Genomic DNA, 53,078 nt, shown 5'->3' with positions numbered 1-53,078 from the left:
GCCGCACCTCCACCAGCCCGGTCTGCGCGATGCGGGGCAGCGGCTCCCCGACGGCGAGCTCGCCGTCGAGGACGTCGTCGAGGACCTGGTCGAACACCTGGTCGGCCACGGAGCGTCGGGTCACGGGTCGCAGTGCCATGGCGACGACCGTAGGCGGTGCAGGTCCGGTGGTCAAGTGGTCAGACCAGTCGTGTGAGGCGATCGACGGCCGGGCCGACGAGGAGTGCGGCCACGGTCCCTCGTACCCTGAGGAGGTGCTGCGGTGGTGGAGCGTTCGGTTGTGGGGCGCCCACCTCCTCGCCCTCGTGTGCGTCGGGTTCGCCGCCGGGATGGGCGTGTGGCAGTTCGACGCCTGGCAGGAGCGCCGGGCCGCGGAGCAGGAGGACCTGACCGAGGTCGCCCCGGTCCCGATCACCGACGTCATCGGCCCCGACGACCCGTTCCCGCGCGCCGGCCTGGGCCGGCCCGTCGAGGTCAGCGGCACCTTCCTCGACGCGGGCAGCGTGCTCGTCTCCGGCCGCGACGGCGCCGACGGCGAGGACGGGCGCTGGCTGGTCACCCCGCTCAGCGTCGGCGAACCGGACCAGCCCGCCGTGCCCGTCGTGCGCGGGTGGGTGCCCGCGGACGCCTCGCTCGACGACCTCCCCGCCCCGCCGACCGGCACGGTCGACCTCACCGGCTGGCTGCAGCCGACCGAGGCCGCGCGTGGCGGTGACGCCGCGGACGAGGACCCCGACGACCGGGTGGTGCCGAACCTGCGGGTCGCCGACCTGGTCCAGCTGCTCGACGGCCAGGACCTGTACGGCGCCTACGTCGTCGCGCAGGAGCCGCTGGCCGCCGACGCCTCGGCCGGGGTGGCGGCCGCGACGCTGGACCAGCTGCCGCCGGCGRGCCGGTTCACCGGCCTGCGCAACATCCTCTACGCCATCGAGTGGTGGGTCTTCGCCGCCTTCGCGATCTTCCTCTGGTGGCGCCATGTGCGCGACGCCACCACCGAGCGGGCAGCGGACGGGCCCGGCGCCGACCCGGCGGACGACGCCGTCGTACCCTCGAAGCCGTGACCAGGCTCTTCCCCACCTACCGCGTGCTCGCGCTCGTGGTAGGCGTCCTCCTCGTGGTCGGCGCGCTCAGCTCGGTGGCCAAGTACCTCCTCGAGGACGGCACCGCGCTGCAGCAGCTCGGCGACGACCTCACCCCGATCTGGATCATCCACGGCTGGATCTACATGGTCTACGTCGTCGTGGCGTTCCTGCTGAGCCAGAAGGCGCGCTGGTCCATGCCCCAGCTGCTGCTGCTCCTGGTCGCCGGGCTCGTCCCCGGCCTCATCTTCTGGGTCGAGCGCCGGGTGGTCGAGCGCCTGCGCGCCGACCACCCGGAGCTCGCGCGGACCTGACCGGTCCGGGACCGCTCAGGCCGACGGGTCCGCCGACTGCCACTGCGACGACGAGCCGCCGCCCTGCAGCTTCTTCGCGACGGCGGCCACGGCCGCGCCGACGAGGCCCACCAGCACCAGCTTCTTCAGCACCTTCATCACTCACCCTCCTGGGTCGACCGGCCGGCTGCCCAGACGGCAACCGGACCGCTTCCGCACCAGCATGGTCCACGGACGCAAGCCGTGGCAGTGCTCGTAGGATCGACTGCGTTGCCGGTCGGCCGACCGGCGCGCACGACATCGATCTGAGACGAGGCTTACCCCATGGCAGACCAGGCCGTCCTGAAGACGAACAAGGGCGACATCACGCTCAACCTGTTCCCCAACCACGCGCCGCTGACGGTCAAGAGCTTCGTCGGTCTCGCCACCGGCAACCCCGTCGAGGTCTCGCCCGACGGCCCGTACACGCCGGACCGCCGCGGCGGCTCCACCGGCTCCGGCCCGTTCTACGACGGCCTGACGTTCCACCGGGTCATCCCCGGCTTCATGATCCAGGGTGGCTGCCCCGACGGCATCGGCACCGGCGGCCCGGGCTACCAGTTCAAGGACGAGCCGCACCCCGAGCTCACCTTCGACAAGCCCTACCTGCTCGCGATGGCCAACGCCGGCCCGGGCACCAACGGCTCGCAGTTCTTCATCACCGTCGGCGCGACCACGTGGCTGAACTTCAAGCACACGATCTTCGGCGAGGTCGCCGACCAGGCCAGCCGCGACGTCGTCGACGCGATCGCCGGCGTCCAGACCGGCCGCAACGACAAGCCGGTCGAGCCGGTCGTCATCGAGACGGTCGAGATCAAGGGCTGAGCCCGGACCACCCGAGACCAGCACCAAGGACCAGCACAGCACCATGAGCACGCCTCCGGTCGGGGTGCCGACCTGCTACCGGCACCCCGACCGCGAGACCTGGGTGCGCTGCCAGCGCTGCGAGCGCCCGATCTGCCCCGACTGCATGAACGACGCAGCCGTGGGCTTCCAGTGCCCCTCCTGCGTCGCCGAGGGGCGCAAGACGCAGCGCCAGGCCACCGGCGCGTACGGCGGCGTCGTCAACCGCACACCCGGCCGGGTCACCACCGTGCTGCTCGCCGTCATCGCCGTGGCCTGGGTCGCGATCACCGCGACCGGCGGCGAGGACAGCGTCCTGCTCAACTGGCTCGCGATGCGCACCGGCGGGTGGTGCGGCATCATCAGCGACCCCGGCCTGGGCTACCCCGGCATCCAGTCCGCCGCGACGTGCACCGGCATCGGCGACACCCGGTGGTACCCCGGCGTCGCCGACGGTGGCGTGTGGCGCCTGCTGACCCACGTCGTCACCCACGTGCACGTGTGGCACATCGCGATGAACGCCCTCGCGCTGTGGCAGCTCGGCCCGCAGCTGGAGCGCGTCTTCGGCTGGGTCCGCTTCCTCGCGCTCTACCTGCTCGCCGGCATCAGCGGCGGGGTCGCGGTGATGTGGCTGTCCGGCGGCTCGGCCGTCGGCGCGTCCGGCGCGCTCTTCGGCCTGCTCGCCGCGCACCTCGTCGTCGCCCGCAAGGTGGGGGCCGACACCTCGAGCCTGGGATCCACCCTGCTCCTGGGGGTCATCATCAGCCTGCTTCCGGGTATCTCGTGGCAGGGCCACCTCGGCGGGTTCATCGGCGGCGGGGTGGTCGCAGCGGTCCTGGCCTACGCGCCCCGGGAACGGCGCGGGCTGGTGCAGGGCGTCGGCCTCGCGGCCGTCGCGCTGGCGCTGGTGGGCCTGACCGTGCTGCGGATGGCGACGTACACCGCCTGAGCAGGGACCCGCCGTACAGGTCATCCCCAGCCTTTTCCACCGATGTGGATGAATCACAGCGGTGTAGTTCTCCCCAGCTGGGGAGAACCCTGTGGAAAACAAGCGGGTGGAAAACGGCCGCGGCGCCGGTGGAGACCCACCGGCGCCGCGTCGTGCTGTGTGCGTTCTGTGTGCGGGCTGCCTACTCCCAGCGCGTCGCGAACGTGAAGCCGACCGCCATGAACCCGATGCCGACGAAGAGGTTCTTCTGGCCCAGGTCGTTGAAGATCGGGATGTCCTTCGGGTCGTTGCCGGTCAGGAAGATGTAGAAGATGCAGATCCAGACCAGGCCGATGATGAAGCAGCCGAGCATGCCGACCACGACGCCGCGGCCGCGGCCGAGCGGGGTCTTGGGGTGCGCGGAGATCGCCAGGCCGAGGAAGAGCGCGATGAACCCGATGAGGTAGTTCTTGCCCTCGAGGTCGGCGAAGAAGGACGGGCCGCCCGGCTGGTTCGGCTTGCCCTCGGAGTTGAGGCTGCCGAAGCCGTCGGTCGGGCGGATGCCGAAGTAGTAGTACAGGATCCAGCCGATCCCGCCGAGGATCAGCACCAGCGCGACGGCGAAGCGCGCAGTCATCACCGGGCCGCGCTCGGGGTCGGCGAAGACGTCTCCGTCCTTGTTCTTCGACAGGCGGGGCAGCTTGGCCACGTCGGGGCTCCTCGTCGTTCCGGCCGGCCCTTGGTCAGCGCCGGCCGGGGTTGGGGTGGTGCGGTCAGGGGTGTGGTGGACACTGTCAGTATGACGGGTACGCACGCGGGCGCGCGGCCCGGCCACCGGACCGGCAGGTCGCTGGCCTGGCGGGTGGGGACGCCGGTCGTCGCGCTGCTGAGCGGCAGCCTGCTCGCCGTGTCTGCGGCGAACAGCGACGGGACCGACCTCCGGCCCGGACGCTACACCGACCTGGCCGGTCTCGTGGAAGCCGAGGCCAACGACTTCCAGGACGTCGAGGACCGCCTCACCGAGCTGACCGCGGAGGTGGACCGGCTCGGCGCCCGGGTCAGCGACCGTGGGGTCAACCTCGCGCGTGCCGAGGCGGCCGAGCTGCGCGACCCGGCCGGGCTCACCCCACGGCAGGGTCCGGGGCTGCGGATCACCATGCAGGACGCGCCCGACGAGCTCGTCGACGAGGCGATCGAGCTCAACAAGAACGTCGAGCCCGAGGAGCGGATCAAGCTCAACCGGTTCGTCGTCCACCAGCAGGACATCCAGGCGGTCGTCAACGCCCTGTGGGCCGGCGGCGCCACCGCGGTCACCATTGCCGGGCAGCGGATCATCTCCACGACCGGCATCAAGTGTCGCGGCCCGGTCGTGCAGCTGCAGGGCGTGCCCTACTCCCAGCCGTTCGTCATCGAGGCCGTCGGCGACCAGACGGCCCTGCTCGACGCCATCGACGGCGACGACCTGGTCTCCGGCTACCGCACCGACTCCGCCAACAGCCAGATCGGCATCGGCTGGTCCCTGGAGACCCGCGACGTCGTCACCGCGCCGGCGTACGACGGCGTGCTGGACGTGCAGTACGCACGCCCGCTGCGCGACTGACCCGAGCCGGACAGCCTCACCGGACGGTCAGCGGGACCGTGCGCCCGACGCTGTCACCACCGCCGCCGCCACCCGGGCCACCCGGGTCGGGCGTCCCGCCACCACCCGGGCCCGGGTCGAGCGGGTTGGTCGGGTCGGTGCCGTCGGCGACCTCCTGGCCGTCGTTGATGCCGTCGCCGTCGGTGTCGGGGTTGTTCGCGTCGGTGCCCGCGGTCTGCTCGTCCTCGTCCGAGAGTCCGTCGCCGTCGGTGTCGACCGGCGTCTCGGGCTCCTCGTAGACCGAGACGAAGATGATCACGTCGTCGCCCTGGTTGCGGGCCTCGCCCGCAGCCGGGAGCTGCTCGGTGATCCGGCCCTTCGGCTGGCTGTCGTCGGAGGCGTCGGCGTTGCGCACGATCGGGTTGAACCCGGCGTCGCGGATCAGCTTCTCCGCCTGTGCGCGGGTCTTGCCCACGACGTCGGGGACCTTCGTCGGGCCGTCGGAGACGCAGAGCGTGACCTCGGTGTCGGTGCCGACCGGCGTGCCCGGGATCGGGTTCTGCTCGACGACGGTGCCCTTCGGGTCGTCGGCGTCGCACTCCTCGAAGCTGATGTTCTCCCGCGGGATGCCCGCGTCGGTGAGCGTGTTGATCGCCTGGGCGCGGCGCGAGGAGGTCACGGCCGGCATCGGGAAGTCGCACGGGCCGCTGGAGATGGTGAGGTAGACGGTGCCGGTGGGCGCGATGTAGTCGCCGCTCTCGGGCTCCTGCTTGACCACCACACCCGCGTCGTAGTCGTCGCTGCACGCGACCGCGCTGTGGTCGCTCTCGAGGCCGACGTCGCCGATGTCGCTGCGGGCGGCGTCGACCTCCTTGCCGACGACGCCGGGGACCGCGACGTCGGTCGGGGTGTCGTCGAAGAGCTTGGGCCACACGGCGTACGCCGTGCCGAAGAGGGCGAGCAGCAGCACGGCGAGCAGCACCCACAGCCCGACCCGGCTGCGGCGGTCGTCCTGCACGGGCGGCACCGCCGGGCGGATCGCCGTCTCCTGCGGGTCGTGCGCCGCGAGGGGCACGGGTGCGGGGACCGGGCCGGTGGGCACGTCGGGGACGGTGGCCTGGACCGGGCGGCCGGCGAGGTAGCGCTCGATGTCGGCGCGCATCTGCGCCGCGGACTGGTAGCGGTCCTCGACCCGCTTCGCGAGCGCCTTCATCACGATCGCGTCGATCTCGGGGGTGAGGTCGTCCTCGTGCCGCGACGGGGGTACGGCGGGCTCGCGGACGTGCTGGTAGGCGACGGCGACCGGGGAGTCGCCGACGAACGGCGGCCGGCCGGTGAGCAGCTCGTAGAGCAGGCAACCGGCGGAGTACACGTCGGAGCGGGAGTCGACGGTCTCGCCGCGGGCCTGCTCGGGGGAGAGGTACTGCGCGGTGCCGACCACGGCCGCGGTCTGGGTCATCGACGACTGCGCGTCGCTCATCGCCCGCGCGATGCCGAAGTCCATCACCTTGACGTCGCCGGCCGGCGTGAGCATCACGTTGCCGGGCTTGATGTCGCGGTGGATGATCCCCGCGCGGTGGCTGTAGTCGAGCGCCGACAGCACGCCGCTGGTGATCTCCAGGGCCCGCTCGGGCAGGATCTTGCGGCCCTCGCGGAGGATGTCGCGCAGGGTCCGCCCGGCGACGTACTCCATGACGATGTAGGGGACGACCTCGTCGCTGCCGTCGGGCTGGGGTGTGCGCTCCTCGCCGGTGTCGTAGACCGCGACGATGGCCGGGTGGTTCAGCGACGCCGAGGACTGGGCCTCCCGGCGGAAGCGGGCCTGGAAGGTGGGGTCGCTGGCGAGGTCGGTGCGCAGGCGCTTGACCGCGACGACGCGGCCGAGCCGCGTGTCGGTGCCCTTGCGGACCTCGGCCATGCCGCCGCGGCCGAGGAGCTCGGCGAGCTGGTAGCGGCCCCCGACGACGGGGCCTCCGGTGCCGTTCTCGGGTGGCTGGCTCATCCGTCCTCCCCCAGGTCGGTCAGCGGATCGGTCGGCTCGGTGGTCGGTGCCTCGGTCGTCTCCGTGGGCGTCGTCGGTGCCTCGGTCGTCTCCGTGGGCGTCGGCTCCGGGGTGGGCGTCGGCTCCTCCTCCTGCTCGACCGGGCCCCAGTAGTAGATGACCACGCGGGCGCCCTCGGTCAGGGTGCCGGAGCGGGAGAACTCCGCGACGCTGTCGGCCGGGCAGCTGCCGTCGTTGGGCGTGCTGAACCGCTCGACCGAGGTCCGCAGCCCCAGCTCGTCGAGGTCGGACTGGGCGACGCGGTAGTCCTGGGAGCAGACGTAGTCGTCGGCGTCGAACTCCACGGTCGCCGCTTCTGTCGTCGTCTCCTCGGTCGTCGCCTCCGTCGTGGGCTCCGAGGTCGGGTCGTCGGCGACCGGGTCCTCGTCGTCACCACCGAGCAGCAGGATCGCGGCGACCACGGCCGCCACCACGAGCAGGATCACCGCGGCCGCGATCGGCCACGGGGACCTGCGCTGCTCCTTCTCCTCCTCGCCGGCGTACGGCGAGGGCGAGTCGAGCCGCTCCATCGGCGTCGCGGGTCCGGCGGGGGTCGGCGGCAGCACCCCGGTGGCGGGGAGCACCTGGGTGGCGCCCTCGGCCGGCGTGGCGGGCCCGGCGGCCGCGGCGGCGGCCGAGGCCGAGGACGGGTCGCGGAGCGCGGCACCGAACGCCGTGCCGTCGGGGAAGCGCTCGGCCGGGTCCTTGGCCAGCGCACGTCGCACGACCGCGGCCAGCGGCGCGGGCACGCTGTCGGGCAGCTCGGGCACCGGCTGCTGCAGGTGGGCGAGCGCCGTCGCGACGGGCGTCTCGGCCTCGAACGGGCGTCGCCCGGTCAGGCACTCGAACGCCACGACGCCCAGCGAGTAGACGTCGGAGGCGGGCGTCGAGGGGTTGCCGCGGGCCTGCTCGGGGCTGAGGTACTGCGGCGTGCCCATGACCGAGCCGGTCCGGGTCAGCGCCGCGGCGTCGGCCGCGCGGGCGATGCCGAAGTCGGTGATCTTCACCTGGCGGTCGGGCGTGACCAGCAGGTTCGCGGGCTTCACGTCGCGGTGCACGATGCCGGCGCGGTGGGCGACCCCCAGCGCGTCGGCGGCCTGCGCGAGCAGGTCCTGCACGACGGCGGTGTCGATGACCCGGCCGTTGGAGCGGGCGGTCGCGAGCAGCGTCGACAGGGGCTGTCCGTCGACCAGCTCCATCACCAGGTACGGCGGCAGCTCGCCGGTGTCGTCGGCGCCGTAGTCGTAGACGCCGGCGATCCCGGGGTGGTGCAGGGCGGCGGCGCTGCGGGCCTCGCCCTCGAAGCGGGTGCGGAACAGCGGGTCGTCGGCGTACTCCGCCTTGAGGACCTTGACCGCGACGGGTCGGTCGAGCCGGGTGTCCGTGCCGCGCCACACGACGCCCATGCCGCCGGTGGCGATCACGGAGTCGAGGTGGTAGCGACGGGCCCGGTCGGCGTACTGACTCACTGCAACACCGCTTCCATGACTGCCTTCGCGATCGGGCCGCCGAGCTGGCCGCCCGCGATCTGCTTGCCGGGTGCCTCCTGGATCATGACCGCCACCGCGACCTCGGCGTTCTGCGCCGGGGCGAAGGAGACGAACCACCCGTAGGGCGCCTTGCCCTCGATGCCGCGCTGCGCCGTGCCGGTCTTGCCGGCGACGCTGACGCCGTCGATGGCGGCGGGGGAGGCGGTGCCGTTGTCGACGGTCGAGACCAGCAGGTCGGTCAGCTGGGCAGCGGTCTGCGGGGAGATCGCGTCGCGCAGCTTCTCGGGCTCGGTGGTCTCCAGGACGTCGAAGCTGGCGGTCTGCACCTGGTCGACGAGGTAGGGCCGCATCAGCGCACCGCGGTTGGCGATCGCGGAGACGACCATCGCCATCTGCAGCGGCGTGGCCTGCACCGAGAACTGGCCGAAGCCGGACCGGGCGGTCTCGGCGCCGTTCAGCTCGCGCGGCTCCTGCTCCTCGCCGTCGATGACGTCCACGACGTCCTCGGGGAACACCGAGCGCGCCTGCGGGCCGAGGTCGAGGAGGTAGTCGCTGTTGAAGCCGAACGCCTCGGCGGTCTCCCGCAGCTTCTCCGGGCCGACCTCGACGGCCATCTTGGCGAAGGCCGTGTTGCAGGAGTCCTCCATCGCGGTGGCGAAGGAGATCTGGGCCGGGCTGCAGCCCGTGCGGCCCTCGTTGTCGATGACGTTCTGCTCGCCGGTCGTGCCCGGCGCCTGCCAGGTCGCGCCCGAGGGGACCTGGTCGTCCTGGTCATAGACACCCTCCTCGATCGCCGCCGCCGCGGTGACGACCTTGAACGTCGAGCCGGGGAAGAGCCGGGTCTGGATCGCCCGGTTGAGCAGCGGCTGGTGCTCGTTGCCGTCGAGGCGCTCGTACGCACGCTCGCGGACCTCGCGGTCGTGCGAGGCCAGCTCGTTGGGGTCGTAGGACGGGAAGGAGACCATCGCGAGGATCCGCCCGGTCTTCGGCTGGATCGCCACCACGGCGCCCTCGCCCTCGGGACCGACCGTGTCGCGCAGCGCCGTGAAGGCCGCGCGCTGGGCCCGCGGGTCCAGGGTCAGCGACACGTTGCCGCCCTGGTTGGTGTCGCCCTTGAGCAGGTCGACGAGGCGGTTGACGAACAACCGCGGGTCCTCGCCGGAGAGCACCTTGTTCTGGCTGCGCTCGAGGCCGGTCTGGCTGCCGAGCTGCAGGTAGCCGGTGATCGGCGCGTAGAGCTGCTTCTGCGGGTAGACGCGGAGGTACTTGTAGCGGTCGTCGACCGGTTCGCTGCGGGCGATGGCGTCCTCGCCGACGAGGATCAGCCCGCGCTCGCGGCTGAACGCCGCCGCGGCGACCCGGGCGTTGCGCGGGTCGGTGTTGAGGTCCTCGGAGCGCCAGAACTGCAGGTAGGTCACGTTCGCCATCAGGGCGAGGAACAAGAACATGCAGAAGATGGAGACGGTGCGGATCGGCTTGTTCACTGGGGCACCACCTTCACGACCTGCGTGGCCTGCTCGTCGGCGTCCTCGTCCTCGGTGAGGTCGGGCAGCGGACGGCGGGCCTGGTCGGAGATGCGCAGCAGGATCGCCACGATCACCCAGTTCGCGACGAGCGAGGAGCCGCCGTACGACAGGAAGGGTGTGGTGAGGCCGGTCAGCGGGATCAGCCGGGTGACGCCGCCGATGACGACGAACACCTGCAGCGCGAGGACCGCGGCCAGGCCGGTGGCGACGAGCTTGCCGAAGCCGTCGCGGGAGATCAGGGCTGCGCGCAACGCCCGCTCGACGACGAGGCCGTAGAGCAGCAGCACCGCCATCACCGCGGTGAGGCCGAGCTCCTCGCCGATCGCGGCGAGGATGAAGTCGGACTCGGCGTACGGCACCCGCTCGGGCATGCCCTCGCCGAAGCCGCGGCCGATCATCCCGCCCCACCCGAAGCCGTAGAGCGCCTGGACCAGCTGGTAGCCGCTGCCGTCCGGGTCGGCGAACGGGTCGAGCCAGATGTCCACGCGCTTCTGGACGTGGGAGAACAGGCGGAACGCGACGGCCGCGCCGCCGAAGAAGAGCAGGCCGCCGACGACCAGCCACCCGGGCCGCTCGGTCGCCACGTAGAGCATGACGAGGAAGAGGCCGAAGAACAGCAGGCTCGAGCCGAGGTCGCGCTGCAGCACGAGGATGCCGAGGCTGACCACCCACATCATCAGGATCGGGCCGAGGTCGCGGCCGCGCGGCAGGTCGATGAAGACCACGCGACGCCCGGCCAGCGCCAGCGCGTCGCGGTGCACGACGAGGTAGCCGGCGAAGGTGACGACCAGCAGCACCTTGGCGAGCTCGCCGGGCTGGAAGCTGAACGGGCCGACCGCGATCCAGATCCGCGCACCGTTGATCTGCGTGCCCAGCCCCGGGAGCATCGGCAGGATCAGCAGCACGATCGCCGCGAGGCCCGAGGTGTAGGTGAACCGCGCCAGCAGGCGGTGGTCGGGCAGGAACACCAGCGTCGCGACGAAGAGGATCACGCCGAGCGTCATCCAGGTCAGCTGCTGGCTGGCCAGCCCGGTGTCCTTGGCGAGGTCGAGGCGGTGGATGACCGCCAGGCCGAGGCCGTTGAGGGCCGCCACGACGGGCAGCAGCACCGGGTCGGCGTACGGCGCGACGAAGCGGACCACGACGTGCGCGGCGACGGTCAGCACGGCCAGCCAGCCGCCGTACCCGATGAGGTTGGTGGGCACCTCTCCGTCCACGCCCAGGCCGACGGCGGCGTAGGCGCCGATGCCGACGACGAGTGCGAGGACGAGCAGGAAAAGCTCGGCGCCGCGCCGGCGTCGGTGGACGAAGCCCATCAGGGTGGAGGAGTTGGTCGCCATCACTCCACCGGGGCGAAGTCGCTGGCGCTCCCGGACGGGTCGGCCGGCGACGTCGGGTCGGAGCTGGTCTGGTCGGTCGGGCTGGCCGGGAGCGGGTCGGAGAGGCCCTCGTCCTCGGCCGCGTCGTCCTCGTCGCGGTCGCCGACGCGACCGGCGATCTGCTGGACCTTCTCGCGGGCCGAGGCGTAGTCGTCGGCGGCGATGCCGTCCTGGATCGTGCGGGCCAGGCCGTCGGGCAGGTCCGCGACGTCGATGTCGGAGACCTCGTGCACCGAGGACAGCCCGGGCACCTGGACGCCGCGGTAGATCACGACGACGCCGTCGTCCTCGCCGACGTAGTACTGCCGCTGGCTCCACCAGTACGCCGTGCCGACCACCATCCAGGCGAGGCCGACCAGCACCGCGAGGGCCAGCAGGCGGCGGGGCCAGATGAACCGCGGCGGCGCCTGCGGGGCGTAGCGCATCGCCTCCGGGTCGACCGGCGGGTCGGCGTGGATGGCGTAGTCGATGCCCTCGGGGATCTCCGCCGCGACCGGCTCGAGCTCCCCGGTGTCCCCGGAGCGGTGGCCGCGGAAGAGCGCGCGGGGCCGGCGCTGGCGCAGGTCCGCGGCGGCGCCGACGACCATCGGATCGCGCGCCCCGGCGTCGGGCGCGGCCTCGGTGACGTCGGCGACGACGCACGTGACGTTGTCGGAGCTGCCGGCCTCGAGGCTGGCGCGGACCATCTCGATCGCGCAGAACTCCGGGGACCCGTCCTTGAGGATCTCGGTCATCCGGGCGTCGTCGAGGACGCCGCACGCGCCGTCGCTGCACAGGAACAGCCGGTCGCCCGGCACGAGCTCGAGGGCGAACAGGTCGGGCTCCACGTCGTGCAGCCCGTCGAGCGCCTTGAGGATGAGGTTGCGGTGCGGGTGGACCCGCGCCTCCACCTCGGTGATCCGGCCCTCGTCGATCAGGCTCTGCACGAAGGTGTGGTCGTTGGTCAGCTGGGAGAGCTCGCCGTCGCGCAGCAGGTAGGCCCGCGAGTCGCCCACGTGGCCGAGCGCCAGCCGGCTGCCGTCGAACAGCGCGACCGTGGCCGTCGTGCTCGTGCCGTTGAGGGAGGGGTCCTGGTCGACCTGGTGCCCGATCGCGACGTGCGCCTCGTGGAGGCCGTCGTTGACGCGGTCGAGGACGTCGGCCGAGCCCGGCGGCTCGTCGAGCTGGCGCAGCTCGTTCACGGCCGTGCCCGAGGCGATGTCGCCGCGGGCCGCGCCGCCGACGCCGTCGCAGACCGACAGCAGCCACGGCCCGGCGTACCCGGAGTCCTGGTTGTCCTTGCGCACCCGGCCGACGTCGGAGACGGCGTAGAAGTCGAGGGTGAGCTGCGGGCGCGGCGGCCGGGCCGGGGCGTCCACGGTGTCCTGCTCGAAGACCTGCGGCACCTCGGAGGTGGGCTCGGGGACCGGCCGCTCGGGGGCCTCCGGGTTCTCCACCGTGTCCGGTGCGGAGTCGTCGAGCGGGCTGCCGTCGGGGTTCGGGGCCATCACTTCCTCAGCTCCAGGATGGTCTTGCCGACCCGGACCTGGGAGCCGAGGCCGATGGGCACCGGCTGCGTGATCCGCTGGCTGCCGAGGTAGGTGCCGTTGGTGGAGCCGAGGTCCTCGACGTACCACTGGCCGCCGGAGGACACGATCCGCGCGTGGCGGGTGGAGACGTAGTCGTCGTCGAGCCGGATCGCCGCGTCGTTCCCGCGGCCGATGAGCACCGGCGCGTTCGCGAGGTCAGCGGTGGCGCCGGTGTTGACGCCCTGCACGACCGCGACGTGGCTGGGCTGGCCGCGGCGCGGGGCCGGCGGTGGCTTCGGCGCGCGCGGCTGCTTGCCCGGCGCGGCCGCGGTCGGCACGCGCGCCCCGAACATGTCGGAGCGGATGACCGAGATCGCCGAGAGCACGAAGATCCAGAGGATCGCGAGGTACGCGATCCTCACCAGGAAGAGGGTCAGCTCGGACAATCAGCGCTCCTCGAGCAACCGCAGGACCAGGGAGGTGTGGCCGACCTGCACCCGTGAGCCGTCGCGCAGCGTCGCCCGCGCGACCTTCTGCCCGTCGACGCGGATGCCGTTGGTCGAGCCCATGTCGTGCACCTCGACGTGCACCGGCGCGTCGGGCGCGGAGCCCGAGGGCGCGGTCAGGAGGAACTCCGCGTGCCGGCGGCTGACGCCGGGGTCGTTGATCCGGATGTCCGCCTCGCTGCCGCGGCCCACGACCAGGCCCGGCGCCTGCAGCGGGTGCTGCGTGCCGTTGACCTCGAGGACCGCGCGGGTGCGCTGGCCGTTGGTGGAGCGCCGGGAGTGCCCAGTCACCGCCGCCTCGGCCTGGCTGCGCACCCGGAACCGGCCGGTGGTCAGGTCCTCCGCGGACTCGAAGACGATCCGGATCGGGCCGGGGAAGACGTAGGACTGCAGCTCCGCGTGCTCGGTGAGCTGGTCGGTCAGCTCGCTGGCCAGCGTGGAGTCGTACGGCGCCAGCCGCTCCAGGTCGCCGGTGGAGAGCTCGACGACGAAGCTGTTCGGCACCAGCCGACGCTGCCGGGACAGCACCTGCGCCTTGTTGTCCAGCTCGCGCTGGAGCGCGGCGGCGATCTCGACCGGCTGCACGGCGCTGCGGAAGGTGCGGGCGAAGACACCGGAGATCGCCTGCTCCAGTCGCTGCTCGAACCGCTGCAGTCCCCCCACGGGCGGCCTCCTCTCCTGCGTCGTTGCGGGCATGTGTCCGGGCACGGGCCCGGGTCGGTGCGTGCTCGTGCGGCCCGGTACCCCGGACACGGGCCACTCGATCGTATCGGTGGCCCCCTCGCGGACCCGGGACCTCGTCCGCGGCCCCCCGGTTTTGGGTTGGACGGGTCGGCTGGGATAGCCTTGCCCGGCCGTACCAACCTGCATCACGGTCGGCAGCGCGCGAGTGGCGGAATAGGCAGACGCGCACGGTTCAGGTCCGTGTGTCCGAAAGGACGTGGGGGTTCAACTCCCCCCTCGCGCACCGCAAGGCAACAGCAAAGCCCCGGGTCATCGACCCGGGGCTTTGCTGCTTTCCGCGGAGGGGACCGCGTGCCCGGGCCGCGTGTTTGGGGCGCGCGGAGGGTGGGGATGTCCTCCCCCTTGGCACCGTGCCCTCGTCGGTGAAGGCTGGTGCCATGCCGAGGACGAGGTACGACGAGCTGGGCAGGTTCCTGCGGTCGCGCCGGGACCGGGTGCGGCCTGCCGACGTCGGCCTGACGCCCGGCCCGCGCCGGCGGGTCCCGGGGCTGCGGCGTGACGAGGTCGCCATGCTGGCGGGCGCGTCGGTGGAGTACTACACCGAGCTCGAGCGAGGTGCCGGGTCCCAGCCGTCGGAGGGCATGCTCGCGGCCCTGGCCCGCGCCCTGCGGCTCAGCAACGACGAGCGTGACCACCTCTTCCACCTGGCCAACCGTGCGCTGCCGGTGGAGGGCGGCAGTGCCTCGCACCTGCACCCGGCGATGCTCGACCTGCTGTCCCGGATGGCGTCGACGCCGGCCATGGTGATCACCGACCTCCACGTCGTGCTCGTCCAGAACCCGCTCGCCGTCGCCCTGCTCGGTGACCTGTCGGTCCACCAGGGGCGGTCGGCCAGCTTCCTCTACCGGTGGTTCACCGACGAGGACACCCGGGGGATCTACCCGGAGGAGGACCACGCGCCGCAGTCCCGGTCGTTCGTCGCGGACCTGCGGGCTGCCGTCGGCCGTCGCGACGCCGGTGACACCGAGGCGTCGGAGCTCGTCGCCAGCCTGCTGGAGGACTCGCCCGAGTTCTCGGCGCTGTGGCACGAGCACGACGTGGCGGTCAGGCGGCACGAGCGCAAGCGGATCCAGCACCCGACGGTCGGCCTGATCGACCTCGACGTCATGCACCTGGTCAGCGAGGACGGACGGCAGCGGTTGCTCTGGTTCACGCCACGGCCGGGCACCGACGCCAGCGACCGGCTGGCGCTGCTGACCGTGATCGGCACCCAGGCGATGGAGGCGGCGACCTCCAAGTAGCCGTCCGTCCACCAGGCAGGGGTCGTCGACCCCCCTGTCAGCAGCACCTGTTCCGGGTCCGGGCCCAGGCCGAGGCTGGGTCCACGACCAGTCGGTGGCMGCMSMCGCRCGCCGAACAGGAGGCTCGGATGAGTGACAACAGGGAGCGCGTCGCGCTAGTGACGGGGGGTCCGGCGGCATCGGCCGGACGGTGGCCGAGCGGCTCGGCTCCGACGGCTTGGCCGTGGTGGTGCACCACTCGACGGGGAAGGACCGCGCCGAGGAGACGGCCGAGTCGGTGGTCCGCGCGGGTGGCCGGGCCGTCGTCGCCGGCGGTGACGTCGCCGACGAGGTGGCGATGGCGGAGGTGTTCGAGGTCGCCGAGCGTGAGTACGGCGGCGTCGACGTCGTCGTGCACACGGCGGGCGTCATGCGGCTCGCGCCGGTGGCACAGATGGACCTGGCGACGTTCGACCGGGTGCAGCGCACCAACGTCCGCGGCACCTTCGTCGTCGACCAGCTCGCGGCGCGGCACGTGCGCCGCGGTGGAGCGATCATCAACTTCTCGACCTCGGTGACCCGGCTGCAGATCCCGGGGTACGCCGCCTATGCCGCCTCCAAGGGCGCCGTCGAGGCACTGACCCTGGTCCTCGCCCGGGAGCTGGGCGGTCGCGACATCACCGTCAACACGGTGGCCCCCGGTCCGACCGCGACGACGCTCTTCCTCGACGGGAAGAGCCAGGAGGCGGTCGACCAGATCGCGTCCATGAACCCGATGGGTCGCCTGGGCGAGCCCGCCGACGTCGCCGAGGCCGTCGCGTTCCTCGCCGGACCCGCGCGCTGGGTCAACGGCCAGGTCATCCACGTCAACGGAGGTGCGGCATGAGCGCGCAGTGGTGGCGCGGCCCGCGGACCCCCACGATCACGGTGGCTGCCGCGGTTGCTCTCCTGCTGGGCGCCTGCGGCGGTGAGTCGGACCTGCCCCGGGCGCGATCCGTCGACCCGTCCCGGCCCACGGGTGCGAGTCCGACCGCCGTGGCGACGCTCGGGGACCCGGTCGAGCTGACCACGGGACTGACCTCGCCGTGGGGGCTGACCTTCCTGCCCGACGGCTCCGCGCTGGTCTCCGAGCGCACGACCGGCGAGGTCAAGCGTGTCCCCGCGCAGGGCGGCGAGCCGCGGACGGTGGGGGTGGTGCCCGACGTCGCGGTCAGCTCCGAGGGCGGCCTGCTCGGCATCGTCGCCTCGCCCGACTTCGAGGCCGACCGCACCGTGCTCGCCTCGGTGTCGGGGACGCAGGAGAACCGGATCGTGGCGCTCACCATCGCCGAGGACTTCGGCTCCCTGGCGGTGGACCGGGTGCTGCTCGACGGGATCCAGACCGCCGACCGCCACCACGGCGGCCGGCTCGCGATCGGCCCGGACGGACACCTGTGGATCGGCACCGGTGATGCCTTCGAGCCCGGGAACGCCGCCACCGACGACTCCCTCAACGGCAAGATCCTCCGGATCGCGCTCGACGGCTCGATCCCGGCCGACAACCCCGACAGCGACTCCCCGATCTACTCCGGCGGCCACCGCAACGTCCAGGGCATCGCCTTCGGCCCGGACGGTACGGCGTACGCCACCGAGCTGGGCCACCGAACCTGGGACGAGGTCAACGTCCTGCGCCCCGGCCGGGACTACGGCTGGCCCGACGCCGAGGGGGTCGCGGGCTCGACCGGTGAGGCGCCGATCGCCACCATCCACCCCGACCAGGCCAGTCCGTCTGGCGTCGCCCATGCCGCCGGCTCGCTCTGGATCGGCGCCCTCGGTGGCCAGCGCCTCTGGCAGCTCCCCGTGGACGGACCTGCGGCGACCGCCGACCCCATCGAGCACCTGGCCGGTGACCACGGCCGGATCCGCACCGTCGAGGTGGCCCCGGACGGGGCGCTCTGGGTCGTCACGTCGAACACTGACGATGCGACCTGGGGCGGCACCGAACCACGGCCCGGTGACGACCGCATCCTGCGCGTCGAGGTGCACCAGCCGTGACGGCCGGGGCCGTCACCGCAGTCCGACGTCCCCAGCGGGGTCGATGGCCGCAGTGAGCGACTCCTCGCGGACCTGGCGGCGACGCACCTTGCCGACCTCGCCCGACGGGCGTGGTGCGCCGTCGGGGCCGCGGACCTCGATCTCGCCGACAACGGGTCGGCCGACCGAGCCGGGGCGCTCGAGCCAGCCGTGCCCGTCGACCAGGGTGACCGCGTGTGCCTCCGTCGCGGCGTACAGCTCCAGCATGACGTCGGGCCCGAAGAGGTCGAGGCACGACTGGCGGAGGGCAGGCGAGCAGGCGGCGGCCATGGTGATGACGGTGCGCAGGCTCGAGGTGTCCGTCGCAGCCAGGAGGTCCTGGGGGAGGTCGGTGGTTCGGCGGAGCATCGTGGGGACGGCGTACATCCAGTCGACACCGTGACGATCGACCAGAGCCAGCGCCTGCTCGGCGTCGAAGCGCTCCATCACCACGACGTGGCACCCGAGGAGCAGGGCAGCGACGTCGGTGAAGAGCGGGCCGTTGTGCGACAGCGGTCCGGTCGAGAGGACCGTGCCGTCCGGCTGGAGGCGGACCAGGGCTGCGAAGGAGCGCAACGACTCGGCCGTCGCAGGCTCGGTGGACACAATGAGCTTCGGGCGACCGGTGCTGCCGCCCGAGGTCGGAGCCTTGAGCGAGCTCGCGACCATCGGTGGCAGGGGTGCGCTGGAGAAGCCGTCCGCGCCTGACCAGCCCGCGGGTGCGGAGATGCGGTCCGGCAGGTCCGCGCCGACGACGAGCGACGGATCGGCGAGCTCAATGATCTCCCGGAGCTCACGTTCCGGCAGGCGGTGCGACACCGGCTGCGGCGTGGCACCGGCCTTCCAGGTGGCGACGACGGCCTCCAGGAAGGACGCCCCCGTGGGGAGGAGGATCGTCACGAACGAGTCGGGGGTGACGCCCTCCTCGACGTACGCGCGGGCCAGGCGGTTGGTCCGGTCCTCGAAATCCCGGCGGGTCAGGGTGCCGGCGCTCGTCGTCACCGCGGGGCGGTGGGGGTCCTCGGCGGCCAGGGCGGCAAGAGCGGTGCCGATGGGTGTTCCGGCAGGGGTCGCCATCTCAACCACGCTCCGCTTCACCGAGCACCTCCAGGACCGCGTCGTGCACGGCCGCGGGCTGCTCCTGGGGGATGAGGTGCCCGCTGTCCTCGACGACCACGATCCGACCCCGCGGTGCGCCCGCCATCAGCTGCTCGACGATCCGGTTCCAGAGCGGGCGGAGCTTCGCGGTACCGCGGTCGACGCGGCCGCCCTGGAGGCAGATCGTCGGCACGTCCGGGGTCCCGGCGGCCTGAAGTCGCTCGAGCAGCGGACGGGCGCTCGCCAGCTGGGCGGCCTCGCGACGACCCGCGCGCATCGCCCGCGGGCAGGCGTAGTCACGCTCGAGGACAAACCGGTCCGCCGGGCTGATCGAGTCGGACCACCCGTGGGACAGCGCCATCCGCATCACCAGGCCCGACCCACCGAGCCGGGCGAGGAGGGAGCTGATGCGGAAGGACAGGGTGTTGATCCGGATCATGGCGGGGCTGATGAGCTCGGCGACCGTCCCGTCTACGAGTACCAGGCCCGCGGTGCGCTCGGGATGCCGGTCGGCGAAGCAGCGCAGGATCGGCCCGCCCCAGCTATGGCCGACCAGGACGACCGGCCGGGTCTCGCCGATGGTGTCCAGCACGTCGACCAGGTCATCGACCAGACGCTCCAGGGTGCGGTCGGCGGTGTCCACGTCGCTGCCGCCGTAGCCGGCCCGGTCGTAGGAGAGCGTCCGGGCGTGACGGCTGAGCTCCCGCTGCGTGTGCACCCAGCAGGCTGCGGGCGCGCTCATCCCGGCCTCGAGCACGACCAGGGGACCGTCCGCGTCACCTGCCACCACGGCGCGGATGCGCCGCCCGTCCGGCAGTACGACGACCTTCTCGGTGAGTCCGGCGCCGGGGTCCAGCCGCGGCTCTCTCGTGGGGTGGGTGCGCTTCGCGGACATCGGTGGCCGCCCTTTCATCGGAACCAGTGGGGTGGGTGGACGGTGTCCCAGAGACCTGCGTGCTCCAACTGCGCGGCCAGGGACAGGAGGTCGGCGTCCCGCCGGGCACGGCCGACCAGCTGCACGGAGTAGGGCAGTCCGTCATCGTCGAGGTGGGAGGGCAGGGACGCCGCGGGCTGGCCGGTGAGGTTGACCCACGGCGTGTAGCAGGACCAAGCGAGCATCCGGTCGTTGACGTGCTCGATGCCGAGCGCCTCGAAGTGGCCCAGGGGGACGGGCGGGCCGCTCGTCGTCGGGGTCAGCGCCACGTCGTACTCGTCGAGCCCGGACATGAAGTCGCCGGCGAGGCTGGCGAGCGCTGCATGCATGAGCACCACGTCGGTCCCGGTCATCTGCGCACCCCTGGCAGCGAGGTTGCGGGTGTGGGCCGTGAGCTGGTCCCGCCTGTCGGCGGGCACGACCGTCGCGACGTTCGCCGCGGCCGAGATGCTGAGCATGTCGCTGAGCGCCCGGGCGGTGGTCTCGTCGTACCCGGCGGGCGAGGGGATCTCGCGCACGTCGTGGCCGAGGTCCTGCAGGAGGTCCTTGGTGCGGTGCACCGCACGAACCGCCTCCGGATGGGGGTCGACACCTGCCACGCCGGTGTCGACCCACCAGGCGACCCTCAGTGATCGACGGGGGCGGCTGCGACCCGCATCGCCCAGGCCGGTGTTCGGGATCCACCTGTAGAGGTCCCGGGCCGGCGGTCGGGCCATCACCTCGAGCAGGAGGGCCGCGTCCTCGACCGTGCGCGCGAGCGGGCCCTCGACCCCCGTCGCGAAGAACGTGCTCGCCGGCGCGAGGCTGACCAGCCCCCTGCTGGGCTTGACGCCGACGAGGTGGCAGGCGGCGGCAGGGGTACGGGTAGACCCCGCTCCGTCGCTCGCGTGCGCGACCGGCAGCAAGCCGGCGGCGACCGCGGTCGCCGCGCCGCCGCTCGAGCCGCTGGCGTAGCGCCCGACGTCGTAGGGGGTGACGGCAGGAGTCGGCGTCACCGCGTTCTCGGTGTAGCACGCCACGCCGAACTCGGGAGCGTTCGTCTTCCCGAGCACGACGGCCCCCGCGCGCCTGATCAGCCCGACCGTCCAGGCGTCCTCGGTGGGCACGTGGTCGGCGAGGGAGGCGGAGCCGAAGGACGTCACCAGCCCGGCCGTGGCGTGCAGGTCCTTGATGCCGATGGGCAGCCCACCCAGCGGAGCGTGCTCACCGCGCGCAAGCTGCTCATCGGCGCGGTCCGCGGCCTGCAGGGCGCCCTCGGCGTCGACCGTGACGAAGGCACCGAGCTCGCCGTCGAGCTTGGTGATGCGGTCCAGGTAGTGCTGAGCCAGCTCGCGAGCGGAGACGTCGCGGCGGCGCAGGCTCCGCAGCTGCTGGGCTGCCGAGAGGTCGTGGAGGTCGGTCATCGTGAGGCCGCCGGGGCCATGAGGATGTGGTACGCCGCGTCCGCGACGGCGTCGAGGAAGTCGCCGGTGAGCGGACCACGCCGCACCAGCCGTGCGTGCATCAAGGGGCCCTCGAGCAGGCCGCTGACCAGGTCACCGTCCGGCACCTGCGTGAGCTCGCCGCGCTCGACCGCCCGCTCGAGAGACGTCCACAGGGCGTCCCCTCGACGCAGCCCCATGTCCTGGAAGGCCGCCTCGGCGTCGGTGTCGTCGGCGAGGTCGGCGAGCCAGCCGACGAGGCCGTCCATCCAGGGTGCCGACCAGGAGCGGGCGAGGTCGTCGACGTAGCTGCGCAGGTCGGACAGGAGGGAGCCAGTGTCGACCTCGGAGACCGGCGGGAGGTGCACCGCCAGGGTGTCGGCGACCAGTCGGACCTTGGTGGGCCAGCGCCGGTAGACGTCGCTGCGGTGGGCGCCGGCACGGGCCGCGACCTGGGCGAGGGTCAGGGCGGCGTAGCCCTCCTCGGAGAGGATCGCCCAGGTCGCCGTGAGCAGGCGGCTCTCGAGGTCAGGGTCGCGGGGTCGTCCCGGCATCGGAGATCAGTCCCTTCATTCGCTACATGGCGTAGCGCTACGTGATGTAGCGAACTTAAGCGGACCGGCCGTGCGAAGCAATGGACCTGAGTTGCTCGTTCCGATGAAACACAGCGTATTTTTTCATCGCGATTGACGAACACCAAGCGGTGTGACCCGGATTACTCTCGGCCCGTTCCCGCGAGTCGCTCCGCCGTCGCCCACCCCCCGGGGCCCGACCGGCCGCTCGTCGCCCAGCGGAACCAGACCGCCCTGGAGGCACCTGATGAGATCCAAGATGCTTGTTCCGTTGATCGCAGTCCCCGCGCTCGCGCTGGCCGCCTGCACGAGTGCCGGGAGCACTGGTGCCGGTGGTGACGAGGGCGACCTGGTGGACGGCAAGACCTTCACCATGGCCATCGGCCTCGACCCCGGTGCCCTCGACCCGGGGATGACCGTGCTCTCCGCCGGCCGGTTCTTGGGACAGTTCATCTACGGCCGGCTGGTCGCCCTGGACGAGGACGGCGACGCCGTCCCCGCCCTGGCCGAGAAGTGGGAGGTCGACGCGGGGAGCGCAGTCTTCACGTTGCGTGACGGCATCGCGTGCGAGGACGGCACCGCCCTGACCGCGACCGTCGTGGCCGACAACATCAATTTCGTCGCCGACCCCGCGAACCAGTCGCCCCTGCTCGGTATGAACGTTCAGCCCGGGACGGTCGCGACGGGGGACAACGCGACAGGCACGGTCACCGTCGCCAGCGGCGTCCCCGACGCCTTCCTCCTCCACAACCTCGGCGCCCTGCCGATCGCCTGCGGCAACGGCCTGGCCGACCGCGACCTGCTGGTCGAGGGCAAGGCCGGCACCGGCATGTTCGAGCTCGTCGAGGCGGTGGCCAACGACCACTACACGCTGGAGCGCCGCAAGGACTACACCTGGGGACCGGGGGACTGGGACCCGGACCAGAAGGGTCTCCCGGACGAGGTGGTCATCCGGATCATCCCGAACGAGACCACCGCGGCGAACCTGCTGATCGCCGGCGACGTCACCGCGACCCTCGTCGCTGGCACGGAGCAGGACCGACTGCTCGAACGGGACTTCTTCCACGCCGACCTCCGTGCTCCCGCGGGCCAGCTCCACTTCAACCAGTCGGCCGGGCGACCGACGGCGGACGAGGAGGTCCGCCGCGCGCTGGTGCAGGCCCAGGACCTCGCGCAGCTGCGCAAGGTCCTCGTCGGCGACCGGGGCACGGTCCCCACCAGCCTGGTCACGGTCGCGCCGGACCCGTGTGATGTCGACACGGTCGACGGCAACGTGCCCGAGCACGACGTCGCTGCGGCGGAGGAGGCGCTGGACGCTGCCGGGTGGACGAAGGGCGCCGACGGGGTCCGGGCCAGGAAGGGCAAGCGGCTCGAGCTGAAGATGATCTACCTGACCACCTTCGGCGAGACCATGGCGGCCACCGCCGAGCTGGCCCAGCAGGAGTGGAAGAAGATCGGCGTCGAGGTCGAGATCCGCGGCGTCGACCTCGCCGGGCTGAACGAGGCCCTCTTCGGGACCGGGGACTGGGACATCTCCGCCGGCCAGGTCGGTGCCGCCCTGCCCAGCCAGCTGGTCCCCTTCTTCGGTGGTCCCACCCCGCCGGGAGGCACCAACTTCGCCCACGTCGACAACGCCGACTACAAGGCCCTCTCCACCGCGGCCGCCGGCAAGGTCGGCACCGATGGCTGCGAGGACTGGGCCGCCGCCGAGGAGGCGCTGCTCGAGGCGGTCGATGTCGTCCCCTACGCGGACTCGGCCTACATGACCTTCGCCCGGGGCGCCCGGTTCGGCCTCGGCGACGTCGGCCTCGACCCGACGTCGATCCGGATGTACGAGTAGGCCGGGGGCGTCATGACCAGCATGGCGTACGAGCCCGGCACGCCGTCCGCCGCCGGGAGGGTGCTCGACAGCCCGTGGCTGTCGTTCGCCCTTCGGCGGGGCGCTCGCTTCCTCGTCTCGTGGTGGGTGCTCGTGACCGCGGCCTTCCTGATGCTGCACCTGGTGCCGGGCGACCCGGTGCGCGCCGCGCTCGGGATGGACGCGCCCGCCGCGCTGGTCGAGTCCCGGCGCGAGTCGCTCGGGCTCGACGACCCGCTGGTCACGCAGTACGTGAGCTACCTGCGCAACCTCCTCGCCGGCGACCTCGGGATCTCGCTGGGATCGGGCGAGCGGGTCTCGGCCCTGGTCGGGGGGCGCCTGGGCGCCACCGTCCAGCTCGCGGTCCTCGCCTTCGCCGTGGCCGCGGCGGTCGCCGTACCGCTCGGCGTGGTGATGGCCGTGGCGACGAGGGGCGGCCGGCGCCGCGGCACCGAGCTGACCTTCGCGGCCGGCTCGGTGCTGGCCGGGGCGATCCCGGAGTTCCTGCTCGCCGTCGGACTGGTCTACGTGTTCGCCGTCAACCTCGCTTGGTTCCCGGTCGCCGGTGCGGCCACGCCGTCGTCGTTCGTGCTCCCCGTTCTGGCACTCGCGGTGGCGCCCGCCGCGATCCTCGCCCGGATCGTGCGGGTCGAGATGCTCGCGGTCCTCGGCGCCGACTACGTCCGGACTGCTCGGGCCAAGCGTCTGCCGGCGCGTCGGATCTACCTGCGCCACGCGCTGCCCAATGCGCTCACCGCGACCCTGACGGTCGGCGGGCTGATCCTGACCACGATGGTGGCCGGCACGGTGCTCGTCGAGAACGTCTTCGCCTGGCCCGGCCTGGGATCGCGCATCGTCCAGTCGATCACGGCCAAGGACTACCCGGTCGTGCAGGCCATCATCCTGATCTACGGCGGCCTGGTCCTGCTGGTCAACCTGCTCGTCGACGTGACGCTCGCCCTGCTCGACCCCCGCTCGACGATCAGGGAGGCCTGATGCGCACCCGATCGAGCTGGCGGGCGGTGCTGCGCACCCCGCTGGGTGCCGCTGCCCTCGCGCTGGTGGTCGCCATGGTGGGGCTCGCCGTCCTCGGCCCCGTCGTCTGGGGCGACCACGCGGTGCAGGTCGACACCGACGCGATCCACCAGGGACCTTCGGCCGCGCACCTGCTCGGCACCGACGGGCTCGGGAGGGACATCTTCGCGCGGGTCCTGGTGGCAACCCGTACGTCGCTGGGTCTCGCTGCGGTCGCCGTCGGGATCGCGGTCGGACTGGGGACCCTCCTCGGTACGGCGCCCTCGGTGCTGCCACGTCGGGTCGGACGCCTGGTCACGGGAGCCGTCAACATCGCCGTGGCCTTCCCGGCCCTGCTGCTCGCCCTCTTCTTCGCCGTGATCTTCGGGGTCGGGACCCAGGGGGCGGTGCTGGGCATCGGGCTCGCCGGCGCCCCTGCCTTCGCCCGCCTCGCGTCCACGCTCGCCGCCTCGGTCGACGGACTGGACTTCGTCGCCGCGGCCGGGGTGGCGGGCGTGGGCCGGCTGCGGATCCTGCGCCGCCACATCCTCCCGAACATCGCCGAGCCGCTCGTGGTCAACGCGACCGTGGGCGCCGGCGGGGCCCTGCTGGCGTTCGCCGGACTGTCCTTCCTGGGGATCGGCGTCCAGGCGCCGTCGTACGACTGGGGGAGGCTGTTGGGCGAGGGGATCAACCGCATCTACAGCAACCCAGCCGGCGCGCTCGGCCCGGCGGTGGCGATCATGCTCGCCGGCCTCGCGTTCAACCTGCTCGGCGAGACGGCCGCCGCGGTGGCAGGCGGCCGCAGCCAGGCGCGACCGGGTGCGCCGCAGGTCGTGGACCACGCCCGTGCGGACTCCGGCGGTGAGCCGGAGGCGGACGCCGTGCTGAGCGTCGAGGACCTCCACGTGTCCTTCCCCGCCGGACGGGGTCGGGTGACCCCGGTGCGTGGGGTCAGCTTCTCGGTCCGGGCCGGTGAGGCGGTCGGGATCGTGGGCGAGTCCGGCTCGGGCAAGAGCCTGACCGCGCTCGCCTCCTCCCGGCTGATCGAACGACCGGGCGTGGTGAGCGCGGCCCGGCTGGACTTCTGCGGGGTGGACCTGCAGGCAGCGTCGGACCGCGCGGTCCGCGGCCTGCTCGGCCGGTCGCTGGCCATGGTCTTCCAGGACCCGATGACCTCGTTCAACCCGACGATGCGGGTCGGACAGCAGCTCGCCGAGGCCGCGGTGGAGCACCAGGACCTCGGCCGACGCGGGGCGGTCGCCCGCGCCGTCGACCGGCTGCACGCGGTGCAGGTGCCGGCGGCAGCACGCCGGGCGCGGCAGTACCCGCACGAGTTCTCCGGGGGCATGCTGCAGCGCGCGATGATCGCGATGGGACTGATGAACACGCCGCGGCTGGTGATCGCGGACGRGCCGACCACCGCGCTGGACGTCACGGTCCAGCAGCAGGTGCTGCGCCTGATCGCGGACGTCCGGACCGAGACCGGCGCCGCGCTCCTGCTGATCAGCCACGACCTCGCCGTGGTGGCCCAGACCTGCGACCGGGTGCTGGTGATGTACGCCGGCCGGATCGTCGAGGACCTCCCGAGCGGCGCCCTGCGGACCGAGGCACGCCACCCCTACACCCGGGCGCTCCTCGACGTCGTGCCCGACCTCGGGAGCGACCGGACCCGCGTGCTGCCCGTGATCCCCGGCCGGCCTCCCGAGCCGGGGAGGTTCCCGACCGGGTGCGCGTTCGCCGACCGGTGCCCCGCCGCGTCGGCGCTGTGCCGCGAGGAGGAACCGCGGCTGCGCCCCGCGGCCGGCGGTCACCGGTTCGCCTGCTGGCACCCGAGGGGCGAGGCGGACCTCCCGCTCGAGTCCGTGGGGTCGGGTGAGGTTCGTGGCTGAGCTCAGGTTCGACCGCGTGAACGTGCGGTACGGCGGGCGTCGTACCGGGCACGTGGCAGTGCGGGACATCGACCTCGTCGTGCCCGACGGTGCCGTGGTGGGCCTCGTCGGCGAGTCGGGCTCCGGGAAGTCCACGCTGGCGCGGGCCGCGGTCGGCCTGGCGCCGGTGACGGCGGGGTCGATCACGCTCGACGGTCGCGACCTGCTGCGTTCCCGCCGCGGGCCGCGCCCGGTCCAGATGGTCTTCCAGAACCCCTACTCCTCGCTCGACCCGCGGATGACGGTCGGGGAGTCCGTCGCCGAGGCGCTCCCGCGCCACGACCGGCGGGTCAGGTCGTCCGGAACGGCCGAGGTCGCCCGGCTCCTCGACCTGGTCGGCCTCGGCGGCGACCGCGCGGGTGCGCTCCCGGGCGAGCTGTCGGGCGGTCAGCGCCAGCGCGTCGCCCTGGCCCGGGCGCTCGCAGCGCGGCCCGAGGTCCTGGTCGCCGACGAGATCACGTCCGCCCTCGACGTCTCCGTCCAGGGGGCGGTCGTCAACCTCGTCCGCGAGCTGCAGCAGGAGCTGGGGACCACCATGCTCTTCATCTCCCACAACCTCGCCGTGGTCCGCTACGTCAGCGACTACGTCGCGGTCATGCGGCGCGGCGAGCTCCTCGAGGTCGGTTCGGCGGACGTCGTGCTCTCGACTCCCGAGCATCCCTACACCCGCGAGCTGCTGGAGTCCGTCCCCGTGCTCGACGCGGTGGTCCCGTCGGCGGAGGCCCACCCGTGACCCGGGGGACGGCGTGGGCGGGCGAGAGGTCGTTACGGTGTGGTCGTGACGCCTTCGTCCCCGCTGGTCGCCTGCGCCCCGGCAGCACCATGAGCCGGTCGCGGACCAGCCTGAGCCGCGTCCTGGAGGACCTCGGCGCAACGCTCCTCGAGCTGTGCTGCGGCGACCCGGATGACGTCGACCAGATCACGAACGTCGTCATCCACGACCCGCTGGACGACTCGCCGCTGCCGCGGCAGGCGCTGGTGCTCGGCGTTGGGATCAGTGAACCGGCCGACGTCGTGTCGCTCCTGGAGGAGATCGGCCCGCAGGGCGCGGTCGGACTGGTGCTGCGTGCGCCGGTCGCGGTGGACGACCGCGTCCTCGACGCCGTCGCGGAGGCCAGTGTCCCCGTCCTCGGGCTCACCCCGGGAGCCTCGTGGTCCCAGCTGACGGCGCTGCTGCGCTCGCTCGTCGCCGAGGGCGACGTCGGGGACACCAGCGCGGAGACGCTCGGCGGACTGCCCTCCGGCGACCTCTTCGCGCTCGCGAACGCGATCGCGACGCTGATCGACGCCTCGATCACCATCGAGGACCGGAGCTCGCGGGTGCTGGCCTTCTCCGACGAGCACGGGGTGTCCGACGCGCAGCGGGTGGAGTCGATCCTCGGTCGCCACGTCCCCGACCGGTTCACCCGGCTGCTGGAGGAACGCAAGGTCTTCGAGGAGCTCTACCGCAGCCGCGGCCCGATCGAGGTCCCGCCGCTGCCGTACGACGACACGGAGACCACCCTGCCGCGGGTGGCCCTCGCCGTCCGGGCAGGTGACGAGGTGCTGGGCTCGATCTGGGCGGTCGTCCGGGAACCGCTCAGCCCCGAGCGGACCAGGGCACTCCAGGAGTCGGCCAAGCTCGTCTCGCTGCACCTCCTCCGGCTCCGGGCGGGCGCCGACGTGGAGCGTCGGCTCCGGGCGGAGCTGGTCGCGACAGCGCTCGAGGGTGGCCCGGGCGCCCTGGAGGCGGTCGACCGGCTCGGACTCGCCCACCACGGCTACCTGGTGCTGGCACTGGACCTCGCCCAGGACGCGCCCCGGTCCCCCGAGGCCTCGGACGACGCGCTGCGCAGCGCGGAGAGCCGGGCGCAGCGCACGGAGAACCGCCAGCGGGTCGCGGACGCCTTCGCGATGCACCTCAGCGCGGTCTACCCGCACTCGGCGACGGCGGTCGTCAACGACGTCGTGTACGGGATCGTCAACATCCGCGGGGACGACCACGCCGTCGACCGTGCCGAACAGGTCGTCAACGAGTTCCTCGACCGCATCGGCAAGGAGCACCGGCTCCTGGTCGGCGTCGGCAGCCCGGCGCAGACGCGCTCGGACCTCACCCGGTCCCGCGCTGCGGCCGATCGGGTCCTGCGGGTCCTCCGGGCGGGTCGGGTCGCCCGGCGGGTGGCGTCGATGGACCAGGTCCACGTCCAGGCGCTGCTCCTCGAGCTCGCCGACCTCGGCGCGGACCGTGACGAGGCGACCGGGCCGCTGGCCCGGCTATTGGCGTACGACGCCGAGCGCGGCTCGAACCTGGTCGAGACCCTGTCGGCGTGGCTAGACGCCTTCGGCGACGTGAGTGCCGCGTCGGCCGCGGTGTTCACCCACCAGAGCACCTTCCGCTACCGGCTGCGCAAGGTCGCGGAGGTCGGCGGCATCGACCTGGGCGACCCCGAGGCGAGGTTCGACGCAATGGTCCAGCTCCGCCTGCTGGACATCAACCGCTCGCGCTGAGCCGGTCGCGCGGCCCGAGCCATCGGCCCCGTCGCCGGGCTGGCTGTGAGATCTTGACCCGCGTGACCGGTGAGCTCGACGGCGAGGTGCTGCGACGGCTGCGGGACCACGGACCGCTGACGCGGACCCAGCTCGCCCAGCAGCTGGGCGTGCCGCGCACGACGCTGGCCTCGCCGCTGCGCCAGCTCACCGAGGCGGGCGACGTGCGGGACGGTCCAGTCGCGGCCAGCTCGGGCGGGCGGCGGTCGGTGACCGTGGCGATGCCGGCGCCGGCCGACCGGGTGTTCCTCGCGCTGTCGCTGGCCGAGCGGCGGGTCCGTGTGGCCGCGCTGGACGGGCACCTGACGATCGAGAGCGGCGTCAGCATCGACGTGCAGGACCTCGGCGACGACCAGGCGTCGATGACCGCCACGGTCCTGCGGGCTGTCGACCAGGTCCTCCGCGACCGGCGGCCGGCCGCGATCGGCGTGGCTGCTGCTGGCACCGCGCCCGTCGCCTACGTCGACCTCGCCGGCCCCCTCGCCGAGCGGTACGACACCACGCCGGCCGCCGCCGTACCCGCGGCGCGGGCGATGGCGCTCGGCGAGCGGCGCGCCGGTGCGGCCCGCGGCATCGACGACTTCGTGGCCGTCCGGCTGGGCGGCAGCGTCACGCTCGCCACCATGTCCGGCGGGCGGCTCAGCACCGGCGGGTCCGGGCACGCCGGCGAGGTCGGGCACCTGCGGGTCGAGGAGTTCGGGCCGGCGTGCGTGTGCGGCCTGACCGGGTGCCTCGACGCGTTCGTCAGCGCGTCCGCGCTGGTCGCCCAGGCGACCGAGCAGGCCCACCGCGGCCGGTCGCAGGTGCTCGCCGACGCGCTCTCCCGCAACGGCGCCCTCGACCTCGCCGACCTCGTCGCGGCCGGCCGGACCGGCGACCCGGTCGTCGTCCAGCTCGCCCGGGACCTGGGCCAGCGGCTGGGCAAGGTGCTCGCCGGGGTCGTCGCGCACGCCGACCCGCTCCGGGTGGTGCTGGGCGGACCGGTGGCCGCGCTGGGGGCCCAGCTGCTGGGCGACCTGCGCACCACGGTCTACCGGCTCGCACCCGCCCGGCTGGCCGAGGACCTCGACATCGTGCTGAGCGAGGTGGGCGACCACGCCGTCCTGATCGGCGCCGGCTCCGAGGCCGTGGAGGCCTGGATTGCCGGCGGACGCAGCGCCCGATGACGAACTTATGACGAATATCGTCAGATTTGATTCTCGATTCGTCATAACTCGGGAAATCGTCCCGGTTCGTCAGCGCCAGGCTCTTGCTAGGCCTTGTTGAACCCGCTTAGTTTGGGCGGCGCCCCAACAAACCAGTGACGGTCGTCACACCGGGGCACCTGTAGCGACGTGCGGGTCCTCTCGGGCGCACGTGCCCCTGGCCACCCCCATTTCTGACGTCGGCGCAGCCCTGCCGACGCGCCGATCGAGCGCGCCCTCGGCGCGAGCCTGTCCGGAGAGGAGACGTGGTGTCGACCTTGAGCCACACCGCGGGCCACAGCCTGGGGAACCCCGACGTGCGTCGGTCCAACCTCGGGCTCGTCCTCCGGCACCTCCGCGACCACGGCGCCCGCTCCCGCGCGGCCCTCGCCGTCGAGCTGGGCATGACCCGCTCCACCGTCTCCACCCTGATCACCGAGCTGATCGAGCGCGGCCTGGCCAGCGACGGCCCGCTCGTGCAGAACGCGGTCGGCCGGCCCAGCACCGCCGTCGAGCTCGACGGCCGCGCCGTGTGCGGCATCGGCGCCGAGATCAACGTCAACCACGTCTCGACGATGGCGCTCGACCTGCGCGGGCAGATCGTCGAGGAGCGCAAGATCGGCCTCGACGCCCGCTCGCTGGGCGCCGGCCGGGTGATCGAGCGCCTCGTCGACCTCGTGCAGGAGACCGTCAGCGGCCTCGAGTCGCGCGGCGCGGCGCCGGTCGGGCTCACCGTCGGGGTCGCCGGCCTCTACGACCAGACCCGCGACGTGCTCACACACGGCCCCAACCTCGGCTGGTACGACGTGCCGGTCGGGACGATCCTGCGCGACGAGCTCGACGGCTCCTACCCGGTCGTCGTCGACAACGAGGGCAACCTGGCAGCCGCCGCCGAGGTCACACCTGGTGACCCGTCCCGGCAGGACATCCTCGTCCTGCACGGCGAGATCGGCGTCGGTGGCGGCATCGTGACCGGCGGCCGGCTGCTCCGCGGCAGCCACGGGTACGCCGGCGAGTTCGGCCACATGATCGTGGACCCCCGCGGTCGCCAGTGCGGGTGCGGGCGCCAGGGCTGCTGGGAGACCGTCAGCGGCCTGCGCGCCCTCATCGAGCTCGCGGCCGACCCGGACGACCCGATCCGCAACCCGGGCATGGACATCGACGCCCGGCTCGCCGAGATCAACCGCCGCGCCGACCTGGCCGACACCCGCACGCTCAACGCGCTCGACGAGGTCGGCTCCTGGGTCGGTGTCGGGGCCTCGATCCTCGCCAACGCCCTCAACCCGACCACGATCGTGCTGACCGGCTACTACGCCGCGGTCGGCCACCACATGCGGCCCGCGATCGAGCGCGAGCTCCGCGACCGCGTCGTCGCCCCCGGTGCCGGTGGCACCCGCGTCGAGCTGTCGACGCTCGGCTTCGGGGCCGCGGTGCGCGGCGGCGCCACCGCCTCCCTCGAGTCGGTCTTCGCCGACCCGACCCGAGTGCCCCGCCGACCGGCGACAGGAGAAGCACAGTGAGCACCACCCAGGACGCAGGCACGCCCCTGCTGCGGATGACGGGCATCGTGAAGCAGTTCTCGTCGGTCCGCGCCCTCGACGGCATCGACCTCGAGGTCGCCGCGGGCGAGGTGCACTGCCTGCTCGGGCAGAACGGTGCGGGCAAGTCGACGCTGATCAAGATCCTCTCGGCGTCGTACCAGCCGGACGAGGGGACGATCTGGTGGAAGGGCCGCGAGGTGCACTTCGGCCACCCGCAGGCCGCGATCGACGCCGGCGTCGCGACGATCTACCAGGAGCTCGATCTCGTGCCCGGCCTCACCGTCGCGGAGAACATCTTCCTCGGCCACGAGATCTCGACCGTCGGGTTCTCCCGCCGGTCCGCGACCAACGAGCGGACGCAGGGCATCCTCGCCCGGCTCGGCCACGACGAGCTGAGCCCGACCCAGCTGGTCGGCGACCTCTCACCGGCGGGGCAGCAGGTGGTCAGCATGGCCCGCGCGCTCTCGCACGACGTCGACCTGCTCATCCTCGACGAGCCGTCCGCGGTGCTCGACGCCGGCGAGGTCGAGAACCTCTTCCGGGTCATCCGCGCGCTGACCGAGCAGGGCGTCGCGATCGTCTACATCTCCCACCGACTCGAGGAGATCCGCGAGATCGGCGACCGGATCACCGTCCTCAAGGACGGCTCCACCGTCGCGACCGGCCTGCCCGCCGCCACCACCCCGACCGCGGACCTGATCCGGCTGATGACCGGCCGCTCGATCGAGTACGTCTTCCCGCCGCGCGGGGACGGCCCCGACGCCGAGGCCCCCGCCGTGCTCGAGGTGCGGGACCTGTCCCTGGCCGGTGTGTTCCACGACGTCAGCTTCGACGTGCGGGCCGGCGAGATCGTCGGGCTGGCCGGGCTGGTCGGCTCCGGGCGCACCGAGATCCTCGAGACCGTCTACGGCGCCCGCAGGGCCAGCACCGGCACGGTCACCGTCGACGGCAAGCGCCTGCGCCGCGGTGCCGTCCACGCCGCCGTCCAGGCCGGCCTGGGCCTCGCCCCCGAGGAGCGCAAGAGCCAGGGCCTGCTGCTCGACCAGCCGGTCTTCGCCAACATCTCCGCCTCCTCGATGAAGCGCTTCCAGCGGGCGGGCTTCATCCAGCGGGCCCGGGAGAGGGCGAAGGCCACCGAGCTGGTCGACTCCCTCGACGTACGCCCGCGCAACATCTCGCGCCACGTGCGGACGCTGTCCGGCGGCAACCAGCAGAAGGTCGTCGTGGCCCGCTGGCTGCTGCGCGGTTGCCGGGTGCTGCTGCTCGACGAGCCGAGCCGCGGCGTCGACGTCGGTGCCCGCGCCGAGATCTACAAGCTCATCCGCTCGCTGGCCGACTCCGGGGTCGCCGTCGTGGTCGTGTCCAGCGAGGTCGAGGAGGTGCTCGGCCTGTCGGACCGGGTGCTCGTCGTCCGCGAGGGCCGGGTCGTCCACGAGAGCGCATCCCACGACATCGACGAGTCCCGGGTCCTCGACCTGGTCATGGAAGGAACCCCCGCATGAGCGACCAGAGCACGAGCCCCGTCACGGGGCCGACCGACACCTCGCCCGTCGATCTCGGGAAGTCGGCCGAGGCCGAGGGGACCAGCCGCGCGTTGCCGGTCGTCCCCACCACCGAGTCCACCCAGGGGATGGAGGCCGAGGGCGCCCACAAGGGCTCCGCCGGCGGCACCGCCTGGTTGGCGGAGGTCGGGTTCTTCCGCATGCTCGGCCTGCTGATCGCGCTGGCGCTGCTGTGCGTCGTCGGCATGGTCACGGCCGGCGACCGCTTCGCCAGCAGCGACAACCTGCTGACGATCCTGCGACTGTCCACCGTCATCGGCGTCGTCGCGATCGGGATGACCTTCGTCATCACCGGCGGCGGCATCGACCTCTCCGTCGGCGCGATCCTCGCCCTGTCGTCGGTCTGGGCGACCACGCTCGCGACGCGGGAGATGGCCGTCGACGTGCACTGGAGCCTGATGGTGTTCACCGCGATCGCCGTCGGGGCCGGGTGCGGGCTGGTCAACGGGATACTCATCGCCTACGGCAAGGTCGTGGCCTTCATCGCCACCCTGGCGATGCTGGTCTCCGCCCGCGGGCTGGCTGAGATCATCTCCCAGAAGAAGACGCAGATCGCGACCGACGTCCCTGGCTTCTTCGACTTCTTCACCGCCAAGCCGCTCGGCATCGACATGTCCATCTGGGTGTTCGCCGCCGTCGCCGTCGTCGGCTGGGTGCTGCTCAACCGCACCACCTTCGGCCGGCGCACCTTCGCCGTCGGCGGCAACCCCGAGGCGGCGCGGCTCGCCGGCATCAACGTCCGGCGCCACACCGTGCTGCTGTACGTCCTGGTCGGGGTCTGCTCGGCCATCGGCGCGCTGCTGATCATCGCCCGTACGACGACCGGCTCGTCGACGCACGGCATGTTGCTCGAGCTCGACGCCATCGCCGCGGTCGTGATCGGCGGCACCCTCCTGGCCGGGGGACGGGGCACCATCACCGGCACCGTCCTCGGGGTCCTCATCTTCACGACCCTGACCAACGTCTTCACGCTCAACAACAGGGACAACTCCGAGCAGTCCCTGCTCAAGGGCGTGATCATCGTCGCCGCCGTCCTGCTCCAGCAGTGGTTGGCGTCTCGGAAGAGCAGCAGCTGAACCATCCGTCCGAACCGTCATGCACCACCACCCGAGGAGCACCGCATGTCCCTGAAGATGTCCACCGCACGCAAGAAGCTCATGGCAGCACTCGCCGTGGTCGCCGTCGTCGGCCTCAGCGCCTGCACCAGCAACGAGCCCGACGACGCGAACGAGAACCTCGGGGGCGGCACGTCCCAGGCCGAGGAGGGCTCGAACGACGAGGCCGGCGACACCGTCCGCATCGGCTTCTCCGCCCCGGCCGCCGACCACGGCTGGATGGCGTCGATCACCGAGTCGACCCGGACGGTCGCCGACAACTACGAGGACGTCGAGCTGATCGTCGCCGAGGGCACCAACGACCCGCAGGTGCAGATCCAGCAGATCGAGACCTTCATCAACGACAAGGTCGACGCGATCGTGCTGCTGCCCTTCGACGGTGCCGCGCTGACCCCGATCGCGCTCGAGGCGATGGAGGCCGGCATCCCGGTCATCAACGTCGACCGCGAGTTCAACGACCCCAACGCCGCGCGCGTCACCGTGCTCGGTGACAACTACGGCATGGGCGTCTCCGCCGGCGAGTACATCTGCGAGCAGGCCGGCGGCAACAAGGACGCGATCGTCGCCGAGATCGCCGGCATCGACTCGCTGCCGCTCACCCAGGACCGCAGCCGCGGGTTCAAGGACGCGCTCAAGGAGTGCGGCCTCGACGTCGACAACCGCGTCGCCGCGGACTTCACCGTCCAGGGTGGCGAGGAGGCGGCCACCAACCTGCTCCAGGCCGCTCCGAAGATCGACTACCTCTGGAACCACGACGACGACCAGGGTGTCGGCGTCCTCGCGGCCATCGACAACGCCGGCCGCGACGAGTTCGTGATGATCGGCGGTGCCGGGTCGAAGAACGCCATGGAGGCGATCAAGTCCGGTGAGGGCGTCCTCAAGGCGACCGTCATCTACCCGTCGACCCAGGGCGCGGACGGCCTCAAGCTGGCCCGCCTGCTCGCCCAGGACCGGTCGGTCGACGACCTCGTCGAGGTCGAGGTCCCGCGCCTGGTCCAGCTCTACGCCCCGGTCGTCACGGCCGAGAACGTCGACAAGTACCTGCCGACCGCCTTCGAGTCCTGATCCGACGAGCTCTCCCCGGGTCGCGCGGCGCGCGACCCGGGGAGAGCACCTCCAGAAAGTCAGGTGAACCATGGCCAACGCCACCCCCAGCCCCAGCGACCAGGCCGTCGCCCGCATCAACGTCGGCATGGTCGGTCACTCCTTCATGGGTGCCGCCCACTCCCAGGCGTGGCGGTCCGCACCCCGGTTCTTCGACCTCCCCCTGGTCCCCGTGATGCGGGTCCTCGGCGGGCGCGACGCCGCCCGCACCGCTGCCGCGGCCGAGCGGCTCGGCTGGGAGGACCACGTCACCGACTGGCGTGAGCTCGTACGACGCGAGGACGTCGACCTCGTCGACATCTGCACGCCGGGCGACTCCCACGCCGAGATCGCGATCGCGGCGCTGGAGGCCGGCAAGCACGTCCTGTGCGAGAAGCCGCTGGCGAACTCGGTCGCGGAGGCGGAGGAGATGGCGAAGGCCGCCGCGGCCGCCGCGGAGCGCGGCGTGCGCGCCATGGTCGGGTTCACCTACCGCCGGGTCCCGGCGATCGCGCTCGCCCGCCAGCTCGTGGCCGACGGCCGCCYCGGCACCMTCCSCCACGTCCGCGCCCAGTACCTCCAGGACTGGATCGCCGACCCCGAGGCGCCGCTGTCCTGGCGGCTGCAGCGCGAGCGCGCCGGGTCCGGGTCGCTCGGCGACATCGGCGCCCACATCATCGACCTCACCCAGCACATCACCGGCGACACCATCGCCGAGGTCTCCGGCCACCTCGAGACCTTCGTCAAGGAGCGTCCGCTGGCCACCGAGCACGCCGGCCTGTCGGGCACGGCCTCGACGGAGCGCGGCGAGGTCACCGTCGACGACGCAGCCCTGTTCCTGGCCCGCTTCAGCAGCGGGGCGGCCGGCGTGTTCGAGGCCACCCGATTTGCGACCGGACGCAAGAACGCGATCCGGATCGAGGTGAACGGCTCGCTCGGCAGCCTCGCGTTCGACTTCGAGGACATGAACGTCCTGCACTTCTTCGACGCGACGCTGCCCGACGAGGAGGCCGGCTTCCGCCGGATCCTCGTCACCGAGGCGACCCATCCGTGGGTTGCGGCGTGGTGGCCCCCCGGCCACGGCCTCGGCTACGAGCACGGCTTCACCCACCAGGCCGTCGACCTGGTGACCGCCATCGCGAACGGCGTCGAGCCGACGCCCACCTTCGCCGACGGCCTGCAGATCCAGCGCGTCCTCGACGCCGTCGAGACCAGCGCGACGAACCGAACCTGGCAGGAGATCCCCGCATGACCAACGACCCGTACCAGCCCGTCCCCGAGGACAAGTTCTCCTTCGGTCTGTGGACCGTGGGGTGGGAAGGGGTCGACGTCTTCGGGCCGGCCAGCCGCCCGCCCCTCGACCCGATCGAGAGCACCTACAAGCTCGCCGAGCTCGGCGCGGCCGCGGTCACCTTCCACGACGACGACCTGCTGCCCGACGACGCGTCGCGCGACGTGACGCTGAAGAAGTTCGAGCAGGCGCTGAGCGACACCGGCCTGCGCTGCGAGATGGTGACCACCAACCTGTTCGGCCACCCGGTCTTCAAGGAGGGCGGGCTCACCGCCAACGACCGCACCGTGCGGCGCTACGCGACCGCGAAGGTGCTGCGCAACATCGACCTGGCCGCGTCGCTGGGCGCCGAGACCTTCGTGATGTGGGGCGGTCGCGAGGGCGCCGAGCACGGCGCGAGCAAGAGCATCCCGGCCGCGCTCGACCGGATGGCCGAGTCGCTCAACCTGGTCTGCGCCTACGTGAAGGAGCAGGGCTACCAGCTGCGCTTCGCGCTCGAGCCCAAGCCCAACGAGCCGCGCGGCGACATCCTGCTGCCGACCATCGGCCACGCCCTCGCGCTGATCTCCGAGCTCGAGCACCCGGAGATGGTCGGCCTCAACCCCGAGGTCGGCCACGAGGAGATGGCGGGGCTCAACTTCGCGCACGGCATCGCCCAGGCGATGTGGCACGGCAAGCTCTTCCACATCGACCTCAACGGCCAGCACGGGCCGCGCTTCGACCAGGACCTGCGCTTCGGTGCCGGCAACCTGCGCGGGGCGTTCTGGACGGTCGACACCCTCCTCGGTGGCGCCGGCACGGCGCCGTACGACGGCTTCGTGCACTTCGACTTCAAGCCGCCGCGCGCCGAGGCCGTCGACGGCGTGTGGGAGTCGGCGCGGGCGTGCATGCGCAACTACCTCATCCTCCGGGAGCGGGCGTCCGCGTTCCGTGCCGACCCCGACGTGCGGGCCGCGCTCGACGCTGCGCTCGTCGACGAGCTCAGCACCCCGACCCTCGCGCCCGGCGAGGCGCTCGCCGACCTGCGCGACGCCCATTACGACCTCGAGGCCATGAGCGCGCGCAGCGTCGCGATGGAGGCCCTCGACCAGCTGGCGATGGAGCACCTGCTCGGCGTCCGCTGACCCGACCGACCCGACCAACCAGAGAGACCAGGAGAAGGAACCGACCCGACCGACACCGACCCGACCACCCCTCGACCAGCTCGACCCAGACCGACCAGCACCGACCAGCACCACCAGCACCACACCAGGGCCGAACGCCCGGGGACCGCCCCGGAACCGATGGAGCGCACATCCGTCAAACGAAGGGATACGTGATGAAGAACGTCATCACGCGGCTACGGAGAGGCTCGCGCACGACGCTGGGCGCGACCGTCGCCATGATCGTGTCGTTGCCCCTGGGCGCGGCAGCCCTCGCCGGACCCGCCGCAGCGGCACCGGTCGCCGACCGGGCCGCGGCACCTGCGCAGGGCACGTCGGCCCTGAAGGAGGCGGCGCCGCCGAGCAACGCCGTGCCGTGGACGGCCGACAAGGCCGCAGCCGCCGCCGCGGAGGCCGACGAGTTCGACGCGCTCGTCTTCTCCAAGACCGCCGCGTTCCGGCACAGCAGCATCGACGAGGGCGTCGCGGCGATCCAGCAGCTCGGGCTCGAGCACGGCTTCAACGTCACCGCGACCGAGGACAGCACCGTCTTCACCGACGAGAACCTCGAGCAGTACGAGGTCGTCATCTTCCTCTCGACCACCGGCGACGTGCTCAACACCGCCCAGCAGGGCGCGTTCGAGCGCTACATCCAGGCCGGTGGCGGTTACGCAGGCATCCACGCCGCGTCCGACACCGAGTACTCCTGGCCCTGGTACGGCGAGCTGGTCGGCTCCTACTTCGCCAACCACCCGCCGGGCACCCCGACCGCGACCGTCAAGGTCGAGGACCCCGCACACGCCTCCACCGCCGGCATCGCGCCGCTCTGGGAGCGTGTCGACGAGTGGTACAACTTCCAGACGAACCCCCGCGGGAAGGTGCACGTCCTCGCCTCGATGGACGAGTCGACGTACAGCCCCGGCGGCGGCGCGATGGGTGTGGAGCACCCGATCGCCTGGTGCCAGGACTACGACGGCGGCCGCAGCTGGTACACCGGCATGGGCCACACCGAGGAGTCCTTCACCGACGAGACCTTCCTGCAGCACCTGCTCGGCGGCATCCAGACCGCTGCCGGCGTCGTGCCCTCCGACTGCAAGGCCACCCTCGAGCCCAGCTTCGAGAAGGTCGCGCTCGACGAGAACACGTCGAACCCGATGGAGCTCGACATCGCCGACGACGGTCGGGTGTTCTACATCGACCGCAACGGTGCCGTGCGGATCATCCTGCCGAACGGCTCGGTGGTGACCGCGGGCACGATCCCGGTCTACACCGGCCAGGAGTTCGGCCTGCTCGGCATCGCGCTCGACCCGGACTTCGCCTCGAACAACTGGGTCTACCTCTACTACTCGCCGGCCGGGGCCGAGGCCATCGACCGGATCTCGCGGTTCACGATGGACGGCAACACGCTCCAGCTGGACACCGCGACGACGATCCTCGACGTGCCGACGCAGCGCGACCAGTGCTGCCACGCCGGTGGGTCGCTGGAGTTCGACAAGGACGGCAACCTCTACCTGGCGACGGGTGACAACACCAACCCGTTCGACTCGAGCGGCTACACGCCGATCGACGAGCGCCCGGGCCGTGAGGCCTGGGACGCCCAGCGCACGTCCGGCAACACGAACACCCTCAACGGCAAGGTCCTGCGGATCACGCCGCTGCCGGACGGGGGCTACTCGATCCCCGAGGGCAACCTCTTCGACGAGGACGAGGACACCGACAACAAGACGCGGCCCGAGATCTACGCGATGGGCTTCCGCAACCCGTTCCGGATCGGCCTCGACGAGCAGAACAACAACATCCTCGTCGCCGACTACGGCCCGGACGCCGGAACGACCAGCGCCACGCGGGGTCCCAACGGTCGCGTGGAGTGGAACATCCTCGACGAGCCCGGCAACTACGGCTGGCCGTACTGCGTGGGTGACAACACCCCGTACAACGACTACAACTTCGCCAGCAGCACGGCGGGCGCGGCCTTCGACTGCGACAACCCCGTCAACGACTCGCCCAACAACACCGGCCTGACCCAGCTTCCGCCCGCCAAGCCGGCGGTGATGTGGCAGAGCAACAACCCGTCGATCACCGGCACCCCGGAGATCGGGGCCAGCGGTGCGCCGATGACCTCGGGCACCTACGCCTACGACCCCGACCTGGTCTCCGACCGCAAGTGGCCGGAGTACTTCGACCGCAAGGCGATCTGGGCCGACTGGAACAACAGCCGGCTGTTCACCGTGCAGATGAACGGGGACGGGAGCAGCTACACCGACCTGAACCGCTTCCTCCCCAGCCTGCCCATGGTGCGTCCGCACGCCCTGCAGTTCGGGCCGGACGGTGCGCTCTACATGATCGAGTGGGGCAGCGGCTTCAACGGCAACAACACCGACTCCGGCGTCTACCGGATCGACTACGTCGAGGGCAACCGTGCCCCGGTCGCCCGCGCGACGACGGACCGCACCTCGGGTCCGGCGCCGCTGACCGTCCAGTTCGACGGGACCGCCTCGTTCGACCCCGACACCGGCGACTCGACCGGGCTGACCTACGCCTGGGACTTCGACGGCGACGGTGAGGCCGACTCGACCGACCCGACCGGCAGCCACACCTACACCGACCCGGGCAACTACACCGCCCGGCTCACGGTGACCGACGAGGGTGGCCGCACGGGCACGACGAACATCGACATCGTCTCGGGCAACACCGCCCCGACGGTGAAGCTCGTCCTGCCCCTCAACGGCGGGTTCTTCGACTTCGGTGACCACATCGCGTACGAGGTCGAGGTCACCGACCCGGAGGACGGCGAGATCGACTGCGAGCGCGTCGTCGTGCAGCCGGGCCTCGGCCACGACGAGCACTCGCACGACTACGAGCAGTACCACGGCTGCAGCGGCACCTTCCCGCTGCCGGGCGACGCCGGCCACGTCGGCGCCAACATCTTCGGCACGATCAAGGCCACCTACACCGACGACGGCAACGGGGCGGCCGGTCCGCTCATGGGTGTCGACGGCGTCGTGGTGCACACCAAGCACAAGGAGGCCGAGTTCTTCGACGAGACCGGGCGCACCGGCGAGGAGCCGGGCGGCACCCCGGGCGTGGCGACCCAGGCCACCAGCGACACGGGTGGCGGCCAGATGGTCACCGGCGTGGAGACCGGTGACTGGTTCGGCTGGGACGTCATGAACCTGACCGGGATCACTGGCGCGACCCTGCGGGTCGCCTCGAACACCGACGGTGCTGCCTTCGCCATCCGGCAGGGCTCGCCGACCGGCGAGACGATCGGCACCATCGAGGTCCCGAACACCGGTGGGGCGCAGGCCTTCCAGGAGGTCTCGACCGACTTCACCGGTGCCTCGGAGGACGGCGAGCCGCTGTACTTCGTGGCGACGTCGGGTGGCGCGAACGTCAACTGGATCCAGTTCGAGGGTCGCGGCATCACCGACAACCAGCCGCCGGTGGTGTCGATCAGCGCCAGCACCGACCGTGGCCCGGCCCCGCTGCCCGTGCAGTTCACCAGCGAGGTCGAGGACCCGGACGGCGACGACCCGGTCACCTACGAGTGGAGCTTCGGTGACTCGGAGACCTCCACCGAGGAGAACCCGAGCCACACCTTCACCACGCCCGGCAAGTACGTCGTCTCGCTGACCGCGACCGACGCCCGCGGGGCTGCCACCACGAAGACCCTCGAGGTCACCGCCACCGCCGGGTCGGACACCTGCTTCAGCGGCCGCTCCGACGACTTCCTGGGCAACGCCCTCGACACGGACCGCTGGAACCGCAGCGTCCGCGTCGACCAGTCGCTCACGGTGGTGGACGGGTCGCTGAACATCCCGATCACGGCGACGGACATCTACCAGGGGACCAACACCACCCCGAACATCGTGCTGCAGGACCTGCCGGCCGGTGCCTTCGAGGTGACCACGAAGCTCACGCTGCCGGCCGACCGGGCCTACCAGCAGGGCGGACTCGTGGTCTACGGGGACGACGACAACTACCTGAAGCTCGTCTACTCCGGCCGGTCCAACACCGCCAACAAGGCGAACAACGTGGTCCAGTTCGCCAAGGAGGTCGGCGCCACGGCGACCGAGACGAACACGCCCAACCTGGGTGCGGACTTCCCGGACACCGTGTGGCTGCGGATGACCAGCACCGACGGGAACGAGGTCACGGCGTCGTACAGCAGCGACGGTGCGACCTGGACCGAGGTCGCGGGAGTGCGTGACCTGTCCGGCATCAGCAGCCCGAAGGTGGGCCTGCTCGCGCTGGGCAACCAGGCGGGCTCCGTCGGGATCACCGCGGAGTTCGACTACTTCACCATCACCCCCGACGACACGGCCGAGCCGTGCGCCCCGTCGTGCTTCGTCGACACCTTCGACGGCAACATGCTGGGTGGGGACTGGGACGTCGTCCGACCGAGCGGCAACCTCGAGGTGGCCGGTGGCGAGCTGAGCATCCCGCTCGAGGCCACCGACCTCTACCAGAACACGAACAACGCCCGGGACCTGGTCCTCACCGACCTTCCCGACGGACCGTTCGTGGTCACCACCAGGGTCAGCGCCCCGATCAACCGGTCCTACCAGTCCGCGGGCCTGCTGATCTACGGCGACGACGACAACTACATCAAGCACGTGTTCCAGGGTCGCAGCGGCGAGCCGAACTCTGCGTCCAACATCATCCAGACCGCGAAGGAGCTCGACGGCACCGCAGCCGAGACCAACACCCCGTCGCTCGGCGAGGAGTTCCCGAGCACCGTGTGGCTGCGGCTCACCAGCGAGGACGGCGAGCAGGTCATCGGTTCGTACAGCGCCGATGGCGAGACCTGGACGGAGATGCCCGGCGGCTACGACCTGACCGGCATCGACGACCCGCGGGTCGGCCTGCTGGCGGCGGCGAACACCAACGACGGAGCCGGCATCACGGCCAGCTTCGACTGGTTCGCCGTGGGTCCGGAGGCGTGTGGTCCGGACGGCGAGCAGCCGGCTGACACCACCGCGCCGACGACGACCATCACCCTGCCGGACGCGGACGGGGAGGCCGGCTGGCACACCAGCCGTCCCTCGTTCACCCTGGCGGCCACGGACGGCCCCGACGGGTCGGGCGTGGAACTGGTCGAGTACCGCATCGCCGGTGGCGACTGGACCGAGTACACCGACGCCGTCGAGGTGCCTGGTGAGGGCGAGGTCCTGGTCGAGTTCCGGGCGACGGACGCCGCAGGCAACGTCGAGGAGGTCGAGTCCGAGACGGTCAAGGTCGACACGGTCGCTCCGGCCGTGACGGCGGAGGAGGGTGGCGACAAGCCGAAGACCCTCACCCTGACCGCCACCGACGCGACGTCCGGTCTCGACCGGATCGAGTACCAGGTGGACGGCGACGCGGAGTGGTCGACCTACTCCTCGCCGCTGTCCTTCGACAGTGGGACCCACGTCGTGCGCTACCGCGCGGTCGACGTGGCGGGCAACGTCTCGGCGGAGGGCACCTCCACCGTCGAGGTCGGCGCCGGTACCACCCCGTCGGTCACCATCACCACGTCCCCGGCGGTGCCGGACGGCCGCCGCGGCTGGTTCAAGGGCCCGGTCACCGTCAGCGTCGCCGGGAGCGGCGGGGTCGGCGACCTGGTCGTGGAGTACCGCATCGACAACGGCCCCTGGACCACCTACACCGCCCCGGTGAAGGTGACAAAGCAGAAGGTCACGCGGGTCCAGGCCCGTGCCCGTGACGAGGACGGCAACGTGTCGCCGATCAAGACCCTGACGGTCAAGATCGACCGCACCGCGCCGCAGGTGAAGGTGACCGGGATCAAGAACGGGGCGCGACTGAGCCCCGCCGCGGTCAAGAACGCCCGGATCACCATCACCGAGCCGGCCTCGAGCGTCGCCACCCGCAAGATCCGCCTGGACGGCAAGGCCGTCGGCCTCCGCCCGCGGATCGACGCGATGGTGCTCCGCACCGGCAAGCACCGCCTCGTGGTCACGGTCGTCGACGCTGCTGGCAACCAGCGCAAGAAGACGGTCACCTTCACGGTGGTCGCCTCCTACGCCAACGGCAAGCAGCTGGTGAACCGGCTCGACCGGGAGAACAAGGTGGGTGCCCGACTGGCCGGCCAGCTCAAGAGCGCACTGGCCACCGCCCAGCGGGCTGACCGGCGCGGCCAGGACCGCCAGGCCGTCCGGTCCCTCACCCGGGTGCAGACCCTCGCCAACGGCGTGCGCAACGCCAAGGCGAAGGCCGCACTCAAGGACCTCGCCCGCCGCCTGAAGGCCCAGCTCTAGGGCGCCGGCAGAGGAGAGGAGGACGTTCGGATGGGGATGCCCGGCCACGCCGTACCGCTCGGTGCGGCAGCCGACCGCACGCAGGTTCGGCCCTGCGTGACGGCCGGTGGCCGGCTCCCCGTCCCGGACGGGGGAGCGGGACCGCGAGGCTCCGCTCCCCGCGCGCCGGTGCCGGGGCTGTGCGCTCCGCCCCGGCACCGGCTCGCACCGGCCACCAGGCCGACCCAGGACCACCCGTAGGACCCACCGACGTCCGCCGCTGGACGACCAGCTGGACGAACAGCACCGACAAAGGAGCACGCAATGGCACGCCCGATCACCCTCTTCACCGGCCAGTGGGCCGACCTGCCCTTCGAGGACGTCTGCAGACTCGCCTCCGGGTGGGGGTACGACGGCCTCGAGATCGCCTGCTGGGGTGACCACCTCGACGTGTGGCGAGCAGCCGAGGACGACGCCTACGTCCAGGAGAAGCTCGACCTGCTCGAGAAGTACGACCTCAAGACGTGGACCATCTCCAACCACCTCACCGGGCAGGCCGTCTGCGACGACCCGATCGACGAGCGCCACCACGGGATCCTGTCCGAGCGGATCTGGGGCGACGGGGACGCCGAGGGCGTGCGGCAGCGTGCGGCCGAGGAGATGAAGATGACCGCCCGCGCCGCCCAGCGCCTGGGCGTGAGCACCGTCGTCGGGTTCACCGGCTCGGCGATCTGGAAGTACGTCGCGATGTTCCCGCCGGCCACCGAGGAGATGGTCGCCGCGGGCTACCGCGACTTCGCCGACCGCTGGAACCCCATCCTCGACGTCTTCGACGAGGTCGGCGTCCGCTTCGCCCACGAGGTGCACCCCTCGGAGATCGCCTACGACTACTGGACCACCGTCCAGACCCTCGAGGCGATCGGCCACCGGGAGGCCTTCGGGCTCAACTGGGACCCGTCGCACTTCGTGTGGCAGGACCTCGACCCGGTGGGCTTCCTGTGGGACTTCAAGGACCGGATCTACCACGTCGACTGCAAGGACGCGAAGCGCCAGGTCGGCAACGGCCGCAACGGCCGCATGGGCTCGCACCTGCCGTGGGCGGACCCGCGCCGCGGCTGGGACTTCGTCTCCACCGGGCACGGTGACGTCCCGTGGGAGGCGTCCTTCCGGATGCTCAACACCATCGGGTACGACGGCCCGATCTCCGTCGAGTGGGAGGACGCCGGCATGGACCGGCTCGTCGGGGCGCCCGAGGCGCTCGAGTTCGTCCGCCGGCTCGCCTTCGACCCGCCGAGCGCGGCGTTCGACGCGGCGTTCTCGACCTCCTCGTGAGGCCGCGGTGAGCCAGGGCGGTCAGGTGCGTGGCCCGCGGTCCGGCGTACCGCTGGACCTGCGGGCGCGCCGTGGCGAGCTCCGGCTCACCCCGCGGGAGGTGGCGGCCGCGCTCGGCGTGCACACCGCCACCGTGCTGCGGTGGGAGCGGGGCGAGCGGCTCCCCGGGCCGGACGTCATCGCCGCCCTGGCCGGCGTCCTGGCCACCGACCGGGCCGCCGTGGTGGCCTTCTTCGACGCGCACCGCCCACCGCCCCGCCCCGGCACCCGGGTGCGGGCCACCGGGCTGCGCACCCTGCGCCACCGGCGCGGCTGGACCGCGGCGCACGTCGCCGCCGGGCTGGGCGTGCCGGTGGCCACCGTCTTCAACTGGGAGGCCGGCCGCGCCGGCATGCCGCTCGAGCTGCTGCCGCGGCTGGCCTCCCTGATCGGCGCCCCCGCCGGCAGCGTCACGCCGCGCGAGCTCCGCGCTCTGCTCGCCGCGCACCAGCCGCGGCGCAGCAGGCACAGCGGGCCGCTGCAGCGGGCCCGCGCCCGGCGCGGCCTCACCCAGGCCCGCCTCGCCGACCACCTCGGCGTCTCGCGGCACCTCGTCGGAGCGTGGGAGCGCGGCCGCGCGCCCCGCCTGGCCCACCAGCGCCGGCTCGCCGAGGTGCTCGGCACCGACGTCGCCACGGTGAGCGCCTGGTTCGCGACCACCCCGCCGCTCGGCCTGCGCCCCGCCGCCTGGCGGCCGGGCGACCTGCCGCAGGTGCTGCGCGACCTGCGTGCCTGGAGCGGGCTCACCCAGCGCGACGTCGCGCGCCACTGCGGCCGCTCGACGTCCGCGGTCCGCAGCTGGGAGGCCGGGCGCAAGGTGCCGCCCGCCGCCCAGCGCGCCGCCCTCGCCGCGCTCTACCGACTTCCCGCCGGCGCCCTCGACGCCGCGATCCCCGGCCGGTCCCGGCCGACCCCCGTGGTGCGTCGCACCACCCGAGCAGCAAGGTGACCCATGCAGAACACCCCCAACCCTGACCACGAGCGCGGCACCGACGTCCGCGACCGGCGTGGTGGTGGCACCGGCGTGTGGTTCGTCGGCGCGGGCGGCTCGGTGGCGACCACCGCGGTCGTCGGCGCGCTCGGCGTCAGCCACGGCCTCGTGCCGACCACCGGCCTGGTCACCGAGCTGCCCGAGCTCGCACCCGACGGCCTCGTCGGGATCGCGGACCTCTTCTTCGGCGGGCACGAGCTCGGCTCCGGGTCGATGGCGAAGAAGGCGGAGGCGCTGGTCAGCGCCGGGGTCCTGCCCGCCGGGGTCCTCGGAGCCGTCGCGGCCGACCTCGCCACCGTCGACGCCGAGGTGCGGCCGGGGTACGTCGTGGGGGAGGAGCCCGTCGCCGTGGCGGTCGAGCGCCTCGCCGGCGACATCACCGCGTTCGCGCACAAGCACCAGCTGGACCGGGTCGTGGTGGTCGACGTCGCCAGCACCCAACCGCCCGTCGACGACCCCGACGCGGTCACCGCCGTCGACGACGCGCTGCCGGTCACCGCGGTCTACGCCCTCGCCGCGTTCCGCGCCGGCGCGCCGTACGTCTCCTTCACCCCGAGCCCGTGCCTGCGCCTGCCGGTCGTCGTCGACGCCGCGGCGCGCAGCGGCCTGCCGTACGCCGGGTGCGACGGCAAGACCGGGGAGACGCTGGTGAAGTCCGCGCTCGCGCCGATGTTCGCCACCCGGGCGCTGGCGCTGCAGTCGTGGACGTCGGTCAACCTGCTCGGCGGCGGCGACGGCGCGACCCTCGCCGACCCCGAGGCTGCCCGCAGCAAGACCGCCACGAAGCGCAGCGGGCTCGACGCCATCGTCGGGCACGCCGTGCCGGGACCGATGCACATCGACCAGGTCGAGGACCTCGGCGAGTGGAAGACGGCGTGGGACCACGTCCGCTTCGACGGCTTCCTCGGCGCCCGGATGACGCTGCAGTTCACCTGGCAGGGCTGCGACTCGGCGCTCGCCGCGCCACTCGTGCTCGACCTCGTCCGGCTCGTCTCGGCCGCGCACGCCGCCGGCCGGTCCGGCCCGCTGCCCGAGCTCGCGTTCTTCTTCAAGGACCCCGTCGGCGCGAGCGAGCACCGCCTCGCCGAGCAGTGGCACACCCTCGTCGCCTGGCGCCGGGAGCTGGCCGCATGACCGGGGCCCCCGCCGTGCGCGACCTCACCGAGCTGGTGCGGGCACCGGCGGCGCTGACGGTGCCCGGTGACGCGTGGTCCGGTGCCGCCTGGGCGGGGGCAGGGGGTACGACGGCAGCGCTCATGCCGCTGGGCTCGGTCTGCCTCTACTGGTCCGGCATGGCACTCAACGACTGGGCGGACCGCGAGGTCGACGCGGTCGAGCGGCCCGAGCGGGTCATCCCCTCCGGACGCGTGGGTGCCGGCACGGCCCTCGGCGTCGCGGTGGGCCTCGGCGCCGCCGGGGTGGCCCTGACGGCCGCCGCGGGCGGTCGCCGCGCGCTGCGGCTGAGCGTCCCGCTCGCCGTTCTCGTCGCGGCCTACGACGTGGTGGCCAAGGACTCGCCCGCCGGTCCGGCTGTGATGGCCTCGACCCGCGGCCTCGACGTGCTGCTCGGCGCGGCGACCTCACCGGCCGCTGCCGCCGCCCCCGCCGCCGCTGTCGCCGTCCACACCGCCGGTGTCACGCTGCTCAGCCGCGGCGAGGTGCACGGCACCCGCCGTACCTCCGCCGTCGCAGCGATGGCCGCGACCGGCGCCGCCGCAGCGATCGCGTGGACCGCGGTCCGGCGCGACCCCGCCGTGCCCGCCGCCCACCGCTGGGCGGCCACCGCGTTCGCGCTGCTCTACGCCGCCCGGGTCGGCACCGCCCAGGCCCGTGCGGCGGCCACCCCGGACGACGCGGGCCGGGTCCGTGCCGCGACCGGCACGGGCATCGGCGGGCTCACCCTCCTGCAGGCGGCCTGCCTGGCCGGCCGTGGCCGCGTCCTCCCCGCGGCCACGGTCGCCGGTGCCGGCCCGCTGCTGCGCCGGCTCGCCCGGGTGGTGAGCCCGACGTGAGCGTGCGCCTCGGCTACGGCCTCAACGGCTTCGCCGGCCACCGGCTCGCCGACGCCTGCGCCGTCGTGGCCGGGCTCGGCTACGAGGGGGTCGGCCTGACCCTCGACCAGCCGCACCTCGACCCCTTCGGTGACCTGCCCGGCCAGGTCGCGCACGCCCGCCGCTGCCTCGAGGTGCACGACCTCGCCTCGGTCGTGGAGACCGGCTCGCGCTACGTGCTCGACCCCTGGCACAAGCACGAGCCGACGCTGGTCAGCGACGAGGGCCGGGAGCGTCGTACCGACCTGCTGCTGCGTGCGGTCCGCATCGCCGCCGAGCTCGGCTCGGAGGCGGTGTCGTGCTGGTCGGGCACGGCGCCCGCCGGCGTCGGTGCGGCGGAGCTGTGGCGCCGCGTCCTCGACGGCCTCGGCCCGGTGGTCGACGCGGCCGCCGCGCTCGGTGTCGTGCTCTGCGTCGAGCCCGAGCCCGGCATGTTCCTCGCCACCCTCGACGACGTGCTCGAGCTCCGGCAACGCCTCGGCGCGCCCGAGCACCTGCGGGTCACCCTCGACCTCGGCCACCTGGTCTGCAACGAGCCCCGCCCGCCGGCCGACACGGTGCGCCGTGCCGGGCCGCTGCTGGCCAACGTGCAGGTCGACGACATGGTGCGCGACGTCCACGAGCACCTCGAGCTCGGCCACGGCGAGCTCGACCTCGACGCCGTGCTCGCCGCCCTCGTCGAGGTCGGGTACGCCGGCCTGGCCTGCGTCGAGCTGCCCCGCCACTCGCACGCGGCCCCCGCCGTGGCCGCGTCGACCATGTCCGCCCTGCGCGCCTCGCTCGACCGGCTCGGCGCCACCACCCCGGCAGGAGGAGCCCGATGACGTCCACCCCGCTCCTGGTCCCCGCCGACCGGCTGCGCTCGGCCCTGCCGCCCGCCGCCGTCGCCGCCCTCGACGAGATGGCCGCCCGGGTCGCGGCCGACCCGCGCACCCTCGGCCGGGTCTTCCCCGCCGCGGCCCGGCGCACGGCCCGGGGCGACCTCGGCGAGGGCGGTCCGCGGATCGAGGACGCCGTCCGGGTCGAGCTCGTGGTGCGGGCCGCCGCGGCGCTCGGCCCCGAGGAGGTCGGCGCCGAGCTGGAGCAGCTCTACCGCTACGGCGACGCCGACGAGAAGCGGGCGGTGCTGCTGGCCCTGTCCGTGCTCGACGGGCAGGTCGACGGGCGCGAGGTGCTGCTCGACGCGCTGCGGACCAACGACGTCCGCCTCGTCGCGGCGGCGATGGGCCCGCACGCCCGCACCCTCTCCGACCACGAGTGGCGCCACGGCGTGCTCAAGTGCCTGTTCGTCGGGGTTCCCCTCGCCGAGGTGGCCGACCTCGACACCCGCGCCGACGCCGAGCTCGTCGCGATGGTCCGGCGCTACGCCGACGAACGACGGGCGGCGGGACGGCCGGTGCCGGAGGACGCCACGTCCCTGCTCGCCCGCACCGACACCACCACCGGCCAGGAGGGCTGAGATGCGCATCTTCGATCCCCACATCCACATGACGTCGCGCACGACCGACGACTACGAGCGGATGCACGCGGCCGGCGTACGCGCGCTGGTGGAGCCGGCGTTCTGGCTCGGCCAGCCCCGCACCCACGTCGCGTCCTTCGTCGACTACTTCGACGCGCTCGTCGGCTGGGAGCGCTTCCGGGCCGCGCAGTTCGGGATCGTGCACCACTGCACGATCGCGCTCAACCCCAAGGAGGCGAACGACCCGCGCTGCACCGAGGTGCTCGACGTGCTGCCGCGCTACCTCGCGAAGGACGGCGTGGTCGCGGTGGGCGAGATCGGCTTCGACTCGATGACCACCGAGGAGGAGAAGGCGTTCGTGCGCCAGCTCGAGCTCGCCGTCGAGTTCGAGCTCCCCGCGTTGGTGCACACACCGCACCGCGACAAGGAGGCCGGCACCCGGCGGACCCTCGAGCTCGTGGAGGCCTCCGGCATCGGCGCGCACCGCGTCGTCGTGGACCACCTCAACGAGATGACGGTCGGCGCCGTGGCCGACAGCGGTTGCTGGATGGGCTTCTCGATCTACCCCGACACCAAGATGGACGAGCACCGCATGGTGCGGATCCTCCAGGAGCGCGGGCTGGAGCGGGTGCTGGTCAACTCCGCCGCCGACTGGGGCCGCAGCGACCCGCTCAAGACCGCGAAGACCGGGCAGGCGATGCTCGACGCCGGGTTCAGCGAGGACGACGTCGACCGCGTGCTGTGGCGCAACCCCGTCGAGTTCTTCGGGCAGAGCGGCCGGCTCCTCCTCGACCAGGTCGACGCGGAGCCGGACCTCGCCCGGACCTTCCAGGGCAACTCCGTGCTCCGCGGGCCGAGGGCCGACGCATGAGGTACCAGCACCCCGACGGGTCGCTCGTGCACCTCGCCTACGGCACCAACGTGCTGCCGGCGCAGGACGTCGACGGCATCGCCGCCCAGGCGACGACCTTCGGCGAGCAGCTGCGACGGCGGCTCGGCGTCGACCGCGTCGGGCTGGGCATGTGGCTGCCCGCGGTCGCCGCCCACCGCCTCGCCGCCGACCCGGCCGAGCTGCAGCGCCTCCGCAAGATCCTCGACCACCACGGGGTCGAGGTGGTCACCCTCAACGCCTTCCCGTACGCCGACTTCCAGGGCGAGGTCGTGAAGAAGGCGGTCTACCACCCGACGTGGAGCGAGCGGGACCGCCTCGACCACACCCTCGCCGCGGCGCGCGTGCTCGCCGGGCTGCTGCCCGACGACGTCGCGCAGGGCTCGATCTCCTCGCTCCCGCTCGGCTGGCACGCGCCCTGGCTGGCCGACCGGCAGCACGCGGCGGAGGACCACCTCGCCGAGCTGGCCGAGGGCCTGGCCGCGCTCGCCGGGGAGACCGGGCGCACCGTCCGGGTCGGCCTCGAGCCGGAGCCGGGCTGCGTCATCGAGACCACCGCCGAGGCCGTGGCCCGGCTCGGTGCCGTGGACCGCGACTGGGTCGGCGTGTGCCTCGACCTGTGCCACCTCGCCGTCGGGTTCGAGTCGGCCGAGGACGCCCTGGCCAGCCTCGACCAGGCCGGCCTGCGCGTCGTGAAGGCCCAGCCGGCCGCCGCGCTGGTCGTCGACGACCCGGCCGACGTCGCGGCGCGCACCGCCCTGTCGTCGTACGCCGAGGACCGCTTCCTGCACCAGGTCCGGCAGCAGGCGGGTGCGCGGCTGGTCGGTCGCGACGACCTGCCCGAGGCGCTCGACGGCCGGCGGGCGCTGCGCACCGGCACCCCGTGGCGGGTGCACTTCCACGTCCCGGTGCACGCGGACCCGACCCCGCCGCTGCGCAACAGCCGCGACGACCTGTCCGCCTCGCTGGCCGCGCTGGTCGGTGGTCCCCGCGCCCGGGTCCACCACCTCGAGGTCGAGACCTACACCTGGTCGGTGCTCCCCGGCGGCCAGCCCGACGGCGACGCCGCGCTCGCGGAGGGCATGGCCGCGGAGCTGGGCTGGGTCCACCGCGAGCTCGTCGGCCTCGGCCTCACCCCCTGCTGAGCACCCACCCACCCGGAGGACCCCATGGACCAGCTGCTCGTCGTCGACCTCGTCGGCCTCACCCCCGACCTGCTCCAGCACATGCCGCGGCTGCGGCGCCTGGCCGAGCGGGGCTCGTCCGCCCCGCTGGACCCCGTCCTGCCGGCCGTCACCTGCTCGGTCCAGTCGACCTTCCTGACCGGCCTGCCGCCGTCGGAGCACGGCATCGTGGGCAACGGCTGGTACTTCCGCGACCTCGGCGAGGTCCACCTCTGGCGCCAGCACAACCGCCTGGTCGCGGGGGAGAAGGTGTGGGAGACGGTGCGCCGGCACGTGCCCGACTACACCGTGGCGAACGTGTGCTGGTGGTACGCCATGGGCGCGACGACCGACTGGACCGTCACGCCGCGGCCGATCTACTACGCCGACGGCAAGAAGGCGCCGGACTGCTACACGCGCCCGGTCGGGTTGCACGACGAGCTGGTGGACGAGCTCGGCCCGTTCCCGCTGTTCCAGTACTGGGGGCCGACCGCGTCGATCCGCTCCACCGAGTGGATCGTCGGCGCGACCCGACCCTGGCCTACCTGCCGCACCTCGACTACGACCTCCAGCGCTACGGACCGGACTCCCCGCAGGCGAGGAAGGCCGCGCGGGACGTCGACACCGCGCTCTCGCCGCTGCTCATGGACGCCGAGCTGCTCGGAGCCCGCGTCGTCGTGCTGTCCGAGTATGGCATCACCCGGGCCGACACCCCCGTCGACGTCAACCGCGCCCTGCGGGCCGCGCACCTGCTGGAAGTCTACACGCAGGACGGGATGGAGTACCTCGACCCGTGGACCTCGCGGGCGTTCGCCGTCGCCGACCACCAGGTCGCGCACGTCTACGTCGCGGATCCTGCCGACCTCGAGCGGGTGCGGGAGATCTGCGCGGACCTGCCCGGCGTCGCGGAGGTGCTCGACCGGACCGGCCAGGCGGCGTACGGCCTCGACCACGAGCGGGCCGGCGAGCTGGTGCTCGTCGCGGAGCCGACGGCCTGGTTCACCTACTACTACTGGGAGGACGACGCCCGCGCACCCGACTTCGCCCGCGGCGTCGAGATCCACCGCAAGCCGGGCTACGACCCCGCCGAGCTCTTCTTCGACCCGGACGACCGGCTGGTCAAGGCCCGGGCCGCGCTCACCCTGGCCCGCAAGGCCGCCGGGCTGCGGTACTCCATGAAGGTCGTCCCGCTCGACCCTGCACCGGTGCGCGGCACGCACGGCCGGCTCCCCGCGCGCGACGAGGAGGGGCCGATGGTGATCTGCGACCAGCCCGGCGTGCTGGGCGACCGGGTCGCCGCGCAGGACGTGCGGGACCTGCTGCTCGACCTCGTCGGCGTCGGTGCCGGACGAGCAGTGGGGTCGACGGTGCCGTGATGGACCCCGCGCTCCTGCTCGACCGCGTGCGCGAGCGGCTGCG

The 53,078-nt window shown here is 72.7% G+C and carries 42 protein-coding genes, 1 tRNA gene and 1 pseudogene; 31 read left to right on the top strand and 13 right to left on the bottom strand.

Annotated elements, in window-relative coordinates:
- Nucleotides 1-254: 254 nt before the first annotated feature.
- Nucleotides 255-1,061: an SURF1 family protein gene (locus L615_RS09300; protein ID WP_186449797.1), complete on the top strand. Its 807-nt coding sequence runs from the start codon at nt 255-257 to the stop codon at nt 1,059-1,061.
- Entirely contained in the window at nt 1,058-1,393 is a 336-nt protein-coding gene (locus L615_RS09295; protein ID WP_145724877.1) for a DUF3817 domain-containing protein, read from the top strand. The genes L615_RS09300 and L615_RS09295 overlap by 4 nt, the downstream gene beginning before the upstream one ends.
- A 15-nt stretch (nt 1,394-1,408) precedes the next feature.
- Here the strand turns inward: L615_RS09295 and L615_RS24150 are convergent, their stop codons facing one another.
- Nucleotides 1,409-1,531 (bottom strand): hypothetical protein, encoded by a 123-nt coding sequence (locus tag L615_RS24150; RefSeq protein ID WP_261376616.1) that lies wholly within the window; start codon nt 1,529-1,531, stop codon nt 1,409-1,411.
- Between the two features lie 165 nt (nt 1,532-1,696).
- On the opposite strand from L615_RS24150, the gene L615_RS09290 reads away from it, so the two are divergent.
- Complete coding sequence (locus tag L615_RS09290) at nt 1,697-2,236, top strand: peptidylprolyl isomerase (RefSeq protein ID WP_028655873.1); 540 nt, start codon at nt 1,697-1,699, stop codon at nt 2,234-2,236.
- A 43-nt stretch (nt 2,237-2,279) separates the two neighbouring features.
- The gene (locus L615_RS09285; protein ID WP_145724876.1) at nt 2,280-3,203 is read left to right on the top strand and encodes a rhomboid family intramembrane serine protease; all 924 of its coding nucleotides are present in this window, start codon (nt 2,280-2,282) and stop codon (nt 3,201-3,203) included.
- 181 nt (nt 3,204-3,384) lie between these two features.
- Here the strand turns inward: L615_RS09285 and L615_RS09280 are convergent, their stop codons facing one another.
- Nucleotides 3,385-3,891 carry a cell division protein CrgA gene (locus L615_RS09280; protein WP_261376615.1) on the bottom strand — a complete coding sequence of 169 codons (507 nt, stop codon included), beginning with the start codon at nt 3,889-3,891 and terminating at the stop codon, nt 3,385-3,387.
- A gap of 90 nt (nt 3,892-3,981) precedes the next feature.
- Between L615_RS09280 and L615_RS09275 the strand changes: the two genes are divergently transcribed.
- A complete protein-coding gene (locus L615_RS09275; protein WP_145724875.1) occupies nt 3,982-4,782 on the top strand; it encodes a DUF881 domain-containing protein in 801 nt (266 codons plus the stop codon).
- A gap of 16 nt (nt 4,783-4,798) precedes the next feature.
- On the opposite strand, the gene pknB is transcribed toward L615_RS09275, so the two are convergent.
- From pknB to L615_RS09240, 7 genes are read right to left on the bottom strand one after another with little or no spacing between them, the layout of a single operon-like run.
- A complete protein-coding gene (gene pknB / locus L615_RS09270) occupies nt 4,799-6,763 on the bottom strand; it encodes a Stk1 family PASTA domain-containing Ser/Thr kinase (RefSeq protein ID WP_145724874.1) in 1,965 nt (654 codons plus the stop codon).
- Nucleotides 6,760-8,271, bottom strand: a complete 1,512-nt coding sequence (locus tag L615_RS09265) for a serine/threonine-protein kinase (protein WP_145724873.1) — start codon at nt 8,269-8,271, stop codon at nt 6,760-6,762. The genes pknB and L615_RS09265 overlap by 4 nt, the downstream gene beginning before the upstream one ends.
- Complete coding sequence (locus L615_RS09260) at nt 8,268-9,776, bottom strand: penicillin-binding protein 2 (protein WP_145724872.1); 1,509 nt, start codon at nt 9,774-9,776, stop codon at nt 8,268-8,270. The genes L615_RS09265 and L615_RS09260 overlap by 4 nt, the downstream gene beginning before the upstream one ends.
- Nucleotides 9,773-11,158, bottom strand: coding sequence for an FtsW/RodA/SpoVE family cell cycle protein (locus tag L615_RS09255; protein WP_145724871.1), 1,386 nt, complete (start codon nt 11,156-11,158; stop codon nt 9,773-9,775). Before L615_RS09255 ends, L615_RS09260 begins: the two co-directional genes overlap by 4 nt.
- The gene (locus L615_RS09250; RefSeq protein WP_145724870.1) at nt 11,158-12,684 is read right to left on the bottom strand and encodes a PP2C family serine/threonine-protein phosphatase; all 1,527 of its coding nucleotides are present in this window, start codon (nt 12,682-12,684) and stop codon (nt 11,158-11,160) included. Before L615_RS09250 ends, L615_RS09255 begins: the two co-directional genes overlap by 1 nt.
- Complete coding sequence (locus L615_RS09245; protein ID WP_028655878.1) at nt 12,684-13,151, bottom strand: FHA domain-containing protein; 468 nt, start codon at nt 13,149-13,151, stop codon at nt 12,684-12,686. The genes L615_RS09250 and L615_RS09245 overlap by 1 nt, the downstream gene beginning before the upstream one ends.
- Nucleotides 13,152-13,874, bottom strand: a complete 723-nt coding sequence (locus L615_RS09240) for a DUF3662 and FHA domain-containing protein (RefSeq protein WP_028655879.1) — start codon at nt 13,872-13,874, stop codon at nt 13,152-13,154.
- 220 nt (nt 13,875-14,094) lie between these two features.
- Between L615_RS09240 and L615_RS09235 the strand changes: the two genes are divergently transcribed.
- The 4 genes from L615_RS09235 to L615_RS09220 all read left to right on the top strand — a co-directional run bounded on the left by L615_RS09235 (nt 14,095) and on the right by L615_RS09220 (nt 17,209).
- A tRNA-Leu gene (locus L615_RS09235) sits at nt 14,095-14,178 on the top strand.
- Nucleotides 14,179-14,332: 154 nt separating this feature from the next.
- Nucleotides 14,333-15,196, top strand: coding sequence for a helix-turn-helix domain-containing protein (locus L615_RS09230; RefSeq protein WP_145724869.1), 864 nt, complete (start codon nt 14,333-14,335; stop codon nt 15,194-15,196).
- Between the two features lie 190 nt (nt 15,197-15,386).
- Nucleotides 15,387-16,061 carry an SDR family oxidoreductase gene (locus L615_RS09225; RefSeq protein ID WP_261376614.1) on the top strand — a complete coding sequence of 225 codons (675 nt, stop codon included), beginning with the start codon at nt 15,387-15,389 and terminating at the stop codon, nt 16,059-16,061.
- A complete protein-coding gene (locus L615_RS09220; RefSeq protein ID WP_145724867.1) occupies nt 16,058-17,209 on the top strand; it encodes a sorbosone dehydrogenase family protein in 1,152 nt (383 codons plus the stop codon). The genes L615_RS09225 and L615_RS09220 overlap by 4 nt, the downstream gene beginning before the upstream one ends.
- 12 nt (nt 17,210-17,221) lie before the next feature.
- Here L615_RS09220 and L615_RS09215 read toward each other — a convergent pair whose 3' ends face one another.
- The 4 genes from L615_RS09215 to L615_RS09200 are packed head-to-tail and all read right to left on the bottom strand — an operon-like array spanning nt 17,222 to nt 21,234.
- Complete coding sequence (locus L615_RS09215; protein ID WP_145724866.1) at nt 17,222-18,304, bottom strand: class I adenylate-forming enzyme family protein; 1,083 nt, start codon at nt 18,302-18,304, stop codon at nt 17,222-17,224.
- 1 nt (nt 18,305) lies between these two features.
- On the bottom strand, nt 18,306-19,220 hold the full coding sequence (locus tag L615_RS09210) for an alpha/beta fold hydrolase (protein WP_186449796.1): 915 nt from the start codon (nt 19,218-19,220) through the stop codon (nt 18,306-18,308).
- 14 nt (nt 19,221-19,234) lie between these two features.
- Nucleotides 19,235-20,662 carry an amidase gene (locus tag L615_RS09205; protein ID WP_145724864.1) on the bottom strand — a complete coding sequence of 476 codons (1,428 nt, stop codon included), beginning with the start codon at nt 20,660-20,662 and terminating at the stop codon, nt 19,235-19,237.
- Nucleotides 20,659-21,234, bottom strand: coding sequence for a TetR/AcrR family transcriptional regulator (locus L615_RS09200; RefSeq protein ID WP_145724863.1), 576 nt, complete (start codon nt 21,232-21,234; stop codon nt 20,659-20,661). The genes L615_RS09205 and L615_RS09200 overlap by 4 nt, the downstream gene beginning before the upstream one ends.
- Nucleotides 21,235-21,523: 289 nt before the next feature.
- Between L615_RS09200 and L615_RS09195 the strand changes: the two genes are divergently transcribed.
- The 22 genes and pseudogenes from L615_RS09195 (at nt 21,524) to L615_RS24725 (ending at nt 53,035) form a co-directional block, all read left to right on the top strand.
- Nucleotides 21,524-23,092 carry an ABC transporter substrate-binding protein gene (locus L615_RS09195; protein WP_261376613.1) on the top strand — a complete coding sequence of 523 codons (1,569 nt, stop codon included), beginning with the start codon at nt 21,524-21,526 and terminating at the stop codon, nt 23,090-23,092.
- 12 nt (nt 23,093-23,104) lie between these two features.
- Nucleotides 23,105-24,106 (top strand): ABC transporter permease, encoded by a 1,002-nt coding sequence (locus L615_RS09190; RefSeq protein WP_186449795.1) that lies wholly within the window; start codon nt 23,105-23,107, stop codon nt 24,104-24,106.
- Nucleotides 24,106-26,016, top strand: a complete 1,911-nt coding sequence (locus L615_RS09185; RefSeq protein ID WP_145724862.1) for a dipeptide/oligopeptide/nickel ABC transporter permease/ATP-binding protein — start codon at nt 24,106-24,108, stop codon at nt 26,014-26,016. The genes L615_RS09190 and L615_RS09185 overlap by 1 nt, the downstream gene beginning before the upstream one ends.
- Complete coding sequence (locus L615_RS09180) at nt 26,009-26,788, top strand: ABC transporter ATP-binding protein (RefSeq protein ID WP_145724861.1); 780 nt, start codon at nt 26,009-26,011, stop codon at nt 26,786-26,788. Before L615_RS09185 ends, L615_RS09180 begins: the two co-directional genes overlap by 8 nt.
- Nucleotides 26,789-26,877: 89 nt before the next feature.
- Complete coding sequence (locus L615_RS09175) at nt 26,878-28,542, top strand: CdaR family transcriptional regulator (protein ID WP_145724860.1); 1,665 nt, start codon at nt 26,878-26,880, stop codon at nt 28,540-28,542.
- 62 nt (nt 28,543-28,604) lie between these two features.
- Nucleotides 28,605-29,747 carry an ROK family protein gene (locus tag L615_RS09170; protein WP_186449794.1) on the top strand — a complete coding sequence of 381 codons (1,143 nt, stop codon included), beginning with the start codon at nt 28,605-28,607 and terminating at the stop codon, nt 29,745-29,747.
- A gap of 287 nt (nt 29,748-30,034) precedes the next feature.
- Nucleotides 30,035-31,285: an ROK family transcriptional regulator gene (locus L615_RS09165; RefSeq protein WP_261376612.1), complete on the top strand. Its 1,251-nt coding sequence runs from the start codon at nt 30,035-30,037 to the stop codon at nt 31,283-31,285.
- Nucleotides 31,282-32,808, top strand: a complete 1,527-nt coding sequence (locus L615_RS09160; protein WP_261376611.1) for a sugar ABC transporter ATP-binding protein — start codon at nt 31,282-31,284, stop codon at nt 32,806-32,808. Before L615_RS09165 ends, L615_RS09160 begins: the two co-directional genes overlap by 4 nt.
- Nucleotides 32,805-33,944, top strand: a complete 1,140-nt coding sequence (locus tag L615_RS09155; protein ID WP_145724858.1) for an ABC transporter permease — start codon at nt 32,805-32,807, stop codon at nt 33,942-33,944. Before L615_RS09160 ends, L615_RS09155 begins: the two co-directional genes overlap by 4 nt.
- 45 nt (nt 33,945-33,989) lie before the next feature.
- A complete protein-coding gene (locus tag L615_RS09150; RefSeq protein ID WP_232221777.1) occupies nt 33,990-35,048 on the top strand; it encodes a substrate-binding domain-containing protein in 1,059 nt (352 codons plus the stop codon).
- A 70-nt stretch (nt 35,049-35,118) separates the two neighbouring features.
- A complete protein-coding gene (locus tag L615_RS09145; protein ID WP_222430502.1) occupies nt 35,119-36,318 on the top strand; it encodes a Gfo/Idh/MocA family protein in 1,200 nt (399 codons plus the stop codon).
- Nucleotides 36,315-37,481: a xylose isomerase gene (gene xylA / locus L615_RS09140; protein WP_028655890.1), complete on the top strand. Its 1,167-nt coding sequence runs from the start codon at nt 36,315-36,317 to the stop codon at nt 37,479-37,481. The genes L615_RS09145 and xylA overlap by 4 nt, the downstream gene beginning before the upstream one ends.
- A gap of 194 nt (nt 37,482-37,675) precedes the next feature.
- Nucleotides 37,676-43,756 carry a ThuA domain-containing protein gene (locus L615_RS24140; RefSeq protein WP_186449793.1) on the top strand — a complete coding sequence of 2,027 codons (6,081 nt, stop codon included), beginning with the start codon at nt 37,676-37,678 and terminating at the stop codon, nt 43,754-43,756.
- Between the two features lie 303 nt (nt 43,757-44,059).
- Nucleotides 44,060-45,067 carry a sugar phosphate isomerase/epimerase gene (locus L615_RS09115; RefSeq protein WP_145724857.1) on the top strand — a complete coding sequence of 336 codons (1,008 nt, stop codon included), beginning with the start codon at nt 44,060-44,062 and terminating at the stop codon, nt 45,065-45,067.
- Between the two features lie 25 nt (nt 45,068-45,092).
- Entirely contained in the window at nt 45,093-46,055 is a 963-nt protein-coding gene (locus L615_RS09110; protein ID WP_186449792.1) for a helix-turn-helix transcriptional regulator, read from the top strand.
- A gap of 3 nt (nt 46,056-46,058) precedes the next feature.
- Nucleotides 46,059-47,231 carry an inositol-3-phosphate synthase gene (locus L615_RS09105; RefSeq protein WP_145724856.1) on the top strand — a complete coding sequence of 391 codons (1,173 nt, stop codon included), beginning with the start codon at nt 46,059-46,061 and terminating at the stop codon, nt 47,229-47,231.
- Nucleotides 47,228-48,109, top strand: a complete 882-nt coding sequence (locus L615_RS09100) for an SCO3242 family prenyltransferase (RefSeq protein ID WP_028655893.1) — start codon at nt 47,228-47,230, stop codon at nt 48,107-48,109. The genes L615_RS09105 and L615_RS09100 overlap by 4 nt, the downstream gene beginning before the upstream one ends.
- Nucleotides 48,106-48,972 (top strand): sugar phosphate isomerase/epimerase, encoded by an 867-nt coding sequence (locus L615_RS23220; RefSeq protein WP_051485825.1) that lies wholly within the window; start codon nt 48,106-48,108, stop codon nt 48,970-48,972. The genes L615_RS09100 and L615_RS23220 overlap by 4 nt, the downstream gene beginning before the upstream one ends.
- On the top strand, nt 48,969-49,607 hold the full coding sequence (locus L615_RS23215; protein ID WP_186449791.1) for an EboA domain-containing protein: 639 nt from the start codon (nt 48,969-48,971) through the stop codon (nt 49,605-49,607). The genes L615_RS23220 and L615_RS23215 overlap by 4 nt, the downstream gene beginning before the upstream one ends.
- A gap of 1 nt (nt 49,608) precedes the next feature.
- Complete coding sequence (locus tag L615_RS09090; RefSeq protein ID WP_145724855.1) at nt 49,609-50,478, top strand: TatD family hydrolase; 870 nt, start codon at nt 49,609-49,611, stop codon at nt 50,476-50,478.
- Entirely contained in the window at nt 50,475-51,641 is a 1,167-nt protein-coding gene (gene eboE, locus L615_RS09085; protein ID WP_145724854.1) for a metabolite traffic protein EboE, read from the top strand. The genes L615_RS09090 and eboE overlap by 4 nt, the downstream gene beginning before the upstream one ends.
- A 24-nt stretch (nt 51,642-51,665) precedes the next feature.
- A pseudogene (locus L615_RS24725) lies at nt 51,666-53,035 on the top strand (alkaline phosphatase family protein).
- Nucleotides 53,036-53,078: the final 43 nt, after the last annotated feature.

The sequence above is a fragment of the Nocardioides sp. J9 genome (assembly GCF_007829375.1).
GTDB lineage: Bacteria > Actinomycetota > Actinomycetes > Propionibacteriales > Nocardioidaceae > Nocardioides.
Note: the sequence above shows the minus strand (reverse complement) of the source record. Positions and strands in the feature narration are given on the sequence as shown.

Coding starts and splice junctions, on each gene's coding strand:
- L615_RS09090 (WP_145724855.1), top strand. CDS start 49,609: ATGCGCATCTTCGATCCCCACATCCACATGACGTCGCGCACGACCGAC.
- L615_RS09215 (WP_145724866.1), bottom strand. CDS start 18,304: ATGGCGACCCCTGCCGGAACACCCATCGGCACCGCTCTTGCCGCCCTG.
- L615_RS24150 (WP_261376616.1), bottom strand. CDS start 1,531: ATGAAGGTGCTGAAGAAGCTGGTGCTGGTGGGCCTCGTCGGCGCGGCC.
- L615_RS09205 (WP_145724864.1), bottom strand. CDS start 20,662: ATGACCGACCTCCACGACCTCTCGGCAGCCCAGCAGCTGCGGAGCCTG.
- L615_RS09220 (WP_145724867.1), top strand. CDS start 16,058: ATGAGCGCGCAGTGGTGGCGCGGCCCGCGGACCCCCACGATCACGGTG.
- L615_RS09100 (WP_028655893.1), top strand. CDS start 47,228: ATGACCGGGGCCCCCGCCGTGCGCGACCTCACCGAGCTGGTGCGGGCA.
- L615_RS09290 (WP_028655873.1), top strand. CDS start 1,697: ATGGCAGACCAGGCCGTCCTGAAGACGAACAAGGGCGACATCACGCTC.
- L615_RS09155 (WP_145724858.1), top strand. CDS start 32,805: ATGAGCGACCAGAGCACGAGCCCCGTCACGGGGCCGACCGACACCTCG.
- L615_RS09275 (WP_145724875.1), top strand. CDS start 3,982: ATGACGGGTACGCACGCGGGCGCGCGGCCCGGCCACCGGACCGGCAGG.
- L615_RS09200 (WP_145724863.1), bottom strand. CDS start 21,234: ATGCCGGGACGACCCCGCGACCCTGACCTCGAGAGCCGCCTGCTCACG.
- L615_RS09105 (WP_145724856.1), top strand. CDS start 46,059: ATGCAGAACACCCCCAACCCTGACCACGAGCGCGGCACCGACGTCCGC.
- eboE (WP_145724854.1), top strand. CDS start 50,475: ATGAGGTACCAGCACCCCGACGGGTCGCTCGTGCACCTCGCCTACGGC.
- L615_RS09150 (WP_232221777.1), top strand. CDS start 33,990: ATGTCCCTGAAGATGTCCACCGCACGCAAGAAGCTCATGGCAGCACTC.
- L615_RS24140 (WP_186449793.1), top strand. CDS start 37,676: ATGAAGAACGTCATCACGCGGCTACGGAGAGGCTCGCGCACGACGCTG.
- L615_RS09230 (WP_145724869.1), top strand. CDS start 14,333: ATGCCGAGGACGAGGTACGACGAGCTGGGCAGGTTCCTGCGGTCGCGC.
- L615_RS09115 (WP_145724857.1), top strand. CDS start 44,060: ATGGCACGCCCGATCACCCTCTTCACCGGCCAGTGGGCCGACCTGCCC.
- L615_RS09175 (WP_145724860.1), top strand. CDS start 26,878: ATGAGCCGGTCGCGGACCAGCCTGAGCCGCGTCCTGGAGGACCTCGGC.
- xylA (WP_028655890.1), top strand. CDS start 36,315: ATGACCAACGACCCGTACCAGCCCGTCCCCGAGGACAAGTTCTCCTTC.
- L615_RS09210 (WP_186449796.1), bottom strand. CDS start 19,220: ATGTCCGCGAAGCGCACCCACCCCACGAGAGAGCCGCGGCTGGACCCC.
- pknB (WP_145724874.1), bottom strand. CDS start 6,763: ATGAGCCAGCCACCCGAGAACGGCACCGGAGGCCCCGTCGTCGGGGGC.
- L615_RS09255 (WP_145724871.1), bottom strand. CDS start 11,158: ATGGCGACCAACTCCTCCACCCTGATGGGCTTCGTCCACCGACGCCGG.
- L615_RS23215 (WP_186449791.1), top strand. CDS start 48,969: ATGACGTCCACCCCGCTCCTGGTCCCCGCCGACCGGCTGCGCTCGGCC.
- L615_RS09190 (WP_186449795.1), top strand. CDS start 23,105: ATGACCAGCATGGCGTACGAGCCCGGCACGCCGTCCGCCGCCGGGAGG.
- L615_RS09285 (WP_145724876.1), top strand. CDS start 2,280: ATGAGCACGCCTCCGGTCGGGGTGCCGACCTGCTACCGGCACCCCGAC.
- L615_RS09250 (WP_145724870.1), bottom strand. CDS start 12,684: ATGGCCCCGAACCCCGACGGCAGCCCGCTCGACGACTCCGCACCGGAC.